Raw genomic sequence first — 53,215 nt, forward strand, 5'->3', positions numbered from 1 at the left:
CAGTAGCCGTGCCGTGGGGCCCGGTGCGCGCCGGTTCACCAGGCCTGCCAACCCCTCGGCGTTGTAACGGTGCACCCAATCGCGCAGGGTCTGCCGGTCCATGCCGCAGGTTGCGGCCGCGTCCGTGCGCGACTGCCCTTCCAGTACCAAGGCAAGAGCCAGCATGCGTCGCGCTGCGTTCGCGTCCCGACTGCGAGCTGCAGCCTGCCTCAGGGCATCCGCCGACAAGTCCTGCCGCGTGATCACCACCGCCATCGCAAGCCTCCCGAATCGAACCCCCGGGAGACAGCGAATCACGCCCGCCGCAAACCGCGGATCACATGCGAGTCAGTGACCATGGCGGTTGGTATGATCCGCTTCTCGGAGGCGCGGGATGAGGCTTGAGTTCGAGACGGCGGATGTTTTCACCGGGCAACGCTTCGGCGGCAACCCGCTGGCCGTCGTTTTCGGGGCCGAGGCGCTGGACACGGCGGCGATGCAGCGCCTGGCTCGGGAGTTCAACCTCTCCGAGACCGTCTTCGTCCTCGGGATCGAGGGCGATGCCGCTCGCATCCGCATCTTCACCCCGGGTTCGGAACTGCCCTTTGCCGGACACCCGAACGTCGGTGCAGCGGTGCTGCTGGCGCGGCGGCTGGGGCTGGCCGGCGAGCGGCTGCTGCTCGACCAGGCGGCGGGGCGGGTGCTGGCGCGGCTCGCCAGGGACGCAACGGGCGCGGTGACGGGGGCGGAGATCGAAGCGCCGCGGGCCTTCGCCGAAGCGGCACCCTTCACGGCGGCGGCAGCGGCGGCCTGCGCGGGACTGCCCGCTTCAGCGATTACCGCGCGGGTACATGCACCGCTGATCGGCGGCTGCGGCAATCACATTGCCTTTGCCGAGGTCGTGGATGCGGCCGCGCTGGCGGCCGCGAGCCCGGATGCGGCGGCCTTCCGTGCCCACCTGCCGGTGAGCACGGCGACCGGGCTTTACCTGCATGCGCCGCTGCCGGATGGGCGGCGGCGGGGGCGGATGTTCGGACCGCTGGAGGGCATCCCCGAGGATCCGGCGACGGGAAGCGCGAATGTGGCGCTGGCCGCGCTGCTGCTGCGGGCGGCAGGCGGGGAGGACATCGCCCTGGAGGTCGAGCAGGGAATCGAGATGGGACGGCCAAGCCTCCTTGCGATCCGCGCGTGGGAGGATGGTGAGGGCGGCCTGCGTGCCGCGGTCGGCGGCGGCGTGGTGCCGGTCTCGCAGGGCACCATCCTCGCCGATGGATGAGCTCGGCTTCCACCGAACCCTGCACCGGCTGGGGACGCTGCTGGATGTCGGCGCGCATGAGGGCGGCTTCACCCTGCCGCTGGCCGCCCTGCCCGGCTCGCGCGTCCTGGCCTTCGAGCCGCTGCCGGAGAGCTTCGCCCGGCTCCGCACCGCGGCCGGAGGGCTCGCGCATGTGACGCTCCGGCAGGAGGCGCTCGGCGATGCGACGGGCGAGGCGGTGCTGCGCCTTCCGGTCGTCGATGGCGTGCCGAACGGGCAATGGGCGAGCCTCGCCAAGCGTTATGACGGGCACGGGACGCATGTCGGCGAGCGGCAGGTCGCGGTCCCGCTGCGACGGCTCGACGAGTTCGGCCTGGACGACCTGACGGCGGTGAAGCTCGACGCCGAGGGCGCCGAATACGAGGTGCTGCGTGGCGCGGTGGAGACACTTCGCCGCTGCCGCCCTGTGCTCTCCATCGAGATCGAGGAGCGCCACCGGCCCGGCAGCACCTGGGCCGTGCCGCCCTTCCTCGACGCGCTCGGCTATGACGGCTTCTGGGAGCATTGGGGCGACTGGCGGCCCATGGCCGGGTTCGACCGCGCCACCATGCAGGTGGCGAGCGCGGACCCCTCCGTCTTCGCCGCCTCCGACCCTTATGTCTTCGTCTTCTACTTCCTGCCGCGCGAGCTGACGCCCGCAATGCTGGATCGCTTGCGGAAGGCAGAAGCCGGCGGCTGAACCCCAGCCCCTCCCCGCCCGTTCCCCTGCACGACACGGCAGGAGGGACGCATGGCCAATGCAACAGACCTCGCCCATGGCGAGATACCCGACCACATCCCGGTCATCGGCAGCGACGGGCGGAACGTCGGCACGGTGGACGGCACCGAGGGCGAGTACATCAAGCTGATGCGTGACGAGGCGGGGCAGCATCGCTGGCTGCCGCGCAAGCTGGTGGCGAGCCTCGAGGGCGGGCTGGTGCGGCTCTCGCTCCCCGCGGCGCAGGCAGCGGAGGCCATGGTCGACGAGGCGGCCCTGGCGCAACGGATGGCGCTCGACCCGGATGCCGGCGCCGCCTTCGGCCGGCCGGACGACAGCGGCCCGCATGGCAGCCGCGCCCAGGCGCATGGGCCGAAGGGCAGCCCCGACCGCCTGAAGGGCGGCCAGCGGCCGGCGGCGGATGGCGGCATCAACACCCACCGGAAATAGCCGCGCAGCGCTCAGGGCAGCGCGGGCAGCCACAGCACGTCGCTGATCCGCCGGGCGCCGGAGGCGAGCATCGCCAGCCGGTCGAAGCCGAGGGCAATGCCGCTGCCCGCCGGCATGCCGTGTTCCAGCGCGGCAAGGAATTCCTCGTCGATATCCCAGGCCTCGCCCGGGTGCTGGGCGCGGCGGGCCTCAGTATCGGCGATGAAGCGGGCACGCTGCTCCACCGGGTCGGTCAGCTCGTCGAAGGCGTTGGCCAGCTCGATCCCGCCGGCGAAGAGCTCGAAGCGCAGCGCCGCGCGCGGATCGGCCGGGTCACGCCGGGCGAGCGCCGCCTGCGGCGCCGGCCAATGGGTCAGGAAGGTCGCCCGCTCCCGTCCGAGATGCGGCTCGACCCGCTCCAGCAGCAGGCGGAAGAACAGGTCCTCCCACCCCTCCCCCTCGCGCGGCGAGATGCCGATGGCGCTGGCGGCGGCGCCGAGCGCCCCGGCATCGCCCTCGGTCGCCAGGATGTCGAGGCCGCCGCACCAGCGGTCGAAGGCCTCGGCCATGGTGATGCGCTCGAAGGGCAGGGTCAGGTCGGTCTCCACCCCCTCATGGCTGATGCGGGGCGGGCAGACGCCACGGACGAACTCCTCCGCCTGATCCATCAGCCCGGCGAGGCCGAGACCGGGGGCGTACCATTCGAGCATGGTGAATTCCGGGGCATGGCGCGGGCTCGCCTCGCCGTTGCGCCAGACCCGGGCCAGCTCGAAGACCGGGCCGGCGCCAGCGACCAGCAGGCGCTTCAGCGCCAACTCGGGCGAGGTGCGCAGCCACAGGGTCCGCCGCGCGCCGACACCGAGATGAGGCACGTATTCGCTACGGAAGGCCTGGAGATGAACCTCCATGCCCGGCACGGGCACGAGGCAGGGCGTCTCCACCTCGGTGAAGCCGTGGGTGGCGAAGAAATCCCGCGTGGCCGCGGTCAGCGCGGTGCGGCGATGGAGGAAGGGCAGCCGGTCGGCGAGGCTCGCCGGGTGCCAGTTCGGCAGGGAGGGCATTGCCGCGGAGCATGCCAGGGATTAGCTCCCGCCGCATCATGTCGACCCGCACCCTCCGCAGCGCCGCCGATCTCGCCGATGCCAGGCTGCTGCCCGCCGATGCGGTGGCAGCGGTGGCGCGGGTCGGAGAGCGCTACAGCATTGCGGTGACGCCGGCCGTCGCCGGGCTGATCGACCGCGCCGACCCGGCGGACCCCATCGCCCGGCAATACATCCCCGATGCCGCCGAGTTGCTGACCGCCGCCCACGAGCTCGAGGACCCGACGGCGGATGCGCCCTTCACCCCGGTCGAGGGCGTGGTGCATCGTTACCCGGATAGGGCGCTGCTGAAGCCGCTGCTCGCCTGCCCGGTCTATTGCCGCTTCTGCTTCCGCCGCGAGGCGGTCGGTGCCGATGGCGGCGTGCTGGGCGAGGCGGCTCTGGAAGCGGCGCTCGATTGGTTCGCGCGGACGCCGGCGGTGCGGGAGGCGATCCTCACCGGCGGCGATCCGCTGATGCTCTCGCCGCGGCGGCTGGGCGCGATCCTCGGGCGGCTGGCGGCGATGCCGCATATCGAGCTGCTGCGAATCCACAGCCGCGTGCCGGTGGCGGCGCCCGATCTCGTCACGCCCGCGCTGGCCGAGGCGCTCGGGGCGGTGGCGAGGCCGCTCTATCTCTGCGTCCATGCCAACCATGCGCGGGAATTCTCCCCCGCCGCCATAGAGGCGCTGGGGCGGCTGCACCGCGCGGGCGTGGTGGTGCTCGGGCAGAGCGTGCTGCTGCGCGGGGTGAATGACAGCGCCGAGGCGTTGGAGGGGTTGTTCCGCGCCATGCTGCGGGCGCGGGTGAAGCCCTACTACCTCCACCAGCTCGACCCGGCGCCGGGGACGGCGCGCTTCGCCGTGCCGGTGGAGGAAGGCCGCGCGCTGCTGCGGGCGCTGCGCGGGAGGGTCAGCGGTCTCGCCTGGCCGACTTATGTGCAGGAACGGCCAGGCGGTGCCGGGAAAGTGCCGCTCGGGCCAGCTTATGACGGCGCCTGATCGCGCGGGATCGGCTGCGCCTCGACCTGGCGGCTGACGGCGGCCGGTTCGCGCTCCAGCAGCGGCGCCTGCGGGGCCGGGTTCAGCCGCGGCTCGGCCGGTGGCACCAGCCAGCCTGCGGCATAGGGGCCGCGCACGGTGACCAGTGCGAGGATCGCCAGCAGGAAGAGCAGGCCGAAGGGGAAGCCGTTGCCGATCGTCAGCAGCATGTTAATAATGCCGGCGCCAAGCAGGATGACCAGCAGCACGGCGGCGCGCTGCGGCTCGGTCAGCCTGTCATACCAGAGATTCCAGCGGTAGAGGCTGTCGGCGCCTTCGATCCGCATCTGCGCGCGGCCCGGCTGCTCCGGGTGAGGCTGGACCCAGCCCATCGCATGCGGCAGGCGCACCGCCGTCAGCGCGGCGATCGCCAGGATGACCAACAGGGCGAAGGGGAAGCCTATCGCGACCGTCAGCCACATGTTGATGGCGCCGACCAGCACCACCGCTCCGGCGACGACATTGAACCGCAGGTCCTCGGGCGCCTGGTCATACAGGCGGTTCCAGTGCTGCACGCGTTCGGCATAGGTCATGGATGTTCCCCTCCGGGTTGATCTCGGTTTGTGCGCTCTCCAGGTGTCGGTGCGGCCGCATGCAAGGAATGGGCGGCGCGCTGTCGCTTGCGCCGGCGTGATAGACGCAAGGGCGCCGGGCGAGGGATCACATGGCCTCGACGGGGCATGGTGCCAAGGGCGGAACGGTAGGCGAGGTTGCCAGGACGGGGCTTGGCCGCTAAACCGCGGCCAGTCCGCGTGCCGGCCCCGCCGGCGCGCCGCTGCTCATTCCGCCCTTTCAGACGTCAGGTCCCGCCCCATGGCAAAGATGCAAGCCAACCAGATGCGTGCCGGCATGGTCATCGAGTTCGAAGGCCAGCGCTACACCATCCTCAAGCAGAACATCATGATCCCGGGCAAGGGCAACGCGATCATCCAGGTCGACATGCGCAACATCAAGACCGGCGCGAAGAAGGACCAGCGCTGGCGCACGGCGGACACCGTCGAGCGGCTGATGACCGAGGACAAGGAGTTCACCTACTCCTACGCCGAGGGCGACACGCTGATCCTGATGGACCCGGAGACCTACGAGCAGACCACCGTCTCGAAGGACATCCTCGGCGACCGGCTGCCCTTCCTGGTCGAGAACATGACCGTCGGCGTGCGGCTGATCGAGGGCGAGCCGGTGGCGATGACCCTGCCGCCGCAGGTGACGCTCGAGGTGGTCGAGGCCGACCCGGTGGTGAAGGGGCAGACCGCCGCTTCCTCCTACAAGCCGGCCATGCTGTCGAACGGCGTGAAGACCATGGTGCCGCCCTTCGTCACCACCGGCGAGAAGATCGTCGTGAGCACCGAGGACGCCTCCTATGTGGAGCGGGCCAAGGGCTGAGAGAGGAATCGAGTCTTGGCGTCTCCTGCCCGTCTCTCGCCTGCGCTCAATGTCGTCGTCTCGGCGGTGCAGAAGGCCGGGCGCCGGCTGCTGCGCGACTTCGCCGAGGTCGAGCAGCTCCAGGTGTCCTCCAAGGGGCCCGGCGACTTCGTCTCCCAGGCTGATCTTCGGGCGGAGGAGACGCTGCGCCAGGATCTCGGTCGGGCGCGGCCGAATTTCGCCTTCCTCATGGAGGAGAGCGGCACCCACGGGGCAGAGGATTGGGAGTGGCGCTGGGTCGTCGATCCACTCGACGGCACCACCAACTTCCTGCACGGCATCCCGCATTGGGCGATCAGCGTCGGCATCGAGCGGCGGCTGGAGGACGGGCGGAGCGAACTCGTCGCCGGTGTCGTCTACAACCCGGCCGCCAACGAGATGTTCTGGGCGGAGCGGGGCGTCGGCGCCTTCCTGAACGACCGGCGGCTGCGCGTCTCCGGGCGGAAGGACCTGCGCGAGGCGCTGTTCGCCACCGGCATCCCCTTCGCCGCGGCGCCGCGCCGGGCGGAGTTCACCCATACCCTCGCCCGGATCATGCCGCAGGTGGCAGGCGTGCGGCGCTTCGGCGCGGCCTCGCTCGACCTCGCCTGGTTGGCTGCCGGCCGCTACGACGGCTATTGGGAACTGAACCTCAAGAAGTGGGACATCGCCGCGGGCCTCGTCCTGGTGCGGGAGGCGGGCGGCTTCATCACCGATCCGCAGGGCGGCGATGCCTATTACGCCGAGGGCAATGTCGTCGCCGGCAACCAGGCGCTGCAAGGCAAGCTGCGCGAGGTGGTGGCGGAGGGTGTCGCCGCCGCCGAGGCGAGCCGCCAGCGCCAGGCGGGTTGAGGCCGGGCGTTGGATTTCATGGCCGGCCCTGCTCCGGTGCGGCCTCCGTTCGCACTGGCTCCCGGATCCCGTCCTGGCTTGCTATTCTATCGAGCAGATAGTTCCGCTCAGGTGATTCCACCTGGCCGGGGTTTGCCCTAGTTTGGTGAAGTGACGCGCCTCGCCATCGTCCTCTGGCTGCTGGCCAGCCTGCATCCGGCCGCGGCCCAGCCGACGGAGGCGGAGGAGAGCATCCCTGCCCCGCCCGCGGCTGTGCCGCCGCGCCCGGCCGATCTCGCCGGACCTCAGCCCGCGACGGCCTTGTCCCCGCCCGCCCTGGCGCTCCGCGGCCTGCCGGCCGGGCTGGAGGCGTTGCCGAATGGCGGGGCGCGGCTGCGCTTCCCCGCCGGGACCGATAGCTTGCCGCAAGGCGCCGAGGGCAGCCTCGCCGATCTCGGCCGCCGCATCGCTGCCGGGCCGGCCGGGCGGGTGACGGTGACGGCCCAAGCCTCTGGGCCGGTCGCCGACATCTCCGCGGCGCGGCGCACGAGCCTCGCCCGCGCGATCGCGGTCAAGCAGGCCCTGGCCACGGGCGGCCTTGCGCCGACGCGGATCGATTTGCGCCCTATGGGCCGCACCGGCGAGCCATTCGATGCCGTCGATATCCAGCCGCCCGAGCCACCGCCGGCGCGATGAGGAGCCATCGATGACCCCACCGCTCCGCTTTCTCTGGCGCATGCTGGTCTTCCTCGCGGTGGTGCTCGGGGTCGGGTTGCTGCTGGCGCCGGAACTCGCCACCGCCTTCGCCGCCAATCCGCTGCTGAACGGGCTGATCCTCGGCGTCTTGGTCATGGGCATCGCCTGGAACCTCCGCCAGGTCTTGGTGCTGAAGCCGGAGGTCGCCTGGCTCGAGCATTTCCGCGCGCCGAGGCTCGGCGCCCCAGCGCAGCCGGCACCGAGCCTGCTCGGCCCGATGGCGAGCATGTTCTCCGCCCGGCGCTCGGACAGGCTCTCGCTCTCGGCGCCGGCGATGCGGAGCGTGCTGGACGGCATCGCCTCCCGCCTCGACGAGACACGGGAGCTGTCGCGCTACATGACCGGGCTGCTGATCTTCCTCGGCCTGCTCGGCACCTTCTGGGGACTGTTGCTGACCATCGGCTCCGTCTCCGAGGTGATCGGGGGGATGTCGGTCGGGTCGGGGGATCTCAACCAGCTCTTCAACCAGTTGAAGACCGGGCTCGCGCAGCCGCTCAGGGGCATGGGAACGGCCTTCTCCTCCTCCATGCTCGGGCTGGCGGGGGCGCTGGTGCTCGGCTTCCTCGACCTGACGGCGGGGCAGGCGCAGAACCGCTTCTACAACGAGCTGGAGGAATGGCTGGCGGGCATTACCCGGCTGTCCTCCGGCGTGCTGGGCGATGCGGGCGGCGAGGCGATGGGCAGCGTGCCGGCCTATGTGCAGGCGCTGCTGGAGCAGACGGCCGAGAACCTGGAGGGGCTTCAGCGCATCCTGGCCCGCGGCGAGGAGGGCCGGGCGCAGACCGGGCAGGCCATGCTGACGCTCACCGAGCGGCTGACGGCGCTGACCGACCAGATGCGTGCCAGCCAGTCCCTCATGCTGCGCGTCGCCGAGCAGCAGGCGCAGCTCGCCCCGGTTCTGGCGCGGCTGGCGGATGCGCAAGCACAGCCGCAGGTGGACGAGGTGCTGCGCGGGCATCTCCGTAATGCCGAGCTGCATCTCGCCCGGCTGGTCGATGAAGTGGCGCAGGGCCGGCAACAGGCGACCAACGAAATTCGCAGCGAAATCAAGCTAGTGGCGCGCACGATTGCGGCGCTCTCTGAAGATCAGTCGCGGTAATGGCAGGGTCTGGCGGACGGCGCCGGGCACGGGGCGGCGGCGGGCTCGATGCCTGGCCGGGCTATGTGGATGCGCTTTCGACGCTCCTCATGGTGCTCATCTTCGTGCTGCTGGTCTTCGTGTTGGCCCAGGGCTTCCTCTCCGTCACCCTCTCCTCGCGTGACCGGGCGCTCGACCGGCTGAACCGGCAGGTGGCCGAGCTGGCCGAGCTGCTGTCGCTGGAGCGTGGCCAGACCGGCGAGCTGCGCAGCGCCCTCACCCGCACCGCCGAGGAGCTGCGCGGAGCAGCGGCGGCGCGGGATGCCTTGCAGACGCAACTGCGCGACCTGCGGGATGAACGGGACCGGCTTTCCACCGAGCGTGATGCGGCACGCGGCGAGCGGGACCAGCTCACCGCGCGGCTGACCGATCTCGAGCTGACCAGCCGCGGCGCGCCGGAGCGCATCGCCGCGTTGGAGCGGCAATTGGCCGATGCCTTGCAGCGGGCCGAGGCGACCGGGGGCGACGCGGCACAGATCGTCGCCCGGCTGACCGAGGCAACGCGGGCCCTCGCCACCGAGCGGACCGGACGGCAGCAGCAGGAGGCGCGGGCGGCCGATCTCGACCGCCAGCTCGGCGACGCACGGGGCGCGGCGGAGACGGCGCGGCAGGAGCTTGCCGGCCTCAGGCGACAGTTGCAGGAGGCGCAGGGGCAGCTCGCCGAGACGCAACGTCAGCTCGCCGCCATGCGGCAGGAAATGGCGGCGCTCGACCAGCAGGTGAAGGTGGATCGCGCCACCATCGAGGCACGGCTCTCCGACATCGTCCGGCTCAACGAGCAGGTGCGGGCCCTCACCGCCTTGCGCGACCAGCTGGAGCGCCAGGCGCAGGAAGCCGCACGGCGCGCGGGCGACGAGGCGCAGCGGCGCACCGCTGCCGAGGCCGCGACCGGCAGCGAGCAGGAGCGGCGCCAGGCGGCGGAGCGGGTGGCAGCCGAGCAGGCTCGGCTCGCGGAAAGCGCCCGCGCCCAGGTTGCCCTGCTCGGCCGGCAGATCGAGGAACTGCGCAACCAGATCGCCCGGGTCGCGGCGGCGCTGGACGCGGCCGAAGCATCGGGGCGGGACAAGGATGCGCAGATCAGCGCCCTCGGTACCCGTCTGAATGCAGCCCTTGCCGCCCGGGTGGAGGAGCTGCAGCGCTACCGCAGCGACTTCTTCGGCCGGCTGCGGGACGTGCTGGGCGACCGGCCGGATGTGCGGATCGTCGGCGATCGCTTCGTCTTCCAGTCCGAGGTGCTCTTCCCGCCGGGCAGCGCCGAGCTGTCGGCGGCCGGCCAGCAGCAGATCCGGGCGATCGCGCGCGTGCTGCAGGATCTCGCGGCGAAAATCCCGCAGGATGTAAACTGGCTGTTGCGCGTCGACGGCCATGCCGACCGCACGCCGATCCGCAGCCCGCGCTATGCCAGCAATTGGGAGCTTTCAGCGGCGCGCGCCATCGCCGTATCGCAGTTGCTGATGGCCGAGGGGCTGCCGCCAAACCGCGTGGCGGCGACGGCCTTCGGCGACAACCAGCCGCTCGATGCGGGCGACACGCCGGAGGCGCTGGCGCGCAACCGGCGGATCGAGCTGCGGTTGACCGATCGCTAGAGCACCCCGATCGGGTAGGATCATCCGATCAGGAGCATTTTACTCGACTCGGCAATACCTTGACGGGGCTTCTTCAGACCAGTTGCGAATGCGAATCGCCCTAGGCCGGCGGATTGCCGGCGACCGGGTCTAGCTTGTAGCCACCGGCTTCGGTCAGCAGCAGCCGGGTATGGGAGGGGTCGGGCTCGATCTTCTGCCGCAGGCGGTAGATGTGAGTCTCGAGCGTATGCGTCGTCACCGCGCTGTTGTAGCCCCAGACCTCGTTCAGCAGGATCTGCCGCGGCACGGGCTTGCCGCCCGCCCGATAGAGGAATTTGAGGATCGCGCTTTCCTTGTCGGTCAGGCGGATCTTGCGGTTGCGAGCCGGCTCCATCAGCAGCTTGGCGCTTGGGCGGAAGAGGTAGGGCCCGACGGTGAAGACCGCGTCCTCGCTGTTGTCGAAGACCCGCAGCTGGGCGCGGACCCGGGCCAGCAGCTCCGGCAGGCGGAAGGGCTTTGCAATGTAGTCATTGGCGCCGGCATCGAGACCGCGGATGATGTCGGCCTCCGCATCCGCGCCGGTCAGCATGATGATCGGCATCTGCCGCCCCTCGCGGCGGAGCTTGGCGCAGAAGTCGCGGCCATCCGCATCGGGCAGGCCGATGTCGAGGAGGATGGCGTCGTAGCGGGCATTGGCATTGGCCAGCTTCGCTTCCGCCTCGCCCGCGCTCTCGGCTTCGTCGGCGGCGAAGTCGCCATCGATGGCGAGTTGCTCGACCAGGGTGGAACGCAGGGCAGCATCGTCCTCGACGATCAGGATAGGGCGGGGCGTCGCCATTGGACCTCCGAAAAAGACATCGCCAATTCGCTATGCCGGACGCATTTGGCGACCAGGGCTCAGCGATTGAAACCATAAAGCGAACCTGCGCACCTCACGGATGCGTCGGTTAGGCTACACGTTATTGCGAAACAGGTTCGAACACTGGCCTGCAGGCAGTCAGTGCCCGCACCGGCCAGTGAAGCTTATCTTGTAACGTTCTGAAAAGACGGCAAACCTGTATGGTCAGAGCAGCTTGCCTTCGAAAGGCGGCACCAGATCCGGTGCTTCGAACTCCACAACCCATAAATCCGGGTCGCGTTTCACTTGCCGTTCGATATAGGCATCGGCCACCGCCTCCTCGACGGGTACCGGCCCGGTGCTGCGGAGCCAGGCGGGGCGACCCTCCGCATCACGCACCTGGCTGAGCACGACGAGGCCTTCCCGACCGCGCAGCACGCAGAGGATGCCGCCCGAATCCGGGTCACCCCTGCGCAGCACCGCACCGCTGCGGCCGCCGATATCGGCGAGCCGCAATGCCATAGAGACCCAGATGCCGGCCTTCACGCGCGCTTCCATGAAGCGCATAGGCCCGGAACCGGGTACGCCCGGCAAGCCCCTGCTTGCCGAGAGCCGCGACCTCCGCCACATCTCGGGCGATCAGGGCCAGGATGGGGTTGGACCGTGGACCAGCGTAAGATGACCGAGGGCCAGCGCGCCTATGAGGCGAAGCGGGCGGCCAAGGCAGGGATGAGCCTGGAGAAATGGATGGCGCTCAAGGCGAAGGAAGCCGAGGCGGAGCGCGCCGCCGCAGCCAAGGCGGTGGAAACCACACAGCCGACCAAGAAAAGCGGCTTTTTCAGCAGGTTGATGGAGCGGGCTCAGAAGCCGATTTAGATCATTCGCAGTAGGGTTCCGTCGCGGCGGATGGCTTGGTGAAAGATCACCCCGCCGATATGGAGGACGAGCAGCACGAGGATCGCGTAGCCACCAACCGTATGGGCGGTCTGGATGGCACCGGCGAGCGTCTCGTTCGTCTCCATGAATTTCGGTAACTCGATGAAGCCAAGATAGGCCGTCTGGCCGCGCAGCGGGAAGCCCCAGGCATTGGTGGCGATGAAGCCGAGGATCGGCTGCAGGATCAGCAGCGCATACAGCGCATGATGGACCCCGGCAGCGGTGCGCCGCAGCAGCAGGGGAATGTGGTCCGGCAGCGGCTGCGGTGGATAGGCGGCGCGCCAGGCGAGGCGAGCCAGCGCGACAATGAGAATAGTCAAACCAGCCGATTCATGAACGGCATAGAAGGGCATCTTCACGTCATCTTTGATGAACTGAATGACGAAACCGACCGGCCAAGCCAGGGCCAGCAAGGCGACGGTGACCCAGTGGAACCACTTCGATCCGGTGCTGTAGGCCTGCATGACGGCGCCTCCTCTGGCGTGGTCGCCGCCCATGCCGATTGGAGCATCGACCCGCGCAAGCGTTGGATATCAGTGGCTGAGCGTAAAGGGGAAGGTTGGCGCATGGCGGCGCCGCGGCCGGTTGGGGCGCTGGAGGGGCTGGTTGAGGGGCTGATCGCCCCCGGGCGAGCGGTGGCGCTGGGGCTCGACCTGCCGCTCGGCCTGCCGCGGGCTTATGCGGCGGGCCGGGCGGAGGCGGGCTTTCTGGATTTCCTGCACGGGCTGGCGGCGCGGCCCGGCTTCTTCGAGGTGAGCGCGGGGCTGGAGACGGTTTCGGCGGAGCGGCCCTTCTACCCGGCGCGCGGCATCAAGGGGATGACTCGGGCGGCGCATGCGGCAGCGCTCGGCTTCAGCGGGCCAGAGGGACTGTCGCGCTGGTGCGACCGGGCGACGGCGGAACGGCCGGCGGGAGCGCCGGTGTTCTGGACACTCGGGGCGAACCAGTCGGGCAAGGCGGCGATCGGCGCCTGGAGGGACTGGCTGGTGCCAGCGCTCGGCGCGGGGGCACCGGTCCGGCTCTGGCCCTTCGAGGGAACGTTGCACGATCTGCTGGCGCCGGGGTGGGCGGTGCTGGCCGAGGTCTATCCGGCGGAGGCGCTGCGGCAGTGCGGGCTTCGTCTCGAAGGCAGCAAGCGGGCGCAGGGGCCGCGGCGGACACTGGCCCCAGCCCTGCTCGCCCTCCTGGCAGCGCGTGGCGTGGTGCCGGAGCCGCGTTTGGAGGCCACCATCGCCGATGGGTTCGGCGCAGATGCGGCGGGGGAGGACCGCTTCGATTCGGTGATCGGGCTGCTCGGGCTGATCGGCGTGCTGGATGGGGTGCGGCCGGACTTCATCCCGGACGATCCCTGGGTCTGGCGCTGGGAGGGCTGGGTGCTGGGGCAGACGGCGCTGCCCCGCCTCGTCACGCCATGAAGTCGAGCGTCGTGTTCATCGCCTCGCGGGCCGGGATGCGGAGGAGGCCGGGCGCCTCAATGAAGGGCACGCCATTGATGCGGAGCGCCGAGGCCGTCTCCGCCAGCGAGCGGATGCGGAGTCCGAGCAGCGCCATGTGGTCGCCGCGGCCGGCCGGGTCGGGCGCCGCCTCACCCAGTTCGGAGGCGACGGTGGCATGCGGGGCGGCTTCCACCACCGCCTCGCCGGACTGGAGCGTGGCGCGCCCATCCGACCCGATGCTCACCGCATCGGCGCCGAACATGCGGCGGAAGAGCGCCGCCTGCCGCTCCGGGTCCCGCACCGAGAGCAGGATGCGGGCGACGCCGAGCCCGCCATTGGGGTGGGACTGCCATTCCGGGCGCCAGACATGCTCCGGTGTCAGGTGCTCGCACCAATAGAGGCGGCCGTCGAAGGCGGCGGCGCGGTCGAGGCGAGCGGTGCGAAACCTGGCGTCCTGCCGTGTGCCGTCGGGCAGATCGGCGGGGCGGTGGAAGGCCTGGGCGGGCCCGACCGGCACGCCGCGGGCCTGCTGCGCGGCGGCGAGCGCCTCGGCGTCGCCAGTACGGAAGACGAGGCCGTTCAGCCCGATTGGATAGGGCGCGATATCGGGGCGAAGCGCGCCGCCCGGCACATCGGTGCCGAGCAGTTCCAGATAGTCGCGGCCGAGGATCGCCAGATGGTTGGCGGAGCCGAGGCTGTGCTTGCCCATCGGCGTCAGTTGGAAGCCGAGGCGGCGCCAGGCCTCGGCACCCTCGGCCATGCGGTCGCGGACATCGATGACGATGTGGTCGATGAGGTTGTCCATCTCACCCCTCCCGGCGATAGAGGCCGGCGGCTTCGGCGGCCTGGGCGGCGAGCGCCACCATCAGGGCGAGCGTCGGCGCCGCCACACCGCGCTCCCGTGCCAGGCGGAGCGGTGCCTGGAAGAGCGCATCGACCTCCATCGGCCGGCCAGCCTCGAGGTCCTGCAGGATGGAGGGCTTGTGCGGGATGTCGGCCGAGAGGTTGATCCTGTCCTCCGCCGCGCCGCCGACCGGGCGCCCCATGGCGGCGGCGATGGCGAGGCCCTCCTTCACCACCTCCACCGCTGCGGCGCGGACGGTGGCGTCGCGGAAGGTCTCCTGCATGTTGCGTCGGCTGAGGATGCAGAAGGGGCCGTTGGAGAGGTTGTTCAGCAGCTTGGCCCAGACATCGGTGCGGATGTCCTCGGCGACGCTGCAGGGGAGGCCGCCCTGCTTGAAGGCGCCGGCCAGCGCCATGGCGCGGGGGCTGCGGGAGCCGTCCGGCTCGCCGAGGATGAGCTTGCTCGACTTGCTGGTGACCTCGATGATTCCGGGCTCCGGCACGGAGCAGGCGGAATAGACCACGCCGCCGATCGCCCGCGCCGGGCCGACGGCATTCCAGACCGCGTCGCCGGGATCGGCCTCGGGGACGCGCCGGCCCTCCTCAGCTCCGCCATGATGGGCGAAGTACCACCAGGGGATGCCGTTGGTGACGAAGGCGACCGGCGTCTCCGGCCCGAGCAGCGGGGCGATGGCGCGGGCGACGCCGGCCAAGGCCGGGACCTTGGTGCAGACGACGACGGCATCCTGCGGGCCGAGCTCGGCCGGGTCGGCAGCGGCCTTGGGGCGGCATTCAATCGCGCCGTCCGGCAGGCGGATGGTCAGGCCGCGCTCGCGGATGGCGGCAAGCTGGGCGCCACGGGCGACGACCGAGACCTCGGCGCCGCCCTGGGCCAGCCGGCCGGCGAGATGGCCGCCGATAGCGCCAGGGCCGTAGATGCAAATCTTCATGCGGCGTCCTCGGTCGGGGTGTAGAGCCCGGCGGCAATGGCGGCGCGGGTCGCCAGCGCCACCATCAGGGCAAGCGTCGGCACGGCGAGGCCGGCCTCGCGGGCGATCCGCAGCGGGGCCTGGAGCATCGCCTCCACCTCCATCATCCGCCCGGCCTCAAGGTCCTGCAGGATAGAGGGCTTGTGGCGCAGCGTCGCCGCGCGGGCGACGCGGGCAGCGGGCGCATCGCCGGGGATCGGCCACCCCTCGGCGGCGGCGATGGCGGTGACTTCCTCCGACATTCGGATGGCCGTCTCGCGTGCCTCGGCGCTCTGCAGTGTGTCCTGCATGCAGGAGCGCGTCAGGATGCAGAGCGGGCCGCTGACGAGATTGCCGAGCAGCTTCTGCCAGACCGCCTGCCGGATGTCGGGCACCACCGGCGAGGGCAGGCCGCCGGCGGCGATGGCGGCGGAGAGCGCCTGGGCGCGGGGGGAGATGCGGCCATCCACCTCGCCGAGGATGACGCGGCCGTCGCTGGTCTCGACCTCGACGACGCCGGGCTCGGTGACCTCGCAGGCGGAGTAGACCACGCCGCCGATGGTGCGCGGGATGCCGATCGCATGGCGCAGCGCACCGCCCGGGTCAAGCGCCGGCAGCTTCTGGCCGTCGCGCGCCGTCGCATCGTTGTACCACCAGGGGATGCCGTTCATGACGAAGGCGACCGGCGTCTCGGGCCCGAGCAGCGGGGCGATGGCGGCGGCGACGCTCGGCAGGGCGGGCGCCTTGGTGGTGACGATCACCGCATCCTGAGGGCCGAGCGCGGACGGGTCGGCGCTGGCGCGGGGGCGGCAATGGATGGTGCCGTCCGGGGCGTGGACGGTGAGGCCGCGTGCCTCGATGGCGGCGAGGTTGGCGCCGCGGGCGACGACCGAGACATCGGCGCCACCCTTGGCCAGCCGGGCGGCGACATGGCCGCCGATGGCGCCGGCGCCGAATATGCAGACCTTCACGCCACGGCATCCTTGAGCGCGGCGACGGCGGCGATGCCGGCCTCGACCAGGCGGGCGGCGAGGCGGGCGCCGTGCTCGGAATTGCCGGGGCGGCTGTCGACGCAGGCGACGCCGCCGGGGGCGACCTCCTCCACCTCCGTCGGCACGGCGACCTCGACACCGGCCAGGCGGATCGTGCCGAAACTGGCGATGGGCTGGCCGAGGATGGTGCCAGCCGGCTCGCGGGCGCGGGCCTGCTCCGGGTGGCAGAGATCGGGGCGGAGATGCAGCGCGACGGACCAGACCGGGTCGCCGCCATGGCCGAAGCTCTCCGGCTTGCCGCCGAATTCGGCATGGAGCACACCGGCGATGCGCCAGAGATGCAAGGCGGGGATCACCACCCCATGCCGACGGCGAAGCCCGCGCGCCGCGGCATCGACCGGGGCGATGGATCCGGCATGGCCGTTGAGGATGAGGATGCGGCGGCAGCCGGTGCGGATCAGGTTGCCGCAAACTTCCTCCACCACCGCTTGGAGCAGGCCGGGGGTGAGGACGATGCCGCCGGGCACCATGCCGAAGTAATCCTCGCCGCCGAAGGGGATGGCGGGAAGCACGAGGGAGCCGGTGCCAGCCGCGATGCGGTCGGCCAGCGCCTCGGCCAGCAGGTAGTCGCCCATCGGCGCCTGCGGGCCATGGGTTTCGAGGCTGCCCATGGGCAGGATGGCGCAGGCCCCCTGCCCCAGCCGCTCGGCGACCTCCGGCCAGGCCAACTCGGCGATGCGGTTGGTCATGCGAGCATGTCGAGCGCGATGCGGGTCAGCGCCTGGGCGCCGAGGCCGATGCAACGCTCGTCGGGCTGGTAGCGGTCATTGTGCAGATGATCGTGCCGGCCGGGCGCGCCGCTGCCGATGCGAAGCTGGAAGGCGGGGACGCGCTCGGCGAATTCGGCGAAATCCTCGGCGCCCATGCTGGGACGGCCTTCCACCACCACATCGCCGAACTGGCGCCGGACCGCGGCGATGGCAGGGTCGAGCACGCTGTCGGCATTGACGAGCGGCGGCACGCCGCGGCGGTAGCTCAACGTGCACTCGACGCGGTGCATCGCCTCCAGCCCGGCGGCGAGGCGCTTCAGCCCAGCCTCTGCGACATCACGCGCCGCATGGTGCAGCGTGCGCACGGTGCCGCGCAGCTCCACCGTCTCCGGGATGATGTTGGGCGCGGTGCCGCCATGGATCATGCCGATGGTGACGACGCCGGGCATCAGAGGATCCAACTCGCGGCTGACGACGGTCTGCGCCTGCGCGATGAAGGCGCCGGCGGCGACGATGGGATCGACGGCCTTGTCGGGGTGCGCCGCATGGCCGGACTTGCCGCGGATGACGAGGTCGAAGCGGTCGGCGGCGGCGAGGGTCGAGCCTCGGCAATAGCCGAACTGCCCGGCCGGCATGTCCGGATGGTTGTGGAAGCCGAGCGCCATGTCGACGCCCTCGAGCACGCCGTCCTTCACCATCTCGGCGGCGCCGCCGAGCGATTCCTCGGCCGGCTGGAAGACGAGCACGACGCGGCCGGCGAGTTGCGGGGCGAGGTCCTTCAGCACCTCCGCGGCACCGAGCAGCGTCGTCGTGTGGATGTCATGGCCGCAGGCATGCATCTTCCCCTCCACCGTGCTGGCGAAGGGCAGGCCGGTCATCTCATGGATCGGAAGCGCGTCCATGTCGGCGCGGATGGCGAGCGTCGGGCCGGGGCGGCCACCCTCGATCACGCCGACCACGCCGGTGCGGCCGACGCCCGTGCGGTGCGCGATGCCCATGCGGGCGAGTTCCGCGGCGACGATGCCGCTGGTGCGCACTTCCTCGAAGGCGAGTTCGGGATGCGCGTGGATGTCGCGGCGGATCTCGACGAGCCGCGGCTCCAGCGCCGCGACCGCCTCCCGGATGCGGGTCTCGGGGTCGTTCAGGCGGGGCGAGGCTGCCATCGGCGTGGGTTCCTGCTCGGTATCGGTGCGGCGAGGATCGTGGCAAAGCAGCGATGCCGCAAGCCGTCACCGGCAAGTTTTGCTGCGCTGCAGCACGGGATGCATGGCTTGCCCCCCGTCTACCCGCCATGCGATAGGCAGCACGCTTCAAGGGAGGAGGACGCCCGGGATGCTGCCGCGCCGAGCCTGGCTCGCCGGCGGTGCCGTTTTCGCGGCGCTGCCCGCGATTGCGTGCGCCCAGGGCAAGTCCTGGCCCGCACAGCCCATCCGTCTCATCGTGCCTTTCGCCCCGGGCGGCACCACGGATCTCGCCGCGCGGCTGGTGAGCCAGGGGCTAGGGGACCGGCTCGGCCAGCCGGTGGTCGTTGAGAACCGGCCGGGAGCGGGGGCGACGCTCGGCGCCGCGCAGGTGGCGCAGGCCGCACCGGACGGGCTCACCCTGATCGTCTCCAACATCGCCAGCCACGGCATCGCGCCTTCGCTCTATCGCGACCTGCGCTACGATCCCCTGCGCGACTTCACGCATATTGCACTGCTGATCGAGACACCCTCGGTCTTCGTCGCCAACCAGCGCTTTCCACCGGGCGATCTCGGCGAGGTGGTGCGGCTCTCGCAGGAGCAGCCGCGCGGGCTCGACATCGCTTCCTCCGGCTCCGGCTCCTCCAATCACCTTCTCATTGTCCAGTTCGGCCAGATGACGGGCGCGCGGGTGAACCACGTGCCCTATCGCGGCGCTGGCCCGGCCATGACCGATGGCATCGCCGACGTGGTGCCGATGATGTCGGACAGCCTGCCGAGCGCTGCCGGCCATCTCCAGGCCGGTGCGGTACGCGGCATGGCGGTGGCGACGGCGGCGCGGCATCCGGCCTTCTCGGCGGTCCCGACCTTTCGCGATCAGGGCGTCGACCTGGTGTCGAGTTCCTGGTTCGGCATCTCCGGCCCGGCAGGCCTGCCGCCGGCGGTGGCCGAGAGGCTGAACCGGGAGATCAGCACCGTGTTGGCGGAGCCAGGCACGCAACGGCGCTTCGCCGAGCTTGGCGGTCTCGTCAGGCCGCTTTCGCCTGCCACCTACGCGGAGTTCATCGCCGGGGAGGTGGCGCGATGGGCTCCGATCGTGCAGGCATCCGGCGCCAGGGCGGATTAGCAAGCCAAGCCAGGGAATTCGGGGACGCTCCGGCTTGACCGGAGGCGCTCCATAGGGTTGTCGTTGCACGATTAAGATTGGGGAAATGCCGGGTCGCCCCGGCAAGCTGGGAGCCGGGAAGGGTCGCCGCATGAAAATCAATGCCAAGGATGTCGCTTCAGGGGTGTTGCTCATCCTGATCGCTGCCACGGGACTCTGGCTGAACGGCGACCACTCGCTCGGCAGTGCCCGACGCATGGGCCCAGGCTACATGCCCATGCTCGTGTTCTGGGCCCAGATGGCTCTCGGTACCATCGTGCTCGCGCTGGCCTTCTTCAACGGTCCGGATCCGCTGGAGAAGTGGACCGGGCTCGACGCCTCTATGCTGATCATCTCGGTCATCGTCGGCACCGCAGTCGGGCTGGCGGCGCCCTATATCAGCTCCTTCTTCGAAAGCTCGTACGGGTCGCTTGGCATCGGCATGCTCGCCGGGTTCCTGGTCCTGGCCTACGCGGCCGGCTGGCGGCTGCTGGCCTTCATCTGCGCGGCGATGTGCGCCTTCTGCCTTCTGCTCGAAAAGGGCGGGCTGATGCTGGCGCTGGCCGTGACCATCGGCATCGCCTGCCTCGCGGAGCCGGAGCACCGCTCGCGGCCGCTCGGCGTGCTCGGCATCACGATCTTCCTGCTGGCGATGTGCTGGTGGATCTTCATCAAGCAGCTCGACATCCGCGTGGCCGTCTGGCCGCTTCAGTACTGATCAGACGCCGGGAAGGGACACGCAACGGTCATGGACATCCTAGGTAACCTGGCGCACGGCTTCAGCGTCGCGCTCAGCTTCAACAACCTGCTGTTCGCGCTGGTTGGCGCCCTGATCGGCACCGCCATCGGCGTGTTGCCGGGCATCGGCCCTGTCGCCACCATCTCGCTGCTGTTGCCGATCACCTTCGGCCAGCCGGCAACCACCGCCATCATCATGCTGGCGGGCATCTATTACGGCGCCCAGTATGGCGGATCGACCACCGCGATCCTGCTGAACCTGCCTGGCGAAATCAGTTCGGTCGTGACCACCCTCGAGGGCTACAAGATGGCCCGGAACGGCCGGGCGGGCGCGGCGCTAGCCACCTCGGCGCTGTCCTCCTTCTTTGCCGGCACGGTGGCCACCATCGTGGTCGCCGGCTCGGGGCCGTTGCTGACGTCGGTGGCGCTGTCCTTCGGGCCGGCGGACTACTTCTCGCTCATGCTGCTCGGCCTCATCATCTCGGCCGTCCTTGCCCAGGGCTCCGTCATCAAGTCGATCGGGATGGTGGTGTTCGGCGTGGCCCTTGGGCTGGTCGGCACCGACGTGCAGACCGGCCAGCAACGCTTCACCTTCGGCATCCCCGAACTCTCCGACGGCATCAGCTTCGTCGCACTGGCGATGGGCATGTTCGGCATCGCCGAGATCATCCTCAACCTCGAGAAGCCCGAGGCCCGCAGCGTCCTCAAGACCGAGGTCGGCAGCCTCTGGCTCACCCGCGAGGAATTCCGTCGCGCCACGCCCTCGACCCTGCGCGGCACCCTGGTCGGCACCGTGCTCGGCATCCTGCCGGGCGGCGGCGCGGCCCTGTCCTCCTTCGGCTCCTACATGATGGAGCGCAAGGTTTCGAAGAACCGGCACCTCTTCGGCAGCGGCGCCATCGAGGGCGTGGCCGGGCCCGAGGCAGCCAACAATGCGGCGGCGCAGACGAGCTTCATCCCGCTGCTGACCTTGGGCATCCCGGCCAATGCGGTCATGGCGCTCATGGTCGGCGCGCTGATCATCCAGGGCATCCAGCCCGGCCCGCGGATGGTGGAGGCCCAGCCCGACCTGTTTTGGGGCCTCATCGCCTCGATGTGGATCGGCAATGTGATGTTGCTGATCATCAACCTCCCTATGATCGGCATGTGGGTCAAGCTGCTCCAGGTTCCCTACAAGTTCCTCTATCCGGCGATCCTGGTGTTCTGCTGCATCGGCGCCTACAGCGTGAACAACAACGTCTTCGATGTATACTCGACCGTGATCTTTGCCGTGTTCGGCTACATGTGCAACAAGCTGAAGCTGGAGCCGGCGCCGATGCTGATCGGCTTCGTGCTCGGCCCGATGATGGAAGAGCATCTGCGGCGGGCCATGCTGCTCTCGCGCGGCGACGTCATGGTGTTCATCGAGCGTCCGATCAGCGCAAGCATGTTGGCCATCGGTGCGATCGCTCTGGCGGCCATGTTGTTGCCGAACCTGCGCAAGGGGAAGGAGGCCGCCCTCAGCGGCTGAGCACCCTCCCCGGCCCTGCCGAAGCCGCCCCGGGAGACCGGGGCGGCTTTTCTTTTATGCGCCGGGGACGCAGGCTCCGGCTGGAATGCGGAACAAGGATGAGCGATGGATCTGCAATTGACCGGGCGTGTTGCCCTCGTCACCGGCGCCTCGGCGGGGCTTGGGCGCTGCATCGCGGCGATGCTGGCGAGGGAAGGCTGTCGGCTTGCTATCCTGGCCCGGCGGCGGGCGCTGCTGGAACGCCTTGCCGCGGAATTGCCGGCAACGGCAGAGCCGCTCATCCTCATCGAGGACGTGACGGATGCGACAGCGGCGCCGCGCATCCGAGATGCGGTGCTCGGGCGGTTCGGGCGCTGCGACATCCTGGTCAACAATGCAGGTGGCAGCCGGCCACAGTCGGCGGGTGAACTCGGCGATGAGGCGGTATGGCAGGAGGCGATGGAGCTGAACTTCCACGCCGCCCGGCGCCTCACCCATGCGCTGGTACCGGCCATGCAGGCGGCCGGCTTCGGACGGATCATCAACCTCACCGGGCAGGACGAACCGCATAACGTGAACCCGGCCAACGCACCGAACGGCGCTACGCATATCTGGGCCAAGGCGCTGTCGCGGCAGGTCGGGCGGGATGGGATCACGGTGAATTCCATTCCGCCCGGGCGCCTTCACTCCGAGCAGATCGACCTGCGGGTGATGCCGACCGAGGAAGCCCGCCGTGCCTGGGCGGAACGGGAAGTGCCGGCCGGCTATATCGGCCAGCCGGAGGATCTGGCGGTGCTGGCGGTGTTCCTTGCCTCGCCGCTGGCGCGCTACATCACCGGGCAGGTCATTCATGTGGATGGCGGCACGCGGCGCTTCAGTCACTAAGGAAGGAAACGAGGCCGATGTTCATCGCCATGAACCGCTTCCGCGTCATGCCCGGCGCCGAGGCGGAGTTCGAAGAATTGTGGCTCTCCCGCGATTCGAAGCTCAACACCGTGCCGGGCTTCGTGGAGTTCCGACTGCTGCGGGGGCCGAAGAAGGAGGACCACACCCTCTATGCCTCGCACACCATCTGGGCGAGCCGAGAGGCCTTCGAGGACTGGACCAAGTCCGAAGCCTTCCGTATGGCGCACCGCAATGCGGGCGGGACGCGGCCGCTCTATCTCGGCCATCCGGAATTCGAGGGCTTCGAGCCGATCCAGACCCTGAAGGGCTAGCTGCCCCGCTCGCCCGGCACGAGGCGGAGGCGCCGCGGGTCACCCCGGCGCAGGATCAGCACCTCCACCGGCTCGCCGACTCGCTCGGCGGTGAGCCAGCGCAGCAGTGCATCGATCCCGGTGACGGACTGGTCACCGATGCGGAGCAGGAGGTCGCCCGGAGCGAGGCCGGCGCGGGCAGCGGGGCCATCAGGCTGCAATGCAGTGACGACCACCCCCGTCTCCTGCTCGGTCCCGGCAGCGCGGGCCAAGCGACGGGGGACGGCCTCGCGCTGGCCGGTCAGGCCCAGGCTGGCGCGGCGGACGCGGCCGAAGCGTATCAGCTCGCCCAGGACCAACTGCGCCGTATTGGCTGCGACGGCGAAGCAGAGCCCCTGCGCGCCGGCGATGATCGCGGTGTTGACGCCGATCACGCGCCCGGCGCTGTCGACAAGGGCGCCGCCGGAATTGCCGGGGTTCAGCGCCGCGTCGGTTTGCACGAGGTCCTCGATCGGGCGGCCGCCGCGGCCGGCAAGGCTGCGGCCGAGGGCGCTCACCACCCCAGCCGTCACCGTCGAGGAGAAGCCGAGCGGGTTGCCGATGGCGATCGCCAGCTGGCCGACGCGCAGCGCCGCGGAGTCGCCGAGCTCGGCCGTGGGCAGCGCCACCGGCGCCTCGGCGCGGAGTAGCGCAAGGTCGGTGTCGCGGTCCTCGCCGAGCAGGCGGGCCGGCATCGGGCGTCCCTCCGCGGTTGTCACCTGCACCGCCTCGGCGCCGGCGACGACATGGGCGTTGGTCAGCACCAGCCCATCGGGCGAGACGATGACGCCGGAGCCCGTCCCCTGCCCTCGCCTGCCGCGTACTGCGACATGCAGCACCGCGGGGCCGGCGCGCTCCACCGCCGCGGTGACGGCACGGGAATAGGCATCGAGGAGATAGGAATCCGGGGGCGGCAGGATATCGGGCATGGCTCCAGGGAGATGGGAATCGGTCGGGCCCACTCGCAACCGGGCCGATCGGGCGGGTAGAAGCAGGCATGGACCTCGTCGAACTCCTCCTCGCGCTGATCGGCGCCTGCATCGGCTTCGCGCTGCTCGCGCGGCGGCTGAAGCTGCCCTATGCGGTCATCCTCGTCCTCGGCGGAATGGTGCTGGCGCTCATCCCTGCCGTGCCCGAGTTGCGGCTCGACCCGGATGTGGCGCTCGCCTTCTTCCTGCCGCCGCTGCTGCAGGTGAGCGCCTTCCGCACGGACTGGCGCGCCTTCCGCAGCAACCTCACCCCGATCCTGCTTCTGGCGGTGGGAGCCGTGATCTTCACGGCCTTCGCCATTGGCACCGTGGCGCACTGGCTGGTGCCGGAGCTGCCCTGGGCGGCGGCGCTCGCCCTCGGCGCCATCGTCGCACCGCCCGATGCAGTGGCGGCCGGCGCCGTGTTGCAACGGCTGCGGCTGCCGCGGCGCATCGTCACCGTGCTGGAGGGGGAGAGCCTCATCAACGACGCTTCCTCGCTCGTGCTCTACAAGCTGGCGGTGGCCGCGGCGCTGGCGAGCGGCACCATCGGCGCAGCGAGCGGGGCGGCGAGCTTCCTCATGCTCGCCATTGGCGGAATCGTGGTGGGGTGGGCAGTCGGCAAGGCCGCGCTCTGGGTCCTGCCGCGCCTCGACGACAGCATGCTGGAGACGACGACGGGCTTCCTTGCCGCCTATGCCTCCTACCTGGCGGGCGAGGCGCTGCATGTCTCAGGCGTCATGGCGGTGGTGACGACGGGGCTGGTCTTCGGCCGGGCGCAGCACACCGTTTTCACCTACAACGCGCGCGTGACGATGAGCACGGTGTGGCGCTTCGTCGAATTCATCCTGAACAGCCTCGTCTTCCTGCTGATCGGCCTGCAGCTCAACCATGTGCTGGAGCGCATCGCCGGACGGGGCATGCTAGGCCTCGCCGGCATCGCAGGGGGCATCGCGCTGGCGCTGATCCTGTCGCGCTTCGTCTGGGTCTACGCCTCAAGCTGGCTGCCGAGGCGCATCCCGGCGCTCAGGCGGCGGGACCCGATGCCGGACCTGCGGCATATCGCGATCGTGGGCTGGGCCGGGATGCGGGGCGTGGTGAGCCTCGCCGCGGCGCTCGCCCTGCCGGAGGATTTCCCGGAGCGCGACCTGATCGTCTTCCTCGCCTTCACCGCCATCCTAGCGACGCTGGTGCTGCAGGGGACGACGCTGGAATGGCTGATCCAGCGCCTCGGCGTGACGCTGCCGCCGCATCCGAACGGCATCGACCCGGAGGAGGCGGAAGGGCGGCGGCTGCTCGCGGTGGCGGCGCTGGCCGAGATCGAGCGGCGGATGGAGGACCCGCTGGAGGGCGCCATCGCCGCCGACCTGGTCCATGAATTTCGCGACCGGGCGGGGCACCTCCACCGGACGGCGACCAACCAGGGGGCGGCGGTCGCCGAACGGACGGCGCGGCGACGCATCCGGCTGGCAGCGATCGAGGCTGCACGCCAGCAGCTCATCGCCCATTACCAGGCCGGGCATCTCCATGAAGAAGGGCTGGTGAAGCTCGAGCAGGAGCTCGACCTGGAGGAACTGCGAATTCGCCAAGTGCTCGGCGACGACCGGACCGAGCGGCAAAAGCGCGAGGACGCCAAGCGGCGGAAGGCGATGGAAGCGGCGGCTGCCGCCGCCGAAGAACCAGCGGCGGTCAGTGGGGCGATTGTGAAAGGCGCGATTTAGGGCTTTCGCCGGGCCCGCTGTTCGTCCCGGATGCCCGCCAGCAGGGTTTCGGTCGGTGTCAGCGCCTTGCCGGCGGCGCCGAGCTTGTCGAGCCGTTGCTCGCATGAGGAAGGCCATGAATCCACGCAGCCAAGCGGGTTCATGCAGCGTGATTGGTGGCTGCATGGATAGGCCTCTCGGCACCTTCAAAGCGAGGATGGCCATTCCGAGCCGAAGACCAGGATTGCCCACACTGCCAAGCCCGGGGAGGATGCCGCATGCCCTCCCCTCGCCCGCCGCCTTTTGCGCAGCAGATCACCTTCCTCTATGCCGAGGACCCTGCGGCCTGCCGGGATTTCTACGGGCGGGTGCTTGGCCTCGAGCTGGTGCAGGATCAGGGCTTCGCCGCCATCTATGCGACGGGCGGCAGCCGAGCCTTCCTCGGTGTGGTGAAGGCACGCGGACCACGCCAGGGGCGAGAGCCGCGCTCTGAAGGGGGCGTGGTGCTGACGCTCGTCACGCCAGCGGTGGAGGCCTGGCACGCGCATCTGCTCGCCGAAGGTGCGGCGGTCGAGGCGGCGCCTGCGGCGAATGCGGCGACCGGCATCACCCATTTCTTCTTCCGCGACCCGGCGGGCTACCTGCTCGAGATCCAGCGCTTCGACCGCCCGGATTGGCCGGAGCCCGACTGACATCCCCGTGTCGGTTCGGCACCATCAACGCAACCATTTCAGCGCGGAGGCGTTCCGGTTTGCGCGGGACGGCAGCGCCGATGCGCCGCCATCCCGGAGCGAACGGCAAGGGATGGAGGAACACATGACCTGGAAGATCCTGGGCGCGGCTGGACTGGCGCTGGCGCTGGCGGCCTGCGGGACCAACAGCACGGACCGCACGACCGGCGGCGCGGCGGCGGGCGCGGCGACGGGCGCCGGCGTCGGTGCGCTGGGCGGTCCGGTGGGCGTACTGGCCGGGGCCGCGATCGGGGCCGGCGCCGGCGCGGTGACCGGTGCGACGACCAGCCCGCGCGACGTCAATCTCGGCACGCCGCCCTGGAGCAACCCGGAGGTACGCACCCCCCTCGACCGGAACAACGCCACGCGCCAAGGCACGCGCCGCTCGCAGGCGGCTGCGCGCCGTCCGGTCAGTGAAGCGGATCGCGCCTATATGGGCGGCGGGATGGTCGGCACGCCGAGCAGCACCGGCACGACCACGACCAACACGCCCGGCACGACCGGCAGCGGCATGGGCCCGCGCGGCGATGCGACGCCACCCGCCACCGGCACCGCGCCGGCCGGCAACAGCATGAACAACGCAGCGCCGATGCGGTGAAGGCAGATGCGGCAGCGGGGCTCCGGCCCCGCTACCGCGACAGCAGGTAGTCCGGCAGTCCGGTGACCAACGTCACCGGAAAGATGGTGCACAGCACAACCGTCAGCACCAGCATGAGGAAGAAGGGCAGGCTGGCCATCGCCACCTCGGTCTGCTCCTTCCCTGTCATGGTCTGCATGACGAAGAGGTTGAAGCCGACCGGCGGGGTGATCTCGGCGATCTCCACCAGCAGCACGATGAAGATGCCGAACCACACCAGGTCGAAGCCCGCCTGCTGCACGAGCGGGATGACAATGGAGGTGGTCAGCACGATCATCGACACGCCGTCGAGCGCCGTGCCGAGCAGCACATAGACGACGGTGAGGATGGCGATCAGCCCATAGGGGCCTAGGTTGAGGTGCACGACCCCCTCGGCCAGCGCCGCAGGGATGCCTGTCAGCGCCATCGCCTTGGTGAGGAAGGCCGCGCCCGCCAGGATGAACATGATCATGCAGGAGAGGCGCGTCGCACCCTTCACGCTGTCGATGAAGGCCTGCCAGGTCAGCACGCTCTCGCCGGCGGCAAGGCCGAGCAGCGCGAAGAAGGCGATCGGCCAAGCTTGCGAGAAGCCGACGAGGCCGAAGGCCCATGCCAACAGATCGGCCGCCAGCAGCACCGCGCCGGTGCGCCAGCCGGCCGCCATCAGCAGCGAGCCGAGCACGCCGAAGGCTGCCGCCTCCGTCGCCGTCGCCCAGCCGACGAACATGGTGCCGATGACGACGACGATGAGGACGGCGCAGGGGATGAGCTTCGCACTGGCCCGCATCTTCTCGGCGAAGCTCATCCGCGGCTCGGCTTTGGGCTGCTTGCCCGGGTTGAGCAGCGCCCAGACGGCGATATAGGCGCTGAACAGCAGCATCACGAGCAAGCCCGGAATGCAGCCGGCGATGAAGACGCGGATGATCGAGACCTCGGCCGCCACCGCGTAGACCACCATGATGATCGAGGGCGGGATCAGGATGCCGAGCGTGCCGGAGGTCGCAAGCGAGCCAACCGCGACGTTCTCGTCATAGCCGCGCCGCTTCAGCTCCGGCAGTGCGATCTTCGAGACCGTCGCGCAGGTCGCGGCGGAGGAGCCGGAGACGCTCCCAAAAATGCCGCAGGCGAGGATGTTGACGTGCAGCAACCCGCCCGGGATCCGCCGGACCCAGGGAGCGAGGCCGTTGAACAGCTCCTCCGACAGCTTGGTGCGGAACAGGATCTCGCCCATCCAGACGAACATCGGCAGCGCGGCGAGCGTCCAGGAGCCGGTTGCCTCCCAGAACGAGGAGGCGAGAAAGAGGCCGGGGCTCGGATGCACGAAGACCATGGCGACATAGCCGACGGCCGCGAGCGACATGGCAATCCAGAGCCCGGCGCCGAGCAGGACGCAGAGCAGCACCAGCAGCAGGAGGGCGAAGGACAGCAGATCCATCGGTTCAGACCTCCGCCGAGAAGTCGCCGGTCGCGCTGCGCTCCTCGGCTGCGACGACGTAGCTCGGCCTGGCGCCGCGCAGCACGATGACGAGTTCGTCGAGGATGGCGATCAGCAGCAGTCCGGTGCCCAGGGGAACGGCGAGCTTCGGAATCCAGAGCGGGATGGGCACGGTACCCTGCGCCACCTCCTCGATCTCCCAGCTGAACCACATGTCCTGCGCGGTCCAGGCGGTGATGTAGGCGACGAGGGCGGCGGCCAGCGCCAGCACCAGCAGCTCCGCCCAGCGCCGCGCGGCGGGGCCGAGCCGGTCGAGCGCCATGCCGACACGGATCAGCTCGCCGCGCTTGAAGGTGGCGGCCAGCGCGAAGAATGTGGTGGACACGCAGAGATAGGCGCTGATGTCGTCGGCGGCGGGCAGCTGGAGCTGCATCTCCCGCATCGTGACCTGCGCCATCATCACGCAGAAGATTGCGAAGAGCGACAGGGCGGCGAGGCCGGCACCCAGGGCGTAGAGCGCATCGAGCAGACGGCGCATGCGGGTCAGCAACTCTCGAAGGCGCGGCGGATGAACGGCATCAATGCAAGCCCCCTGATGGCGAGTCCCGGCGGGGCACCATCGCCGCGTGGCCAGGGGCCCGCAAGGGCCGTGGCCAGGTAGAAACGGGATCGGCAGGCGATGCTGCCCGCGAAGCAGGCAGCATCGCCCCGGTCATGGTCAGCTGGCGCGCAGCGCATCGACCAGCTTGCGGCCATCCTCGCCCGCGCGTTGGACCCATTCCTCGGTCATGGTGTCGCCGATCTTCTTCAGCTCGGCCATGACGTTCGGCGGCACGGTGCCGATCGTGACGCCCTTCTCGGCGAGCCTCGCCACGGAGGCATTCTGCGCCGCCTCGGCCAAGGCCCATCCGCGATCCTCGGCCTTCTTCGCCATGGCCTGCACCGCCGCCTGCTGGTCGGCCGGCAGGGCCTGCAATGCGCGGCGCGAAATGATGACGGCATTCTTCGTCATCGAGAAGGCTGCCGGGGTGAAGACCTTGGCATAGTCCCAGGCGGAGGTGTCGACGCCGGTCTGGGCGCTCGTCACCATGGCGGTGGCGATGCCGGTGGCGAAGGCCTGGGCCAGCTCGGCCTGCTGCACCAGCACCGGATTGGCGCCGACCAGGGCGGCGAAGCGGTTGGTCAGCGGGCTGAAGGTGCGGAAGCGGCTGCCCTTCAGCACGTCGAGGCTGGTCAGCGGCACCTGGGTGTAGAAGCCGGCCGGTGTCCAGCCGACTGTGTAGAGCAGCGACAGCCCCTGGCGGGCGAGGCGCGCCTCGATATAGGGGCGCTGCAGGTCGGCCAGCTTCCGCGCGCCGGCGAAGTCGGCCACGAGGAAGGGCACGGCATCGGCGTCGAAGAACGGGTCCTCGTTGGAATAGGCGGTCAGCAGCATCTCGCCGATTTGCACCTGTCCGGTCTGCACGCCGCGCTTGATCTGCGGCATGGGCAGGAGCGAGGCGTTGCTGTGCAGCTGGATCTGCAGCTTGCTGCCGGTCGCCTGGTCCACATCGGTGCAGAATTCAGCCAGGTTGCGGGTGTGGTAGTTGCCGTCCGGATAGGCGCTGGCGAGCTGCCATTTGGCCTGGGCCCGGGCCAGGGCCGGTATGGCGAGCAGGCTCGGCATCGCCAGCGCGGCGCGACGGGTGATGGTCATGCGTGAAAGCCCCCGGTATCGTTACCGGGGCCGAGTGAAGCCCGGAAGTCACCCCCTCAACAAGAGGCGTCAGCCGGCCGAGACCACGTAATGCTTCAGCTCCTCCGCCTCCTGCTCGGCGGCTTCGATGCGGGCCTTCACCAAGTCGCCGATCGAAACCATGCCGACCAGCCCGCCGCCAGAATCGAGCACCGGCAGGTGGCGCACCCGGCGCTGGGTCATCAGCGAGAGGGCCTCGGTCACCAGGGTCTCGGGGCGGATGGTGACGAGGTCGCGGGTCATGAACTGCGTCGCCTGGAGGCCGGTGGTGCCGGGGCCATGCGCCGCCATGCCGCGGATGATGTCCCGCTCGCTCAGGATGCCGAGCAGCTCGCCGCCAGGGCCGCGCACCAGGGCGGCGCCGATGCGGTGCTCGTCGAGCAGCCGCGCGGCGTCAAGGATCGTCTGGTCGGGCCTGAGCGCGATGACGCGGTTGCCCTTCGTCTTCAGGATTCCGGCGATGACCATGGGCGTGCTCCCTCGGGCTGTGTTGTCCCCTTGGGCCTCAGGCTGCGCTGCCGCACGAGCCGGTTGCAAGCAAAAGCGACGCCGCGACGCCGCTCATTCCGCCGCCTTCACGGGCTGCGCGGCCGTCAGCGGGGCGCTGGCGGTGAGCTGGGTCTTCACCAGCTCGGCGAAACGGCCGCCCTGCTGGACCAGCGCGTCGAAGGTGCCGCGCTCCATGATCCGGCCGCCCTCGAAGACGAGGATTTCGTCGGCATCGCGCACGGTCGAGAGCCGGTGTGCGATGATGAAGGTGGTGCGGCCGGCCATCAGCGCCGCGAGCGCCTTCTGCACCCGCGCCTCGGTCGCGGCGTCGAGCGCGCTGGTCGCCTCGTCGAGGATCAGCACCGGCGGGTCCTTCAGCAGCGCACGAGCGATCGCCAGGCGCTGGCGCTGGCCGCCGGAGAGGCTGGCGCCGCGTTCGCCGACCAGCGTGTCGTAGCCCTTCGGCTGGCGGATGATGAAGTCATGCGCCTCGGCCATGCGGCAGGCGCGCTCCAGTTCTTCCTGAGTCGCTTCCGGCCTGCCGACCAGCAGGTTGTCCTTGATCGTCCGGTTGAAGAGCATGCTCTCCTGGAAGACCACGCCGATATTGCGTCGCAGGCTGTCGAGGGTGATGTCGCGCAGGTCGTGACCGTCGAGGGTGACACGGCCGGCCACCGGATCCCACAGCCGCTGCAGCAGCGCCATCGCCGTCGACTTGCCGGCACCGGTCTGGCCGACGAGGGCGATGGTGCGGCCGGGATCGGCACGGAAATCGACATCGGAGAGGATGCGGGTGCCGCCCGGATAGGCGAAGCCGACCTTCTCGAAGACGACCTGGCCGGAGGCGCGGCCGAGCGAGAGCGCGCTCGGGCGCTCAGGCACGCTGGTGCGGGCGTCCAGCACCTCGAAGAACTCGGCGATGCCGGGGCCCTGGAAGACCAGGCGCGAGACGAAGGCGACGGCGCCCTCCAGCTTGCTGATCAGCAGGGTGGCAAAGCCCATGAAGCTGACAATCTCGCCAACCGTCGCCTTGCCGTCGAGATGCAGCACGGTGCCGAGGATGAAGATGGCGATCACTGTGAGCGTGCTGGCCGCGCGGGTCAGGACGGAGACGACAGCCCACCAGTTCAGCACAGGGAATTGGTGGTCCATCACCTGGCGCACGATGTCGCCGAACATCCGCGCCTCGCTCGACATCCGGGTGAAGGATTGCACGACGATGACGTTGGAGAGCGCATCCTGCGCGGTGCCGGCAAGGCGGGACTGGAACATCTCCACCTTGCCCTGCGCCGTCTCGGTCTGGCGGATGACGAAGGCGGTGATGACGGCGAAGACCACGACCAGGCCAAGGAGCAGCAGGCCAAGCCGCCAGTTCATCGCGAGCGTCAGCGGCAGCAGGACGAGGGCGGCCACGAAGGTCGAGAGATGGTCGCGGAAGAAGGCGAGCCAGATGCTGAACATGTTATCCGCGCCGACCAGCATCACCTTCATCAACCGGCCGGACTGGATGTCGCCATGGAAGGAGAGCGGCAGGGCAAGGACATGCTCGAAATAGCGATGCATGGAGACGAGGCGGTTGCGGTGCGCCATCCGGTCGGCGAGCAGCGAGACGGCGACGGTCGCGCCGATGCCGGAGAGGCCGACGGCGCACCAGAGCGAGAGCAGGGCGAAGGCGCGTTCCCAGACCTGCTCCCGTGTGCTGGTCGAGGCATGGGAGAGCACGTCCACCACGCGGCCGAACAGCACCGGCTCGAGGAAGAGCAGCCCGGCCAGCGCGACATTGGCGATGGCGAGGCCGACCGCCACCCAGCGGTCCTTCGACAGCAGCTTCAGGACCCGCCCGTAGAGCCTGACAAAATCCATCCCGGCGCCCCTGTGAGTGGTCCCTGCCCGGCGGCGCCGGGCGCAATCCATCGCCGTAATAGGCAAGCCCCGCCTATCGGCAAGACTGCCATTCCGGCAACACCGGAATGGGATCGGCGGAAGGCGCCGGGAGTTCCCTGCGTTTTGCGGAACGATCCCGTGGCGGGAGGGTTGACGGCGCCCCGGGCGCATCGCCACCTTTGCCGGATAAGAACCGGGAGGGACTTCCAATGATCGTGACTCGCCGCGCGGCGCTCGCCGCCGGGGCAGGCCTGCTCGCCGCCCCGGCCACTGTCCGGGCCCAGGAGGCCTGGCCAGCCCGTCCGGTGCGGCTGGTCGTACCCTTCACCCCAGCTGGCACCACCGACATCGCGGCGCGCATCCTGGCCGAGCGGCTGACCCAGCGGCTCGGGCAGAACGTCATCGTCGAGAACCGGCCCGGCGCGGGCGGCAATATCGGCTCGGATGCCGTCGTCCATGCCGATCCCGACGGCTACACCCTGCTGATGTGTACCGTGAGCTCCGGGGCGATCAACTACAGCCTCTACGGGGCGAAGATGCCCTACAAGCCCGACGCCCTGGCGGGGGCGGGGCTGATGCTGCAGGTGCCGAATGCCATCTTCGTCACCAACGCCCTGCCGGTGAAGACGCTCAAGGAGCTGGTGGACTACGTCAAGGCGCGGCCGGGGCAGCTCAACAACGGCAGCTCCGGCATCGGCACCTCGCTGCACCTGACCGGAGAGCTGCTGAAGTCCGTGGCAGGCATCCAGATGCAGCACGTCCCCTTCCGCGGCGCGGGGCCGATGCTGCAGGAGGTGATCGCCGGGCGGATCGAGGTGGCGGTGGATAACCTGCCCTCCGTCATCGGCCATCTGCGCGAGGGGCGGCTGCGGCCGCTGGCGGTGACGACGAAGCAGCGCAGCTCCGCCCTACCCGACGTGCCGACCACGGCCGAGGCCGGCTTCCCCGATGTGGAGGCGACGGCCTGGTTCGGTGTGCAGGCGCCGGCGCGGACGCCGCGGCCGATCATCGACCGGCTCGGCACCACGATCGATGCCATCGTGAAAGAGCCGGAGACGCGGGCGAAGATCGCCGATCTCGGCGGGATGGCGCCGGGGCTGACGCCGGATGGCGGCACCACGCCCGCGGCCTTCGAGCGCTTCATCCAGGCCGAGATCGCCAAATGGACCGAGGTGGTGCGGAAGTCGGGGGCGACGGCCGAGTAGCCGGCCTCAGCCGCCGCGGAACAGGGCGGCGAGCGCCGGATCGACGCCGCCGACCTCCCTCCCGCGCGGGGCGGCGAAGCTGCCGAGCCCCGGCTTCGGTAGCCCGAGCGCGACCAGCATCTCTAGCAGCCGGACGCCGCAGGCGATGCCGTCGAGCAGCGGCACCGGCGAGTGGGGCTGCAGCTTGGGCGCCATGCCGGCCAGCGCGGCGCCGCCGAGCACCACCGAATCGGCTCCCTCGGTGGCGAGGCGAGCGATGGCGGATTGCAGCCTTCGCGCCACATCCTCCGGGTCACGCACCGCGTCCTGCGGCGTCGCATCGATGCCGGTGAGGCCGACCAGGCGGACGCTCAGCCCGTGCTGAGCGATGCGCTCGCGGTAGGTTTCCGTCCCCCCGAAGGTCACCAGGCCGAAGCGCCCGCCGGCGAGGCAGGCGGTGAGGCAGGCGGCCTCGGTCATGCCGACCACCGGACAGGGCATGATCTGGCGGGCGGCCTCCAGCGCGGTGTCGTGGCTGACGGCCAGCAGCACCGCATCGACTTGGCCCGCATGGGTGGCGAGCAGCTCCAGCAGGGCGTGGCCGGCGACGATGTTCTCGGCGCGGGAGGAGATCACGGCCGGGCCGAAGCGCGGCGTCGCCGGCAGGATCTCCGTCCCCGGGCTGGCAGCGGCTCGGGCGGCGGCGGCGCAGAGCCCGGTGATGGCCTCGGTGGTGTTGGCATTGGCGACGAGGATGCGCATCGGTTCAGACCACCTCGCAAAGCCGGCTCCTGGCCGGTGCCCTCGCACGGCTTTGCCGCGGAAGGCTGTGGAAGACCTCGGGACGCGAAGCGAAATTCTCCGCCTCCCCTGCAAAGCCGCGCAGCGGTCCTGTGGAGAGTTCTCAGCCCCCGACCATGGGGTTGGAGGCCGCCTGGCGGAAGGTGGCAGGCAGCGAGCGCGGGCCGGGACGGTCGAGACGGAGCCGGCGCAGCAGGGCGGCGGACTCGGCGGCGAGGCGCAGCCAGACCAGGCGTGGGTTCACCAGCAGCAGGTCGCCGGCATGCAGCGGCAGGGCGAGGGCCTGGCCGGGCGCGGCGGCGACGGCCTCCAGCGCGTCGAGCGCCGCCTGCTGGGCGGGGTCCAGCCGCGCCGCGGCCATGGCGGCGCGGTCGAGATGGCTGAGGAAGGCGCCCTCGGCCGTGGCGAAGACCGGCTGAGCAGCCGCCTCGCCATAGGGGAAGTCGCGGTGCAGCACGGTGAGGGCGGCGCGGTCGGCCTTCAGCAGCGCATTGTGCAGGGCGGCGGCGGCGACCAGGCTGACGGCACCCTCGGCCAGGCTGCCGAGGCAGAGCAGGGCGAGGATATCCGCCGGGTCGGCATGAAAGCCGGCCGGCGTCGCGGCGGCCTCCGGCGGCAAGGGACGGCCGAGCAGGCCGCCGAGGGCGAGCAGCGCCGCCTCCGGCTCGGCCAGGCGGTCGAGGTTGAGGCCGCGCAGCAGGCAGAAGCCGCGGCCATCGTCCAGCCGCTCGGCGACCTGGCGCAGCAGGGCGGTGAGCTGGGGCCGCTGCGCCGCATCGGGCTCGGCCAGCTCGGCCGCGGCCTCGGCGCCGGCCGGGATCATCCAGTCGGCGGGGGTAAGGGCGGAGCCGGCCCAGGCGGCGGGGCCGGCCTGGGGGATGAGGCGGGGGGGCGGCAGGGTCATGCGCGGGAGCCTAGCAGCCGGCAGGCTCGGGCGGCAGGGCAAGCGCATCAGCGGAAGGATGCCATTGCCGGATGGCGCCGGCGGATACAGGCTCCCTCCCCTGCCAACCGGAGATGCCGCATGGACCAGCCCGTCCTCGACCTGCCCTTCGATGCCGAGGCGATGCTGCCCGGGCTGCGTGCTTGGGTGGAATGCGAGAGCCCGACCTTTGACGCCGCCGCCGTCGCCCGCGTGATGGAGATCGCGGCGCGCGACCTCGCTCTTATGGGGGCGCGGATCGAGACCATCCCCGGCCGGATGGGCTACGGCCCCTGCGTCCGCGCCACCTTCCCGCACCCGAATCCGTCCCTGCCCGGCGTGCTGGTGATGGGCCACATGGACACCGTCCACCCCATCGGCACGCTGGAACCGCTGCCCTGGCGCGTCGAGGGCAACCGGGTCTACGGCCCCGGCGTCTATGACATGAAGGGCGGCAACTGGATCGCGCTCGAGGCCATCCGCCAGCTCATCCGCGCCGGCATCGCCACCAGCCGGCCGGTGACGGTGCTGCTGACCAGTGACGAGGAGATCGGCTCGCCCTCGACGCGCGACCTGATCGAGGCGGAGGCGGCGCGCCATGCGGTGGTGCTGGTGCCGGAGCCGGCGCGGCCGGATGGCGGCGTCGTCACCGGGCGATATGCCATTGCCCGCTTCAACCTGCGCACCACCGGGCGGCCGAGCCATGCCGGGGCGCGCCTCGCCGACGGGCGCAGCGCCATCCGCGAGATGTGCCGCCAGGTCGTAGCGATCGAGGCGCTGACGAATGACGACGTCACCTATTCGGTCGGCGTCATTCATGGCGGGCAGTGGGTGAACTGCGTGGCGACGCATTGCGATGCGGAGAGCCTCTCGATGGCCAAGCGCCAGGAGGATCTCGACCGCGCCGTCGAGACCATGCTGGCGCTGCGGCCGACGGGGAACGACGTGCAGCTCGAAGTGCGCCGCGGCGTGACGCGGCCGGTCTGGGAGCCGGATGCGCGGGGGATGGAGCTTTACGGCACGGCGCGGAGGATCGCGCAGAGCATGGGCTTCGACATCAGCTCGCAGAGCGCGGGCGGCGGCTCGGACGGCAATTTCACCGGGGCGATGGGCATCCCGACGCTCGACGGGCTCGGTGTGCAGGGCGCCGGTGGGCATACGCTGGAGGAGCATCTGCTGCTCGACAGCTTAGTGCCGCGGGCGAAGCTGCTGGCCGGGCTGCTGCAGGTAGTGTGAGTCAGGCGGCCAGAGCCGCCTCCAGCGGCGCTGTGTCGAAGCCGAAGTCCCGGTAGCCCTGGCGCAGCCGCGCCACGTATTCGGCCGAGGGCGGGCCGGGGCGGAAGGCGAGTTCGTGGTAAATCCAGGCCTCGCCGCCATCGGGCAAAGCGAGGCGGGTGCGCTCGTAGGTGTGCGGGCCCTCGTAGCGGTCGAGGCTCGCCATGTGCTCCTCGGTCACCTGCCAGAGGCCGATGGGGCAGGCGCTGGCCGGGTCGGGCTGGATGAGCGCGAATTTGCGCAGCACCAGCCGCCAGCCGGGCATCAGCAGCGCGCCATGGACGGTGGCGCCGGGGCAGCGGGCCTGCATCTGCGCATGCGAGAGGTTGCTGCCATAGGCGGCGTAGAGTTCGGGCATGGGCGAAGCATCCCAGGCGCCGGCGGCATGGCGCAAGCCTGGGCGGCCGCGATAGAAGCGCCGGATGAGCGACATGGCCGGCGACAGCCCGAAGCAGACCGAACGCCCCGACTGGTCCCGCGCCGAGCGCGCGCTGAAGCGCGACCCGGTGCTGAAGAAGGTCATCAAGCAGATCGGCCCCTGCACGCTGGAGCCGGTGACGCGCGAGCCCTATGAGGCGCTGGTCCGCGCCATCGCGCATCAGCAGGTGCATGGCAGGGCGGCGGAGGCGATCCTCGGCCGGCTGCTGGCGCTGCACCCGGCGCATGGCTTCCCGCCGCCGGAGGCGATCCTGGCGATGGAGGTGGAGGCGATGCGGGGCTGCGGCTTCTCCGGCTCCAAGGTCGCAGCGATCCGCGACATCGCCGAGAAATCGGCGGGCGGGCTGGTGCCGACGCGGGCGGCCTGCGCCCGCTACGACGACGCGGCGCTGATCGAGCGGCTGGTCGCCATCCGCGGCGTCGGGCGCTGGACGGTGGAGATGCTGCTGATCTTCACCCTCGGCCGGCCGGATGTGCTGCCGGTCGATGATTTCGGCGTGCGGGAGGGGTGGAAGGTGGCCGCCGGCCTCGAGGCGCAGCCGAAGCCTAAGGAGCTGGCGGCGATCGGTGAGGCGTGGAAGCCCTGGCGGAGCGTCGCCGCCTGGTATCTCTGGCGCGCGGCGGATGCGGCGAAGCGGACCGTATTCAAGCCGCAATAGGCTCAGCGCGCGGCGTCCTCCTGCCGCATCCGGGCGCGGGCATTGCCGGCGACGCCGGTGCCTTCCATGACCGGGGCGTAGAGCGAGCCGGCGGTCGGCGGGGCGGGGGCGCCGCTTTCCATCTGTGCGCGGTGGACCACGTTGCCGGCGATGCGCTCCGCGAGGCCGGGCCAGATGCGCTCGCCGAGGACGGCGCCCTTCGCCTTCCAGCCGACCGCCAGCTCGCTCGTCGGGCGGACGGAGGTGCGGATGATGGCATCGACCACCTCTTCCGGCCCGTCCATCAGCACCATGCGAGGCGTGCGGCCGCTGTAGTTGCCTGCATGCTGCCAGAAGGGCGTGTCGACCGCCCAGGGCAGCACGGTCGAGACGGCGATGCGGTCACGCAGGCCGCCGAGGCGGAGTTCCTGGTTCAGGGCGTTGCCGAGGCCGATGACGGCGTGCTTCGTCGCGCTGTAGCTCGCGTGGTAGGCGAGCGGCACGCGGCCTTCGACCGAGGCGATGTTCACCAGCGTGCCGCCGCCCTGGGCGCGGAAGCGCCGAAGTGCTGCATGGCTGCCGTAGATGATGCCCTTCAGGTTCACGTCGACGACGCGGGCGTGGTCCTCGACGGGGATCTCCTCGAATCGGCCGATGCTGGCGACGGCGGCGTTGTTCACCCAGACATCGATGCGGCCGAAGCGGGACATGGCGGCCGTGGCCAGGGCCTCGACTTGGTCGGGCTGGCTGACATCGGTGGGCACCACGAGGGCCTGGCCGCCGGCGGCGCGGATCTCGCCGGCCACCTCCTCCAGCACTGCGGCGCGGCGGGCGGCGAGGACGACATTCGCGCCCTGCGCGCCGACGCGCGTGGCGACGCCGCGGCCGAAGCCGCTGGAGGCACCGGTGACGACATAGGTGCGGTTGGCGATCTCCTCGCGGCCTGGTTGGGTGGCGCAGGCGGCGAGGAGGAGGATGAGGGCAAGGAGTGGAACTCGGGGCAAGGGGCCGGCTTTCGCAGGGATGCGGCCTCAACCGGGGGCGCGGGCGGCCGTTCCGTCCGGCGGGGGCGAATGGTGCTTTTCAGGGATGGCATCCCGTGCCATTCGGGCGCCTCGGCTCCGGCTTCGCTTTTCAGCAAGGGGCGAGGGCCTAGATAGGGGCTGCCCCATCACGCATGGGGCCAGGACAGGACCAGGCATGACGACGGACGTGGCAGCCTATGCCGGCCTCCCGGCCACTACGGAGGCCCTGGCGCGGACGGCACCGGGGATGCGGCCGGGCCGGCGCCGGCTTCTCGGCTGGCTCGGCGCGCATCGGCGCGGCGGGGCGCATGAGCCGCGGCTGGAGCTGGTGCGGTACCGGCTGGCGCCGGCGAGCTGGCCGCGCGACCTGCCGCTCTCCGTTGCCATCATCGCCGACCCGCATACCGGCGGGCCGCAGGCGCCGATCGAGCATCTGTCGCGGGCGGTGGGGCTGGCGAATGCGCTGCGGCCGGACCTCATCGTGCTGCTGGGCGACTACCTGGCGGATGGGCGCTTCATCGCCGACCGGCCGAGCATGCGGCAGGTGGCGGAGATCCTCGCCAGGCTGCACGCGCCGCTCGGGGTGCATGCGGTGCTCGGCAACCATGACTGGTGGGAGTGCCCGGCGGCGCAGGCCGGGCTGCGGCCCCTGCCCGAGGCGGCGGAGGCCTTCGCCGCGGCGGGGCTGCCGGTGATGCACAATGAGCTGCGGCGGCTCAGCCATCACGGGCGGGATGTGTGGCTGGCGGGGCTCGGGAGCCAATGGGCCTATCGGCGGGGCGGCGCGATCCATGGGGCGCACGACCTGGAGGGAACGCTGGCCGGCATCCCGGAGGGCGCGCCGAGCATCCTGCTGGCGCATGAGCCGGATATCTTCCCGCTGGTGCCGGAGCATGTGGGGGTGACGCTCTCGGGCCATACCCATGGCGGGCAAGTGCGGGTGCGCGGCTATTCGCCGCTGGTGCCGAGCCGGTACGGCAACCGCTATGCCTATGGGGCGGTGGAGGAGGAGGGTCGGCATCTGGTCGTCTCCGGCGGGATCGGGAATTCGGCCTTGCCGATCCGGGTCGGGATGCCGCCGGAGGTGACGCTGGTGGAGCTGGGCTGAGGCTTCGGGAATTGAAGGCTCGTGACTCCAAGCCGTTGAGAAGCTTGGATCTGTTCGGCGGAATTTAGAATTTTAGAGGTTTAAGCGCTTCGGCGGGAGCGTTCGGGCGCGATGCCGCCTGGGCTCGTATTCCTATAACGTAACGCTCGGCCCGAAGGCAAGTGCGGTGTCAGCCCTGCTCCACCAGCAGGGCCTCGATGGTGATGCAGGCCGGGTTGTCGCCCGGGATCAGTACGCCCTCATGGACGCGGCCCCGCATGTCGGCCAGGGCGATGGCGAGGCCCTCGCCGGTGAAGAGCATCTCGGTGGCGTAGTCCTCGACCCTGCCGCCACCCTCGAAGCGGGCGCCGATCAGGCTGCCGAGGCTGCCGCGCAGGGCGGGGCGGCGGAGGCCGTGGCGGTGAGCGGCGGTCGCGAGGGCGATGGCGGCGTCCTCGTTCGGGCGGATGCGGAGGGCGGCGGCCCGATGGGCGCCGGGCGGCGGGGCGCCAGGGGCGGGGATCGGGTGGAAGACGGTGAAATTGGTCTCGGGGTCGGGCTCCGAGACCAGGGCGATGCCGGCGAGGCCCCAGGCGCGGCATTCGATGGGGGTGGCGAGGACCGTCTCCTCCGGCAGGATGTGGCCGGCGCGGCGGCCGGCGGCTTCCTCCCAGATGGCATGGCAGTGCAGCCAGGGTTGGCCGGCGCGGCGGCCGAAGGTAATGCAGGCGCGCTCCAGCCGGGCACCCTCGGGGGGCGTGTGGGTGCCGCTGTAGTAGGCGGCGTGGGTCGCGTCCGGCGCGGGCGCGGGGAGGACGTAGGAGAAGGGGGCGAAGCGGCCGCCTTCCAGTTCCAGCGTGGCGCTGTCGAAGCCGGCGGCATGGACGGCCTGCGTCACCGTGTCCAGCAGGGAGAGGCCGGGGGCGAGGGTGAGCGCCAGCGGCAGGGCGTGACCGGGGACACTCTCGATTCGCGGCTCGAGTGCGGGGCCGGGCTGGGCGAGGTGGCGGGGGCTCATGCGAGGGGGAGGAGGCCGCGGGCCTCCATCTCCTCGCGGACCAGCTTCTTGGTGATCTTGCCGTAGCCGGAGCGGGGCAGCGCATCCCAGGCGAAGATGCGCTTCGGCATCTTGTAGCGGGCCATGCGGCCGTCGAGCCAGGCGAGCAACGAAGCCTCCTCCACCGATTCGCCCGGGCGGGGGACGATGACGGCGACGCCGACCTCGCCCCAGTGGCGGTCGGGGATGCCGAGGACGGCGACTTCGGCGATGCCGGGGTATTGCAGGATCAGCTCCTCGACTTCGCGCGGATAGACGTTCGATCCGCCGGAGATGTACATGTCGGAGGCGCGGCCGGTGATGTAGACGAAACCCTCCGTGTCCATATGGCCGAGGTCGCCGGTGCGGAACCAGCCGTGGCGGAAGGATTTCGCGTTGGCTTCGGGGTTGTTCCAGTAGCCGGCGAAGACGGCGGGGCCGCAGACGCAGATTTCGCCCTGGGTGCCGGGTGGGACCTCCCTGCCCTGCTCGTTCTGGATCTGCACGTCGATTCCGGTGCGGGCGAAGCCGCAGCTGCCGATGCGGGCGGCGGGGCCGTCCTCCTCCTCGTGCAGGGCGGCGGGCAGGACGGTGATGTTGCCGGTCACCTCGCCGAGGCCGAAATACTGGACGATCACCTTGCCGAGCTTGCGGAGCGCGAATTTCTGGTCCTCGCGGTACATCGGCGCGCCGGCATAGATGACGTGGCGCAGCGAGGCGTGGTCGTGCGCATCGACCGCGGGGTGCTCGACGAGCATCTTCAGGATGGTCGGCACGGTGAACATGTTGCTGATGCGATGGGCATCGACCAGGCGCCAGGCCTCGGCGGCGTCGAAGCGCTCGCCGGGGAGGAGGATGCTGGCGGCGCCGCGAGCGACTTGCGTCAGGAAGTGGATGCCGGCGCCGTGCGAGAGCGGGGCCACCACCAGCGAGGCGTCGTGCTCCGTCGTGCCGGGCATCAGGTCGCAGAGGTGGTTGGTGATGACGAAGGCCATCTGGCCATGCGTCAGCACGGCGGCCTTGGGGCGGCCGGTGGTGCCGGAGGTGAAGAAGAACCAGCACGGGTCGTCGTACTCGACATCGGCGACGGGAGAGGACTTCCCCTGCCCTGCTTCGATCAGCGAGTCCTGCGTCGCCTGGCCGAAGCCTGCTTCGCCGATGCTGGCCAGCAAGGCGAGGTTGGGGAGTGCGGCGGCGACGGCGGCGGCATGCTCGGGGAAGACCGATTGGCAGAAGAAGGCGCGGGCGCCGGAGGCTTCGGCGAGCCAGGCGACCTCTTCCGGCACGAGGCGGACATTGGTCGGAACCCAGACCGCGCCGAGCCGGAAGGTGGCGAACATCGTCTCCAGGATCTCGTTGCCGTTCCTGGCATGGACCAGCACGCGGTCGCCCTTCCCGATGCCATGCGCGGCGAGCGAGGCGGCAAGCGCGGCGCCGCGCCGCTCGAACTCGCGCCAGGACCAGCTTCGGTCGCCCCAGGCCAGCGCCAGCCGGTCCGGCAGGCGGCGGGCGGTCTGGGCGAGGAAGCCGGCGAGGTTCATCACCCGGCGGGAGACGGGCAGGCCAGTCGGTGAGGTCATGCGGGCGGTCCCTCTTTCGTTGCCGGGGAAAATACCGCCTCCACGCCCCGCGCGACATGGCCTATGAGCGGGTGACGGGACAGTCCGGCCGAGACCGGAGTGGAGGAAACTGATGGTCCAGCTCAATCGCCGTACCCTGCTGGCCGCCGGCGTGCTGGCTGCCCCCGCGATCCGGCTGCGGCCGGCGCATGCGGCGGAGTTCAGCTACAAATATGCGAACAACCTGCCGCTGACGCATCCGATGAACCAGCGGGCCAAGGAGGCGGCGGAGGCGATCGCGCGGGAGACGGGCGGGCGGGTCGAGATCCAGATCTTCCCGAACAACCAGCTCGGCTCGGATACGGACATGCTGAGCCAGGTGCGGAGCGGCGCGATCGAGTTCTTCACCTTGTCGGGGCTGATCCTCTCGACGCTGGTGCCGGCGGCCTCGATCAACGGCGTGGGCTTCGCCTTCTCCAACTATGCCGCGGTGTGGAAGGCGATGGACGGGGCGCTCGGCGCGCATGTGCGGACGCAGATCGGCAAGGCCGGGCTGATCGTCATGGACAGGATCTGGGACAACGGGTTCCGGCAGATCACCTGCTCCTCCAGGGCGATCACGACGCCGGAGGACCTGCGGAACTTCAAGATCCGCGTGCCGGTGAGCCCGCTCTGGACCTCGCTGTTCCAGGCCTTCGGCTCGGCGCCGACGAGCATCAATTTCGCCGAGGTCTATTCGGCCTTGCAGACGAAGGTGGTGGACGGACAGGAGAACCCGCTGGCCATCATCTCCACGGCCAAGCTCTACGAGGTGCAGAAGCACTGCGCGCTGACGAACCATATGTGGGACGGGTTCTGGATGCTCGGCAATCGCCGGGCCTGGGCGGCGCTGCCGGCAGATGCGCAAGGCGTGGTGGCGAAGCACTGGAACGAGGCGGCGCTGGCCGAACGCGGCGATGTCGCGGCGCTGAACGCCGGCTTGCAGACGGAGCTGGCGAAGCAGGGGCTCACCTTCAACACGGTCGATCCGACGCCCTTCCGCGAGGCGCTGCGGAAGGCGGGCTTCTATACGCAGTGGAAGCAGCGCTATGGCGACGAGGCCTGGGGGATTCTAGAGCAGGAACTGGGCAAGCTGACCTGAACCATGGCGGATATCGGGTTGGTGGAGCGGCGGCCCCAAGGCAGGGTCGAGGCCCTGCTTGGCGGCGCGCTGGAGCTGGCTGCGGCGGCGCTGGTGGCGGTGGAGACGGTGCTGCTGCTGGCAGGCATCGTGGCGCGCTACCTGTTCCACAGCTCGCTCGTCTGGTCGGATGAGCTGGCGTCGGTGCTGTTCCTCTGGCTTGCCATGCTGGGCGCGGTCGTCGCCTTCCGGCGGGCGGAGCATATGCGGATGACGGCGCTGGTCGCGATGGCGCCGGCGGGGCTGCGGGGGTTCCTGGAGGCGTTGGCGGTGGCGGCGCCGATCCTCTTCCTGCTGTTGCTGCTGCATCCGGCCTATGACTATGCGGTGGAGGAGAGCTTCATCACCACGCCGGCGATGGAGATCCCCGGCAGTTGGCGGGCCTCGGCGCTACCGGTCGGCCTGGTGCTGATGCTGGCGGTGGCGCTGGTGCGGCTGCCGCGGGCCGCGGGCTGGGGGCGCGGGCTTCTGGCGCTCGGCGTCGTCGCACTGGTGGCGGCGGGGTTCTGGTGGGCGGGGCCGGTGTTCAGGCCGCTCGGCAACCTCAACCTCGTCATCTTCTTCGTGGGAATCGTGGCGGCGACGGTGCTGGCGGGCGTGCCGATCGCCTTCTGCTTCGGGCTGGCGACCTTCGGCTATCTGGCGCTGACGACGCGGGTGCCGACCATGGTGGTGGTCGGGCGGATGGATGAGGGGATGTCGCACCTCATCCTGCTCGCGGTGCCGCTCTTCATCTTCCTCGGCAGCCTGATCGAGATGACGGGGATGGCGCGGGCCATGATCCGCTTCCTCGCCAACCTGCTCGGGCATGTGCGGGGCGGGCTCTCCTATGTGCTGGTGGGGGCGATGTACCTCGTCTCCGGCATATCGGGGGCGAAGGCGGCGGATATGGCGGCCGTCGCGCCGGTGCTCTTCCCCGAGATGCGCGAGCGCGGGGCGAAGCCGGGCGATCTCGTCGCGCTGCTCTCGGCGACGGGCGCGCAGACGGAGACGGTGCCGCCTTCCCTGGTGCTCATCACCATCGGCTCGGTGACGGGGGTTTCGATCGGGGCGCTCTTCACCGGCGGGCTGCTGCCGGGGGCGCTGCTGGCAGTGGTGCTCTGCGGCGTGGTTTGGTGGCGGCATCGGGGGCAGGACCTCGCTCAGGCCACGCGGCCGGGCTCGGCGGAGATCCTGCGGAGCCTCGGCTATGCACTGCCGGCGCTGGCGCTGCCCTTCCTGATCCGGGCGGCCGTCGTCGAGGGGGTCGCCACGGCGACGGAGGTGTCGACGATCGGCATCGCCTATGCCTTCGTCATCGGACTGCTGTTCTACCGAAGGTTCGATTGGGGGCGGCTGCGGCCGATGCTGGTGGATACGGCGGCGCTGTCGGGGGCGATCCTGCTCATCATCGGGGCGGCGACGGCGATCGCTTGGGCGCTGACGCAGTCGGGCTTCTCGCGGCAGCTGGCGGCGGTGATGGCGGCGTTGCCGGGGGGACAGGCGGGGTTCCTCGCCGTGTCGATCCTGGCCTTCGTCGTGCTGGGGAGCGTGCTGGAGGGGATTCCGGCCATCGTGCTGTTCGGGCCGCTGCTCTTCCCCATCGCGCGCGACATGGGCGTGCACGAGGTGCACTACGCGATGGTGGTGATCCTCTCGATGGGGATCGGGCTTTTCGCGCCGCCTTTCGGCGTCGGCTACTACGCGGCCTGCGCCATCAGCCGCATCGGGCCGGATGAGGGGATGCGGGCGATCTGGGGGTACATGCTGGCGCTGCTCGTCGGCACGGCTGTCATCGCCGCCATTCCGTGGATCTCGATCGGCTTCCTCTAGTCGAGGAAGGGATCGACCAGGGCGAGGAAGCCGCCCGGGTTCTCGGCATGGACCCAATGGCCGACGCCGGGGACGGTGGCGAATTGGGCGGCGGGGAAGAGGGATTGGAAGCGGGGGCGCGAGCCAGGCTGGATGTAGCTCGACCGCTCGCCGTTGATGACCAGCGTCGGGCCCTCGTAGCGGCCGGGGAGGTCGGGGAAGCTCTCGATCACCGGCATGGCGGCGTCGATCTCATCGAGGGCGAGGCGCCAGCGGGGCGGGTCGTCCTGCATGCGCAGGTTCTGGATGAGGAAGGCGCGGATGCCGGGCTCGGGGATCGTCGCGGCGAGGGCGGCATCGGCATCGCGGCGGGTGAGGCCCGAGTGGAGCGGGATGGCCTGCATCGCGGCGATGTAGGGGCGGAGCGCGGGCGGGTAGGCGATGGGCGCGATGTCGACGACGACGAGGCGGGAGACCAGCGATGGTTCGGCGAGAGCGAGGGCCATCGCCACCTTGCCGCCCATGGAGTGGCCGATGACGGCGGCGGGGGCGGCGTCCATCGCCTGCATCGTCTCGATGACATCGGCGGCCATTACGGGGTAGTCCATGGCCGCGGCGCGGCGGGAGGCGCCGTGGTTGCGCAGGTCGAGGGCGAGGACGCGGTGGCGGGCGGCCAGGTGGCGCTGCACGGCGCCCCAGTTCTGCGCGGCGCCGAAGAGGCCGTGCAGCAGGATCACGGGCGGGCCGTCGCCGGCTTCGACCAGGTTGAGGCGCATCCTCTCTCTCCCTCCCCCTACCCTTTTGCGGCCAGGACCAGGCTGGCGGCGATGAGGCCGCCGCCGGCCAGCACATCCCACCCCAGCGCCTCGCCGAGCCAGAGGTTCGAGATCAGCACCCCGAGCGCCGGCACGACGAGGAAGCCGACCGAGGCGCGGACGCCGGAGAGGCGTCGCCCGGCCTCGATGGTGGCCCAGGTGCCGAGCGGCGCGGCGATGGCGCCGATGAAGGCGGCGTGCGGCCAGGAGGGCCGGCCGATGCCGCCTGCCGGCTCGCGCCAGAGGGCGAGCGGCAGCAGCAGCAGCGCGGCGATGCCGAAGCACCAGGGCAGCAGCTCCATCACCGGGCGGCGCGGCGGCAGGCGGCGGGTGATGAGGATGGCGATGCTCCAGAAGAGGCTCGAGCCGAGCAGCATCAGGTAGCCCGGCAGCGCGCCGAGGCCCGCGGCGCTGGTCATCGTCCAGGGCTGCATCAGCACGCCGACGCCGAGCAGGCCGATGCCGGCCGCCAGCCATTGCAGCGGCGAGATGCGCTCGCCGAGCACCCACCAGGAGAGCGGGATCAGCCAGAAGACGGTGACATTGGTGAGGATTGCCATCCGCCCGGCCGGAATCCAGGCGAGCGCCGTATGTGTCAGCGCGAAGAAGCCGCCGAGCTGAAGGAGGCCGATCGCCAGGATGCAGGGCAGGTCGCCGCGGGCCGGCCAGCGCAGCCGGCGCAAGCCCGCCAGCAGCAGCAGGGTGATGGCGCCCGCCATGGCGCAGCGGTTGAAGGCGAACCAAAGCGGCGTCGCATACGCCAGCGCGTCCTTGGTGACGGGCCAGACGCCGCCGAACAGCAGCACCGAGACGGCAAGGTAGCGGAAGCCTTCGAGCGTCGTCGCCCGCGGCGAGGCAGTGGGGGCGCCTGTCAAGCTTGGGTCCTGCCCGGTGGCCTGCCACGGATCGGCCGTGGCAAGCGGCGCACGGCCTGGGGCGTGATCAGTCGGCGACCTTCAGCATGATCTTGCCGATATGCGTGCTGCTCTCCATCAGCGCATGGGCGGCTGCGGCCTCCTGGAGCGGGAAGACCTTATGGATGGGCGGGGCGACCTTGCCGGCGTCGAGCAGCGGCCAGACCTTCTCGCGCAGCGCCGTGGCGATCTCGGCCTTCTGCGCCGTGGTGCGCGGGCGCATGGTGCTGCCGGTGACGGTGAGGCGGCGGGTCATCACCGGGCGGAGATCGGCCTTCGCCACCTCGAAGCCGCCGAGGAAGGCGATGATGACGAGGCGGCCGTCCATGGCCAGGCATTTCAGGTTGCGGTTGAAGTAGTCGGCGCCGACCATGTCGAGCACGACGTTCGCAAGCTTGCCATCGGTCATGCGCTTCACCTCGGCGGCGAAGTCCTGGGTGCGGTAGTCGATGGCGTGGTCGGCGCCGAGATCGAGGCAGGCCTTGCACTTCTCGGCGCTGCCGGCGGTGGCGATCACCGTCGCGCCGAAGACCTTCGCCAGCTGGATGGCGGTGACGCCGATGCCGCTGGTGCCGCCATGGACCAGCACCGTCTCGCCGGCCGCCAGCTTGCCGTGGCCGAAGAGGTTGGCCCAGACGGTGAAGAAGGTCTCCGGCAGGGCGGCGGCACGGATGGCATCGAACCCGCGCGGCCAGGGCAGGCATTGCGTGGCGGGGGCGGTGCAGTACTCGGCATAGGCGCCGCCATTGGTGAGGGCGCAGACGCGGTCGCCGGGCTTCCACTGCGTGACCTCGGCGCCCGTGGCGACGACCTCGCCGGCGGTCTCGAGGCCGATCAGCGGACTGGCGCCGGGGGGTGGGGGGTATTCGCCCTTGCGCTGGGCGACGTCGGGGCGGTTCACGCCGGTCGCCAGGACGCGGATCAGCACCTCGTCGGGCTTCGGCTGCGGGACGGGCGCGGTCGAGGGGGTCAGCACCTCGGGCGGGCCGCCATCGCCATGGGTGATGACGGTCATCGAGGGGGGCAGCGTGGCCATGGCGGTCTCTCCCGGAGTTGCGGCGGAGGTTCCGCGCGGGGGCGCATCCCGTCAAGCGGGGCCTTGCCAGGACGCTGGGGCATGCGATGAATCCGCCGCCGCGCCTCCGTCGCGGGAGGATGCCGATGTCGAGGATTGCCCGTCGCCCGCTGCTTGGCGGCATCGCCGCCTTGGCCGCGCCGCGCCTCGCCCGGGCGCAGGGCACGGCGCCGGCCAATGAGCTGAGGCTGGGGGCGCTCTTCCCCTTCAGCGGCAGCCTCGCCCTGCTGGGCGACGAGAGCTTCCGCGGGCTGGAGCTGGCGGCCGAGGAGCGCAATGCGGTGGGCGGGCTGCTGGCGCGGGCGATCCGGCTGGTGCGCGGCGATGCGGCGGGAACGGACCAGGCCGTCGCCGAGCTGCGGCGGCTGCAAGGGGCGGAGCGGGTGGCGGCGGGGTTCGGCACCTATGCCTCGCATCTCGGCTTCGCGGCGAGCCAAGCGGCGGAGTTGCAGGGCTTTCCCTTCTTCGAGCTGGGCGCCATCGCGGACCCGATCACCGAGCGGGGGTTCCGGACGCTCTTCCGGCTCTGCCCGAGGGCGAGCGACTTCGCGCGGGATTCGGTCGCCGTGGTATCGGAGGTGCTGGCGGGGGCCTGGTCGACGCCGGCGGAGGCGCTGCGCATCGCCATCCTCCATGAGGAGGGGCTCTACGGCCAGGCGGTGAGCGGGGCGCAGGAGGCGCAGCTCAAGGCGCGCGGGCTGAACCAAGTGGAGCGCATCGGATATGCGGCGCGAAGCGTCGACCTCTCGCCGCTGGTGCAGCGGCTGCGCGCGGTGGGCGCCGATGTGGTGCTGCATACCGGCTACCAGAACGACATCGTGCTGTTCCATCGCGCCATGAAGGAGGCGGGCTGGCGGCCGCGCATGGTGATCGGCGCGGGGGCGGGCTACAGCCTGACGGATACGGCGCGCTCGATCGGGCCGGATTTCGACGGCACGCTCAATGTCGACTTCCCGCAGGTGGCGGTGAACGAGGCGGTGGCGCCGGGGGTGCGCGACTTCGTCGAGTTGTACAAGCGGCGCTACGGCAGCGACCCGCGCTCCGGCCATTCGCTGGCGAGCTATGTCGGCGCGCGGCTGGTGCTGGATGCGATGCAGCGGGCGGCCGGGCTGGAGCGGGACAAGCTGCGCGCGACGCTGCTGGCGACGGATGTGGCGGAAGGCGCGACGCCGAATGGCTGGGGGGCGCGCTTCGACGAGAAAGGGCAGAACCTGCGCGCGCGGCCGCTGCTGGCGCAGTGGCAGGGCGGGCGGCTGGTGACGGTGGGGCCGGCCGAGGCGGCGGTGGCACAGCTTCGGCCGGTGATGGGGGCTACTCCACCTTGATGCCGGCGTCCCGGATGATTGCCTCCCATTTCGTGATCTCGTCGGTCAGCCAGCGCTTCGCCGTCTCGGGCGTGGTGTCGCTACGGACCAGCATGGTGAGGTCGCTGAGGCGCTGCTGCACGCTCGCCTGAGCCGCTGCCTTGTTGAAGGCGGCGTTGATCTGCTCGACGATGGGCGCGGGCGTGCCGGATGGGGCGAAGACCATGTGCCAGGTGTAGCTCTCGGCATTAGCGACGCCGCCCTCGGCGAAGGTCGGGATGTCGGGCGCCTGGGGCAGGCGCTGGGCGGAGGAGATGCCGAGGGCGCGGGCATCGCCGCGCTTCGCGAAGGTGAGGCCTCCGGCGGCGACATCCATGAACATGGCGAGGCGGCCGGAGAGCAAATCCGGCATGCCCGCCGCAGAGCCGCGATAGGGGATGTGGTTGACCTTGAGGTCGCCGGCGCGCTTCAGCAGCAGCTCCGTCGCCAGGTGGACCGCGCCGCCGACGCCGCTGCTGCCGTAGTCGTATTCGCCGGGCTTGCTGCGGAACAGCGCGACAGCCTCCTGCAGGGTCTTCGCGGGGAGGTCGTTGTTGACCAACAGGATCATCGGGATCACGCCGAGCAGCGCGACGGGTTGGAAATCGCCGACCGGGTCGAAGGCGAGGCGCGGGAAGAGCGGGCGCAGCACGGAATGGGCGATGGTGCTGTAGAGCAGGGTGTGGCCGTCCTTCGGGGCGGTGGCCACCGCCTCCGTGCCGACGACGACGCCGGCGCCGGTGCGGTTCTCGACGACGACGCGCTGCGGCAGGAGCTTCGACACCTCCTCGGCGAAGAGGCGGGCGGGGATGTCGGTCGGGCCGCCGGCGGCGAAGGGGACGATCAGGCGGATCGGCTGGTTGGGCCAGGCGGGCTGGGCGCGCAGCGACGTGGCGGGCAGGATGGCGGCGGCGGCGAGCAGGCTGCGGCGATGCATGGATGTCTCCCGGTGGGCTTCGTTGCCCTTGCCGGGCATCTTGGCCCCCGGGGGCTAGGGGTCAAGCCGCTTGCCGGTCTCGCCGTCGAAGACGTGCAGCGCGGCGGCGGGGAATGCGACGGGGAGGCTCGGCGCATCCGGCGCGGGGCCAGCGAGCTTCACCACCAGCGCCTCGCCGCTCGGCAGCTTGCCATGCAGCACGGTCTCGGAGCCGAGTGGCTCCACCAGGTCGAGCGGCATGGGGATGCCGCCTTCGGCGAGGTCCATATGCTCGGGGCGGATGCCGATGGTGAGCGGCCTCCCCGCCCCGCCCGCGCGCGGGCCGTCGGCGAAGCGGAGTACCGGGCCGGCTTTCAGCGCGACGGCGTGGCCGCCTTCCACCAGGGTGCCGGAGAGGAAGTTCATCGCGGGGCTGCCGATGAAGCCGGCGACATAGGTGTCGGCGGGGCGGGCCCAGATCTCCATCGGCGTTGCGATCTGCGCGGCATGGCCGGCATGCATGACGACGAGGCGGTCGCCGAGGGTCATCGCCTCGGTCTGGTCGTGGGTGACGAAGAGCGAGGTGACGCCGAGGCGGCGTTGCAGCCGCCTGATTTCGGCGCGCATCTGCACGCGGAGCTTGGCGTCGAGGTTGGAGAGCGGCTCATCGAAGAGGAAAAGCTTCGGCTCGCGGACGATGGCGCGGCCCATGGCGACGCGCTGGCGCTGGCCGCCGGAGAGCTGGCGCGGGCGACGCGTCAGCAATGCCTCGATGCCGAGCAGGCCGGCGGCCTCGGCGACGCGGCGGGCGATCTCGGCCTTCGGCAGGCCGCGGATCTTGAGGCCATAGGCCATGTTCTGCTCGACCGTCATATGCGGGTAGAGCGCGTAGTTCTGGAAGACCATGGCGATGTCGCGCTCGGCCGGCTCCAGCGCCGTGACCTCGCGGCCGGCGATGCGGATGCTGCCGGAGGTTGCCGTCTCGAGGCCGGCGACGATCCGCAGGAGCGTCGACTTGCCGCAGCCGGAGGCGCCGACGATGACGATCATCTCGCCATCCTCGACGGCAAGGTCGATGCCGTGCAGGACATGGGTGGGGCCGAAGGACTTCGTCAGTCCGGTGACCTCGAGGCTGGCCATTACTTCTCGGTCTCCGTCAGGCCCTTGAGGAACCAGCGTTGCATCAGCAGGACCACGGCGACGGGCGGCAGCAGCGAGAGCACCGCCATGGCCATGATGACATTCCATTCGTTCTGCGCGTCGCCGGTGCCGATCATCTTGGCCATGCCGACGACGATGGTCTCGAGGCTGCGGTCGTTCACCACCAGCAGCGGCCAGAGATACTGATTCCAGCCATAGATGAAGAGGATGACGAAGAGGGCGGCGATGTTCGTCACTGAGAGCGGCAGCAGGATGTCGCGGAAGAAGCGCATCGGGCCGGCGCCGTCCATCTTCGCCGCCTCGACATATTCGTCGGGGATGGTGAGGAAGAACTGGCGGAAGAGCAGCGTCGCCGTGGCCGAGGCGATCAACGGGATGGTGAGGCCGGCCATGGAATTGAACAGGTCCATGCTGACGATGACCTGGTAGGTCGGGATGATGCGCACCTCGACGGGGAGCATCAGCGTCATGAAGATGGTCCAGAAGGCAATCATCCGGCCGGGGAAGCGGAAGAAGACGACGGCATAGGCGGAGAGCAGGGAGATGGCGATCTTCCCGACCGCGATGCAGAGCGCCATGATGGTGCTGTTCAGCAGCATCCGCGAGGCGGGCGAGACGGCGAAGCGGCCGGAGCCGCCGCTGACCCAGGCGGCGGTGTAGTTCTCGACTGCGTGGCTGCCGGGCAGCAGGGGGACGTCGCCGCGGCCGATCGTGCTGGCGTCGTGGGTCGAGCCGATCAGGGTGATGTAGATGGGCGTGGCGAAGATCAGCACGCCGAGCAGCAGCCAGAGATGCGGCCATGCGCGCTTCATCAGTAGTGGACCTTGCGCTCGATGAAGCGGAATTGCACCGCCGTCAGCGCGATGACGAGGATCATCAGGATCACCGACTGGGCGGAGGAGCTGCCGAGATTCACGTTCTGCACGCCCTCGACATAGACCTTGTAGATCAGCGTCTCGGTCGCCTTGCCGGGGCCGCCGCCGGTCAGCGCGTGGATGACGCCGAAGGTATCGAAGAAGGCGTAGACGAGGTTCACCACCAGCAGGAAGAAGGCGGTGGGCGAGAGCAGCGGCAGGATGATGGTCCAGAAGCGGCGCACCGGCTTGGCGCCGTCGATCGCTGCCGCTTCCAGCACGGCGCGGGGAATGGATTGCAGGCCGGCGAGGAAGAAGATGAAGTTGTAGCTCACCTGCTTCCAGGCGGCGGCGACGATGATGAGCAGCATCGCCTGGTTGCCGTTCAGCTTGTAGTCCCAGGCGATGCCGGCCTCGTTCAGCGCGCGGCCGACGAGGCCGATCGAGGGGTGGAAGAGGAAGAGCCAGAGCACGGCGGCGACGGCGGGGGCGACCGCATAGGGCCAGATCAGCAGGGTGCGGTAGATATTGGCGCCGCGGATCGACTTGTCGGCCTGGACGGCCAGGAAGAGCGCGGTGCCCATGGCGAGCACGGCGACGGCGGTGGAGAAGATCAGCGTGTTGTACGCGGCACCGCGCCATTCGGGCTCCGCCAGGACCTCGGTGAAATTGCGGATGCCTACGAATTGGGAGCTCATGCCCCAGGGGTCCTCCTGCAGCAGGGACTGCCAGATGGCGGCCCCCGCTGGCCAGAGGAAGAAGATGGCGGTGATGACGAGCTGCGGCGCGAGCAGCAGCAGCGGCAGCGCCGTGCCCTTGAAGACTGTCTTGCGCACGGCGCTT

The 53,215-nt window shown here is 70.4% G+C and carries 57 protein-coding genes; 26 read left to right on the forward strand and 31 right to left on the reverse strand.

Annotated elements, in window-relative coordinates:
• Window positions 1–255, reverse strand: a 255-nt coding sequence (locus EP26_RS18620) for a helix-turn-helix domain-containing protein (protein WP_043340884.1), incomplete at its 3' end; no start/stop codon positions are given.
• A gap of 118 nt (window positions 256–373) precedes the next feature.
• Between EP26_RS18620 and EP26_RS18625 the strand changes: the two genes are divergently transcribed.
• The 3 genes from EP26_RS18625 to EP26_RS32145 are packed head-to-tail and all read left to right on the forward strand — an operon-like array spanning window position 374 to window position 2,441.
• Window positions 374–1,255: a PhzF family phenazine biosynthesis protein gene (locus EP26_RS18625; protein ID WP_043340820.1), complete on the forward strand. Its 882-nt coding sequence runs from the start codon at window positions 374–376 to the stop codon at window positions 1,253–1,255.
• Window positions 1,248–1,973, forward strand: a complete 726-nt coding sequence (locus EP26_RS32140; protein WP_052389362.1) for an FkbM family methyltransferase — start codon at window positions 1,248–1,250, stop codon at window positions 1,971–1,973. The genes EP26_RS18625 and EP26_RS32140 overlap by 8 nt, the downstream gene beginning before the upstream one ends.
• Window positions 1,974–2,024: 51 nt before the next feature.
• On the forward strand, window positions 2,025–2,441 hold the full coding sequence (locus EP26_RS32145) for a DUF2171 domain-containing protein (RefSeq protein WP_052389363.1): 417 nt from the start codon (window positions 2,025–2,027) through the stop codon (window positions 2,439–2,441).
• An 11-nt stretch (window positions 2,442–2,452) separates the two neighbouring features.
• On the opposite strand, the gene epmA is transcribed toward EP26_RS32145, so the two are convergent.
• Window positions 2,453–3,481, reverse strand: coding sequence for an EF-P lysine aminoacylase EpmA (gene epmA / locus EP26_RS18640; RefSeq protein ID WP_043340821.1), 1,029 nt, complete (start codon window positions 3,479–3,481; stop codon window positions 2,453–2,455).
• An 11-nt stretch (window positions 3,482–3,492) separates the two neighbouring features.
• Here epmA and EP26_RS18645 point away from each other — a divergent pair, with 11 nt between their 5' ends.
• A complete protein-coding gene (locus EP26_RS18645; protein WP_043340822.1) occupies window positions 3,493–4,500 on the forward strand; it encodes a lysine-2,3-aminomutase-like protein in 1,008 nt (335 codons plus the stop codon).
• Here the strand turns inward: EP26_RS18645 and EP26_RS34980 are convergent.
• Window positions 4,485–5,072, reverse strand: coding sequence for a hypothetical protein (locus EP26_RS34980; RefSeq protein WP_043340825.1), 588 nt, complete (start codon window positions 5,070–5,072; stop codon window positions 4,485–4,487). The two genes, EP26_RS18645 and EP26_RS34980, sit on opposite strands and share 16 nt — an antisense overlap.
• A gap of 280 nt (window positions 5,073–5,352) precedes the next feature.
• Between EP26_RS34980 and efp the strand changes: the two genes are divergently transcribed.
• The 5 genes from efp to EP26_RS18675 all read left to right on the forward strand — a co-directional run bounded on the left by efp (window position 5,353) and on the right by EP26_RS18675 (window position 10,251).
• Complete coding sequence (efp, locus tag EP26_RS18655; protein ID WP_043340827.1) at window positions 5,353–5,922, forward strand: elongation factor P; 570 nt, start codon at window positions 5,353–5,355, stop codon at window positions 5,920–5,922.
• A 15-nt stretch (window positions 5,923–5,937) separates the two neighbouring features.
• On the forward strand, window positions 5,938–6,792 hold the full coding sequence (locus EP26_RS18660) for an inositol monophosphatase family protein (protein ID WP_043340828.1): 855 nt from the start codon (window positions 5,938–5,940) through the stop codon (window positions 6,790–6,792).
• Window positions 6,793–6,942: 150 nt separating this feature from the next.
• The gene (locus EP26_RS18665) at window positions 6,943–7,467 is read left to right on the forward strand and encodes an OmpA family protein (RefSeq protein ID WP_043340829.1); all 525 of its coding nucleotides are present in this window, start codon (window positions 6,943–6,945) and stop codon (window positions 7,465–7,467) included.
• A 10-nt stretch (window positions 7,468–7,477) separates the two neighbouring features.
• Window positions 7,478–8,626 carry a hypothetical protein gene (locus EP26_RS18670; RefSeq protein ID WP_043340831.1) on the forward strand — a complete coding sequence of 383 codons (1,149 nt, stop codon included), beginning with the start codon at window positions 7,478–7,480 and terminating at the stop codon, window positions 8,624–8,626.
• A complete protein-coding gene (locus EP26_RS18675; protein ID WP_043340832.1) occupies window positions 8,626–10,251 on the forward strand; it encodes a peptidoglycan -binding protein in 1,626 nt (541 codons plus the stop codon). The genes EP26_RS18670 and EP26_RS18675 overlap by 1 nt, the downstream gene beginning before the upstream one ends.
• Before the next feature lie 100 nt (window positions 10,252–10,351).
• Here EP26_RS18675 and EP26_RS18680 read toward each other — a convergent pair whose 3' ends face one another.
• Window positions 10,352–11,068 carry a response regulator transcription factor gene (locus EP26_RS18680; protein WP_043340835.1) on the reverse strand — a complete coding sequence of 239 codons (717 nt, stop codon included), beginning with the start codon at window positions 11,066–11,068 and terminating at the stop codon, window positions 10,352–10,354.
• 225 nt (window positions 11,069–11,293) lie between these two features.
• Window positions 11,294–11,626, reverse strand: a complete 333-nt coding sequence (locus tag EP26_RS18685) for a DUF1491 family protein (RefSeq protein ID WP_043340889.1) — start codon at window positions 11,624–11,626, stop codon at window positions 11,294–11,296.
• A gap of 120 nt (window positions 11,627–11,746) precedes the next feature.
• Here EP26_RS18685 and EP26_RS18690 point away from each other — a divergent pair, with 120 nt between their 5' ends.
• A complete protein-coding gene (locus EP26_RS18690; protein WP_043340837.1) occupies window positions 11,747–11,944 on the forward strand; it encodes a hypothetical protein in 198 nt (65 codons plus the stop codon).
• Here the strand turns inward: EP26_RS18690 and EP26_RS18695 are convergent.
• Window positions 11,941–12,501, reverse strand: a complete 561-nt coding sequence (locus tag EP26_RS18695) for a cytochrome b (RefSeq protein ID WP_084112656.1) — start codon at window positions 12,499–12,501, stop codon at window positions 11,941–11,943. The genes EP26_RS18690 and EP26_RS18695 overlap by 4 nt on opposite strands.
• A gap of 69 nt (window positions 12,502–12,570) precedes the next feature.
• Here EP26_RS18695 and EP26_RS18700 point away from each other — a divergent pair, with 69 nt between their 5' ends.
• Window positions 12,571–13,419 carry a hypothetical protein gene (locus EP26_RS18700; protein WP_245624450.1) on the forward strand — a complete coding sequence of 283 codons (849 nt, stop codon included), beginning with the start codon at window positions 12,571–12,573 and terminating at the stop codon, window positions 13,417–13,419.
• On the opposite strand, the gene EP26_RS18705 is transcribed toward EP26_RS18700, so the two are convergent.
• The 5 genes from EP26_RS18705 to EP26_RS18725 are packed head-to-tail and all read right to left on the reverse strand — an operon-like array spanning window position 13,409 to window position 18,176.
• Window positions 13,409–14,245 carry a VOC family protein gene (locus EP26_RS18705; RefSeq protein WP_043340840.1) on the reverse strand — a complete coding sequence of 279 codons (837 nt, stop codon included), beginning with the start codon at window positions 14,243–14,245 and terminating at the stop codon, window positions 13,409–13,411. The genes EP26_RS18700 and EP26_RS18705 overlap by 11 nt on opposite strands.
• Window position 14,246: 1 nt before the next feature.
• On the reverse strand, window positions 14,247–15,233 hold the full coding sequence (locus EP26_RS18710; protein ID WP_043340841.1) for a ketopantoate reductase family protein: 987 nt from the start codon (window positions 15,231–15,233) through the stop codon (window positions 14,247–14,249).
• Window positions 15,230–16,222 carry a ketopantoate reductase family protein gene (locus EP26_RS18715; protein WP_043340842.1) on the reverse strand — a complete coding sequence of 331 codons (993 nt, stop codon included), beginning with the start codon at window positions 16,220–16,222 and terminating at the stop codon, window positions 15,230–15,232. Before EP26_RS18715 ends, EP26_RS18710 begins: the two co-directional genes overlap by 4 nt.
• Window positions 16,219–16,992, reverse strand: coding sequence for a creatininase family protein (locus tag EP26_RS18720; RefSeq protein ID WP_052389364.1), 774 nt, complete (start codon window positions 16,990–16,992; stop codon window positions 16,219–16,221). The genes EP26_RS18715 and EP26_RS18720 overlap by 4 nt, the downstream gene beginning before the upstream one ends.
• Window positions 16,989–18,176 carry a M20 metallopeptidase family protein gene (locus EP26_RS18725; RefSeq protein WP_043340844.1) on the reverse strand — a complete coding sequence of 396 codons (1,188 nt, stop codon included), beginning with the start codon at window positions 18,174–18,176 and terminating at the stop codon, window positions 16,989–16,991. Before EP26_RS18725 ends, EP26_RS18720 begins: the two co-directional genes overlap by 4 nt.
• Window positions 18,177–18,345: 169 nt before the next feature.
• Between EP26_RS18725 and EP26_RS18730 the strand changes: the two genes are divergently transcribed.
• The 5 genes from EP26_RS18730 (at window position 18,346) to EP26_RS18750 (ending at window position 22,782) form a co-directional block, all read left to right on the forward strand.
• The gene (locus EP26_RS18730) at window positions 18,346–19,320 is read left to right on the forward strand and encodes a Bug family tripartite tricarboxylate transporter substrate binding protein (protein ID WP_043340846.1); all 975 of its coding nucleotides are present in this window, start codon (window positions 18,346–18,348) and stop codon (window positions 19,318–19,320) included.
• A gap of 130 nt (window positions 19,321–19,450) precedes the next feature.
• The gene (locus EP26_RS18735; RefSeq protein WP_043340848.1) at window positions 19,451–20,056 is read left to right on the forward strand and encodes a tripartite tricarboxylate transporter TctB family protein; all 606 of its coding nucleotides are present in this window, start codon (window positions 19,451–19,453) and stop codon (window positions 20,054–20,056) included.
• Between the two features lie 30 nt (window positions 20,057–20,086).
• Window positions 20,087–21,586, forward strand: coding sequence for a tripartite tricarboxylate transporter permease (locus tag EP26_RS18740; protein ID WP_043340849.1), 1,500 nt, complete (start codon window positions 20,087–20,089; stop codon window positions 21,584–21,586).
• A gap of 105 nt (window positions 21,587–21,691) precedes the next feature.
• Entirely contained in the window at window positions 21,692–22,450 is a 759-nt protein-coding gene (locus tag EP26_RS18745; RefSeq protein WP_043340850.1) for an SDR family NAD(P)-dependent oxidoreductase, read from the forward strand.
• A 17-nt stretch (window positions 22,451–22,467) separates the two neighbouring features.
• Complete coding sequence (locus EP26_RS18750; RefSeq protein WP_043340852.1) at window positions 22,468–22,782, forward strand: antibiotic biosynthesis monooxygenase family protein; 315 nt, start codon at window positions 22,468–22,470, stop codon at window positions 22,780–22,782.
• On the opposite strand, the gene EP26_RS18755 is transcribed toward EP26_RS18750, so the two are convergent.
• Window positions 22,779–23,729 (reverse strand): S1C family serine protease, encoded by a 951-nt coding sequence (locus tag EP26_RS18755; protein ID WP_052389365.1) that lies wholly within the window; start codon window positions 23,727–23,729, stop codon window positions 22,779–22,781. The genes EP26_RS18750 and EP26_RS18755 overlap by 4 nt on opposite strands.
• A gap of 68 nt (window positions 23,730–23,797) precedes the next feature.
• Between EP26_RS18755 and EP26_RS18760 the strand changes: the two genes are divergently transcribed.
• The 3 genes from EP26_RS18760 (at window position 23,798) to EP26_RS36830 (ending at window position 26,797) form a co-directional block, all read left to right on the forward strand.
• A complete protein-coding gene (locus tag EP26_RS18760) occupies window positions 23,798–25,489 on the forward strand; it encodes a Na+/H+ antiporter (RefSeq protein WP_052389366.1) in 1,692 nt (563 codons plus the stop codon).
• A gap of 257 nt (window positions 25,490–25,746) precedes the next feature.
• The gene (locus EP26_RS18765; protein WP_043340853.1) at window positions 25,747–26,160 is read left to right on the forward strand and encodes a VOC family protein; all 414 of its coding nucleotides are present in this window, start codon (window positions 25,747–25,749) and stop codon (window positions 26,158–26,160) included.
• A 124-nt stretch (window positions 26,161–26,284) separates the two neighbouring features.
• Window positions 26,285–26,797 (forward strand): hypothetical protein, encoded by a 513-nt coding sequence (locus EP26_RS36830; RefSeq protein ID WP_157033616.1) that lies wholly within the window; start codon window positions 26,285–26,287, stop codon window positions 26,795–26,797.
• Between the two features lie 31 nt (window positions 26,798–26,828).
• Here EP26_RS36830 and EP26_RS18775 read toward each other — a convergent pair whose 3' ends face one another.
• From EP26_RS18775 to EP26_RS18800, 5 genes are all read right to left on the reverse strand, one after another.
• Window positions 26,829–28,250 (reverse strand): TRAP transporter large permease, encoded by a 1,422-nt coding sequence (locus EP26_RS18775; RefSeq protein WP_043340855.1) that lies wholly within the window; start codon window positions 28,248–28,250, stop codon window positions 26,829–26,831.
• 4 nt (window positions 28,251–28,254) lie between these two features.
• Window positions 28,255–28,788: a TRAP transporter small permease gene (locus EP26_RS18780; RefSeq protein WP_043340900.1), complete on the reverse strand. Its 534-nt coding sequence runs from the start codon at window positions 28,786–28,788 to the stop codon at window positions 28,255–28,257.
• 180 nt (window positions 28,789–28,968) lie between these two features.
• Window positions 28,969–29,946 (reverse strand): TRAP transporter substrate-binding protein DctP, encoded by a 978-nt coding sequence (gene dctP, locus EP26_RS18790; protein WP_043340858.1) that lies wholly within the window; start codon window positions 29,944–29,946, stop codon window positions 28,969–28,971.
• A 69-nt stretch (window positions 29,947–30,015) separates the two neighbouring features.
• Complete coding sequence (locus EP26_RS18795; RefSeq protein ID WP_043340859.1) at window positions 30,016–30,453, reverse strand: CBS domain-containing protein; 438 nt, start codon at window positions 30,451–30,453, stop codon at window positions 30,016–30,018.
• 93 nt (window positions 30,454–30,546) lie between these two features.
• Window positions 30,547–32,337: a glucan ABC transporter ATP-binding protein/ permease gene (locus EP26_RS18800; RefSeq protein ID WP_043340860.1), complete on the reverse strand. Its 1,791-nt coding sequence runs from the start codon at window positions 32,335–32,337 to the stop codon at window positions 30,547–30,549.
• A gap of 230 nt (window positions 32,338–32,567) precedes the next feature.
• On the opposite strand from EP26_RS18800, the gene EP26_RS18805 reads away from it, so the two are divergent.
• A complete protein-coding gene (locus EP26_RS18805) occupies window positions 32,568–33,563 on the forward strand; it encodes a Bug family tripartite tricarboxylate transporter substrate binding protein (protein WP_043340861.1) in 996 nt (331 codons plus the stop codon).
• A 6-nt stretch (window positions 33,564–33,569) separates the two neighbouring features.
• Here the strand turns inward: EP26_RS18805 and EP26_RS18810 are convergent, their stop codons facing one another.
• Together EP26_RS18810 and EP26_RS18815 are read right to left on the reverse strand one after the other, a co-directional pair.
• Window positions 33,570–34,304, reverse strand: a complete 735-nt coding sequence (locus tag EP26_RS18810) for an aspartate/glutamate racemase family protein (protein WP_043340862.1) — start codon at window positions 34,302–34,304, stop codon at window positions 33,570–33,572.
• A gap of 142 nt (window positions 34,305–34,446) precedes the next feature.
• On the reverse strand, window positions 34,447–35,247 hold the full coding sequence (locus EP26_RS18815; RefSeq protein ID WP_043340864.1) for a hypothetical protein: 801 nt from the start codon (window positions 35,245–35,247) through the stop codon (window positions 34,447–34,449).
• Window positions 35,248–35,367: 120 nt separating this feature from the next.
• Here EP26_RS18815 and EP26_RS18820 point away from each other — a divergent pair, with 120 nt between their 5' ends.
• Window positions 35,368–36,501, forward strand: coding sequence for a M20/M25/M40 family metallo-hydrolase (locus tag EP26_RS18820; protein WP_043340865.1), 1,134 nt, complete (start codon window positions 35,368–35,370; stop codon window positions 36,499–36,501).
• Between the two features lies 1 nt (window position 36,502).
• Here the strand turns inward: EP26_RS18820 and EP26_RS18825 are convergent, their stop codons facing one another.
• Window positions 36,503–36,898, reverse strand: a complete 396-nt coding sequence (locus tag EP26_RS18825; protein WP_052389368.1) for a gamma-glutamylcyclotransferase family protein — start codon at window positions 36,896–36,898, stop codon at window positions 36,503–36,505.
• 73 nt (window positions 36,899–36,971) lie between these two features.
• Here EP26_RS18825 and EP26_RS18830 point away from each other — a divergent pair, with 73 nt between their 5' ends.
• Window positions 36,972–37,637, forward strand: a complete 666-nt coding sequence (locus EP26_RS18830; RefSeq protein WP_157033617.1) for a DNA-3-methyladenine glycosylase family protein — start codon at window positions 36,972–36,974, stop codon at window positions 37,635–37,637.
• A 2-nt stretch (window positions 37,638–37,639) separates the two neighbouring features.
• Here the strand turns inward: EP26_RS18830 and EP26_RS18835 are convergent, their stop codons facing one another.
• Window positions 37,640–38,620 (reverse strand): SDR family NAD(P)-dependent oxidoreductase, encoded by a 981-nt coding sequence (locus EP26_RS18835; protein WP_245624451.1) that lies wholly within the window; start codon window positions 38,618–38,620, stop codon window positions 37,640–37,642.
• Between the two features lie 196 nt (window positions 38,621–38,816).
• Between EP26_RS18835 and EP26_RS18840 the strand changes: the two genes are divergently transcribed.
• Window positions 38,817–39,749, forward strand: coding sequence for a metallophosphoesterase (locus tag EP26_RS18840; protein WP_211259475.1), 933 nt, complete (start codon window positions 38,817–38,819; stop codon window positions 39,747–39,749).
• A 64-nt stretch (window positions 39,750–39,813) separates the two neighbouring features.
• Here EP26_RS18840 and EP26_RS38635 read toward each other — a convergent pair whose 3' ends face one another.
• The 3 genes from EP26_RS38635 to EP26_RS18850 are packed head-to-tail and all read right to left on the reverse strand — an operon-like array spanning window position 39,814 to window position 42,344.
• Entirely contained in the window at window positions 39,814–39,885 is a 72-nt protein-coding gene (locus EP26_RS38635) for a hypothetical protein (RefSeq protein WP_157033620.1), read from the reverse strand.
• 33 nt (window positions 39,886–39,918) lie between these two features.
• On the reverse strand, window positions 39,919–40,746 hold the full coding sequence (locus EP26_RS18845) for a PPC domain-containing DNA-binding protein (RefSeq protein ID WP_043340869.1): 828 nt from the start codon (window positions 40,744–40,746) through the stop codon (window positions 39,919–39,921).
• Complete coding sequence (locus tag EP26_RS18850) at window positions 40,743–42,344, reverse strand: acyl-CoA synthetase (protein ID WP_043340870.1); 1,602 nt, start codon at window positions 42,342–42,344, stop codon at window positions 40,743–40,745. Before EP26_RS18850 ends, EP26_RS18845 begins: the two co-directional genes overlap by 4 nt.
• A gap of 112 nt (window positions 42,345–42,456) precedes the next feature.
• Here EP26_RS18850 and EP26_RS18855 point away from each other — a divergent pair, with 112 nt between their 5' ends.
• On the forward strand, window positions 42,457–43,464 hold the full coding sequence (locus EP26_RS18855) for a TRAP transporter substrate-binding protein (RefSeq protein WP_043340871.1): 1,008 nt from the start codon (window positions 42,457–42,459) through the stop codon (window positions 43,462–43,464).
• Between the two features lie 3 nt (window positions 43,465–43,467).
• Window positions 43,468–45,315 carry a TRAP transporter large permease gene (locus EP26_RS18860; protein ID WP_043340872.1) on the forward strand — a complete coding sequence of 616 codons (1,848 nt, stop codon included), beginning with the start codon at window positions 43,468–43,470 and terminating at the stop codon, window positions 45,313–45,315.
• Here EP26_RS18860 and EP26_RS18865 read toward each other — a convergent pair.
• From EP26_RS18865 to EP26_RS18875, 3 genes are all read right to left on the reverse strand, one after another.
• Window positions 45,312–46,070, reverse strand: coding sequence for an alpha/beta fold hydrolase (locus tag EP26_RS18865; RefSeq protein WP_043340873.1), 759 nt, complete (start codon window positions 46,068–46,070; stop codon window positions 45,312–45,314). The two genes, EP26_RS18860 and EP26_RS18865, sit on opposite strands and share 4 nt — an antisense overlap.
• Window positions 46,071–46,087: 17 nt before the next feature.
• Window positions 46,088–46,984, reverse strand: a complete 897-nt coding sequence (locus EP26_RS18870; protein WP_052389369.1) for a DMT family transporter — start codon at window positions 46,982–46,984, stop codon at window positions 46,088–46,090.
• Window positions 46,985–47,051: 67 nt separating this feature from the next.
• Complete coding sequence (locus EP26_RS18875; protein WP_052389370.1) at window positions 47,052–48,059, reverse strand: NAD(P)H-quinone oxidoreductase; 1,008 nt, start codon at window positions 48,057–48,059, stop codon at window positions 47,052–47,054.
• Window positions 48,060–48,184: 125 nt separating this feature from the next.
• Here EP26_RS18875 and EP26_RS18880 point away from each other — a divergent pair, with 125 nt between their 5' ends.
• Entirely contained in the window at window positions 48,185–49,423 is a 1,239-nt protein-coding gene (locus EP26_RS18880) for an ABC transporter substrate-binding protein (protein ID WP_084112663.1), read from the forward strand.
• On the opposite strand, the gene EP26_RS18885 is transcribed toward EP26_RS18880, so the two are convergent.
• From EP26_RS18885 to ugpA, 4 genes are read right to left on the reverse strand one after another with little or no spacing between them, the layout of a single operon-like run.
• A complete protein-coding gene (locus tag EP26_RS18885) occupies window positions 49,410–50,378 on the reverse strand; it encodes a Bug family tripartite tricarboxylate transporter substrate binding protein (RefSeq protein WP_043340875.1) in 969 nt (322 codons plus the stop codon). The genes EP26_RS18880 and EP26_RS18885 overlap by 14 nt on opposite strands.
• 54 nt (window positions 50,379–50,432) lie before the next feature.
• Window positions 50,433–51,497, reverse strand: coding sequence for a sn-glycerol-3-phosphate ABC transporter ATP-binding protein UgpC (ugpC, locus tag EP26_RS18890; protein WP_043340877.1), 1,065 nt, complete (start codon window positions 51,495–51,497; stop codon window positions 50,433–50,435).
• The gene (ugpE, locus tag EP26_RS18895) at window positions 51,497–52,330 is read right to left on the reverse strand and encodes a sn-glycerol-3-phosphate ABC transporter permease UgpE (protein ID WP_043340878.1); all 834 of its coding nucleotides are present in this window, start codon (window positions 52,328–52,330) and stop codon (window positions 51,497–51,499) included. The genes ugpC and ugpE overlap by 1 nt, the downstream gene beginning before the upstream one ends.
• A complete protein-coding gene (gene ugpA, locus EP26_RS18900) occupies window positions 52,330–53,208 on the reverse strand; it encodes a sn-glycerol-3-phosphate ABC transporter permease UgpA (RefSeq protein WP_043340879.1) in 879 nt (292 codons plus the stop codon). Before ugpA ends, ugpE begins: the two co-directional genes overlap by 1 nt.
• Window positions 53,209–53,215: the final 7 nt, after the last annotated feature.

This window comes from Belnapia moabensis DSM 16746 (assembly GCF_000745835.1).
In the GTDB taxonomy this organism is placed as follows: domain Bacteria; phylum Pseudomonadota; class Alphaproteobacteria; order Acetobacterales; family Acetobacteraceae; genus Belnapia; species Belnapia moabensis.

Excerpts from the sequence above, each read along its gene's own strand:
- EP26_RS18760 (WP_052389366.1), top strand. The coding sequence starts at position 23,798 with ATGGACCTCGTCGAACTCCTCCTCGCGCTGATCGGCGCCTGCATCGGC.
- EP26_RS18685 (WP_043340889.1), bottom strand. The coding sequence starts at position 11,626 with ATGGAAGCGCGCGTGAAGGCCGGCATCTGGGTCTCTATGGCATTGCGG.
- EP26_RS18695 (WP_084112656.1), bottom strand. The coding sequence starts at position 12,501 with ATGGGCGGCGACCACGCCAGAGGAGGCGCCGTCATGCAGGCCTACAGC.
- EP26_RS18820 (WP_043340865.1), top strand. The coding sequence starts at position 35,368 with ATGGACCAGCCCGTCCTCGACCTGCCCTTCGATGCCGAGGCGATGCTG.
- efp (WP_043340827.1), top strand. The coding sequence starts at position 5,353 with ATGGCAAAGATGCAAGCCAACCAGATGCGTGCCGGCATGGTCATCGAG.
- EP26_RS18755 (WP_052389365.1), bottom strand. The coding sequence starts at position 23,729 with ATGCCCGATATCCTGCCGCCCCCGGATTCCTATCTCCTCGATGCCTAT.
- dctP (WP_043340858.1), bottom strand. The coding sequence starts at position 29,946 with ATGACCATCACCCGTCGCGCCGCGCTGGCGATGCCGAGCCTGCTCGCC.
- EP26_RS18800 (WP_043340860.1), bottom strand. The coding sequence starts at position 32,337 with ATGGATTTTGTCAGGCTCTACGGGCGGGTCCTGAAGCTGCTGTCGAAG.
- ugpE (WP_043340878.1), bottom strand. The coding sequence starts at position 52,330 with ATGAAGCGCGCATGGCCGCATCTCTGGCTGCTGCTCGGCGTGCTGATC.
- EP26_RS18720 (WP_052389364.1), bottom strand. The coding sequence starts at position 16,992 with ATGACCAACCGCATCGCCGAGTTGGCCTGGCCGGAGGTCGCCGAGCGG.
- EP26_RS34980 (WP_043340825.1), bottom strand. The coding sequence starts at position 5,072 with ATGACCTATGCCGAACGCGTGCAGCACTGGAACCGCCTGTATGACCAG.
- EP26_RS18680 (WP_043340835.1), bottom strand. The coding sequence starts at position 11,068 with ATGGCGACGCCCCGCCCTATCCTGATCGTCGAGGACGATGCTGCCCTG.
- EP26_RS18845 (WP_043340869.1), bottom strand. The coding sequence starts at position 40,746 with ATGAGCCCCCGCCACCTCGCCCAGCCCGGCCCCGCACTCGAGCCGCGA.
- EP26_RS18625 (WP_043340820.1), top strand. The coding sequence starts at position 374 with ATGAGGCTTGAGTTCGAGACGGCGGATGTTTTCACCGGGCAACGCTTC.
- EP26_RS18690 (WP_043340837.1), top strand. The coding sequence starts at position 11,747 with ATGACCGAGGGCCAGCGCGCCTATGAGGCGAAGCGGGCGGCCAAGGCA.
- EP26_RS18745 (WP_043340850.1), top strand. The coding sequence starts at position 21,692 with ATGGATCTGCAATTGACCGGGCGTGTTGCCCTCGTCACCGGCGCCTCG.
- EP26_RS18735 (WP_043340848.1), top strand. The coding sequence starts at position 19,451 with ATGAAAATCAATGCCAAGGATGTCGCTTCAGGGGTGTTGCTCATCCTG.
- EP26_RS18775 (WP_043340855.1), bottom strand. The coding sequence starts at position 28,250 with ATGGATCTGCTGTCCTTCGCCCTCCTGCTGCTGGTGCTGCTCTGCGTC.
- EP26_RS18725 (WP_043340844.1), bottom strand. The coding sequence starts at position 18,176 with ATGGCAGCCTCGCCCCGCCTGAACGACCCCGAGACCCGCATCCGGGAG.
- EP26_RS18865 (WP_043340873.1), bottom strand. The coding sequence starts at position 46,070 with ATGCGCCTCAACCTGGTCGAAGCCGGCGACGGCCCGCCCGTGATCCTG.
- epmA (WP_043340821.1), bottom strand. The coding sequence starts at position 3,481 with ATGCCCTCCCTGCCGAACTGGCACCCGGCGAGCCTCGCCGACCGGCTG.
- EP26_RS32145 (WP_052389363.1), top strand. The coding sequence starts at position 2,025 with ATGGCCAATGCAACAGACCTCGCCCATGGCGAGATACCCGACCACATC.
- EP26_RS18705 (WP_043340840.1), bottom strand. The coding sequence starts at position 14,245 with ATGGACAACCTCATCGACCACATCGTCATCGATGTCCGCGACCGCATG.
- EP26_RS18830 (WP_157033617.1), top strand. The coding sequence starts at position 36,972 with ATGGCCGGCGACAGCCCGAAGCAGACCGAACGCCCCGACTGGTCCCGC.
- EP26_RS18780 (WP_043340900.1), bottom strand. The coding sequence starts at position 28,788 with ATGCGCCGTCTGCTCGATGCGCTCTACGCCCTGGGTGCCGGCCTCGCC.
- EP26_RS18710 (WP_043340841.1), bottom strand. The coding sequence starts at position 15,233 with ATGAAGATTTGCATCTACGGCCCTGGCGCTATCGGCGGCCATCTCGCC.
- EP26_RS18730 (WP_043340846.1), top strand. The coding sequence starts at position 18,346 with ATGCTGCCGCGCCGAGCCTGGCTCGCCGGCGGTGCCGTTTTCGCGGCG.
- EP26_RS18855 (WP_043340871.1), top strand. The coding sequence starts at position 42,457 with ATGGTCCAGCTCAATCGCCGTACCCTGCTGGCCGCCGGCGTGCTGGCT.
- EP26_RS18850 (WP_043340870.1), bottom strand. The coding sequence starts at position 42,344 with ATGACCTCACCGACTGGCCTGCCCGTCTCCCGCCGGGTGATGAACCTC.
- EP26_RS18740 (WP_043340849.1), top strand. The coding sequence starts at position 20,087 with ATGGACATCCTAGGTAACCTGGCGCACGGCTTCAGCGTCGCGCTCAGC.
- EP26_RS18750 (WP_043340852.1), top strand. The coding sequence starts at position 22,468 with ATGTTCATCGCCATGAACCGCTTCCGCGTCATGCCCGGCGCCGAGGCG.
- EP26_RS18885 (WP_043340875.1), bottom strand. The coding sequence starts at position 50,378 with ATGCATCGCCGCAGCCTGCTCGCCGCCGCCGCCATCCTGCCCGCCACG.
- EP26_RS18805 (WP_043340861.1), top strand. The coding sequence starts at position 32,568 with ATGATCGTGACTCGCCGCGCGGCGCTCGCCGCCGGGGCAGGCCTGCTC.
- EP26_RS18700 (WP_245624450.1), top strand. The coding sequence starts at position 12,571 with ATGGCGGCGCCGCGGCCGGTTGGGGCGCTGGAGGGGCTGGTTGAGGGG.
- EP26_RS18825 (WP_052389368.1), bottom strand. The coding sequence starts at position 36,898 with ATGCCCGAACTCTACGCCGCCTATGGCAGCAACCTCTCGCATGCGCAG.
- EP26_RS18880 (WP_084112663.1), top strand. The coding sequence starts at position 48,185 with ATGTCGAGGATTGCCCGTCGCCCGCTGCTTGGCGGCATCGCCGCCTTG.
- EP26_RS18795 (WP_043340859.1), bottom strand. The coding sequence starts at position 30,453 with ATGGTCATCGCCGGAATCCTGAAGACGAAGGGCAACCGCGTCATCGCG.
- EP26_RS18645 (WP_043340822.1), top strand. The coding sequence starts at position 3,493 with ATGCCAGGGATTAGCTCCCGCCGCATCATGTCGACCCGCACCCTCCGC.
- EP26_RS18815 (WP_043340864.1), bottom strand. The coding sequence starts at position 35,247 with ATGACCCTGCCGCCCCCCCGCCTCATCCCCCAGGCCGGCCCCGCCGCC.
- EP26_RS36830 (WP_157033616.1), top strand. The coding sequence starts at position 26,285 with ATGACCTGGAAGATCCTGGGCGCGGCTGGACTGGCGCTGGCGCTGGCG.
- ugpC (WP_043340877.1), bottom strand. The coding sequence starts at position 51,497 with ATGGCCAGCCTCGAGGTCACCGGACTGACGAAGTCCTTCGGCCCCACC.
- EP26_RS18765 (WP_043340853.1), top strand. The coding sequence starts at position 25,747 with ATGCCCTCCCCTCGCCCGCCGCCTTTTGCGCAGCAGATCACCTTCCTC.
- EP26_RS18810 (WP_043340862.1), bottom strand. The coding sequence starts at position 34,304 with ATGCGCATCCTCGTCGCCAATGCCAACACCACCGAGGCCATCACCGGG.
- EP26_RS18860 (WP_043340872.1), top strand. The coding sequence starts at position 43,468 with ATGGCGGATATCGGGTTGGTGGAGCGGCGGCCCCAAGGCAGGGTCGAG.
- EP26_RS18670 (WP_043340831.1), top strand. The coding sequence starts at position 7,478 with ATGACCCCACCGCTCCGCTTTCTCTGGCGCATGCTGGTCTTCCTCGCG.
- EP26_RS18675 (WP_043340832.1), top strand. The coding sequence starts at position 8,626 with ATGGCAGGGTCTGGCGGACGGCGCCGGGCACGGGGCGGCGGCGGGCTC.
- EP26_RS18875 (WP_052389370.1), bottom strand. The coding sequence starts at position 48,059 with ATGGCCACGCTGCCCCCCTCGATGACCGTCATCACCCATGGCGATGGC.
- EP26_RS32140 (WP_052389362.1), top strand. The coding sequence starts at position 1,248 with ATGGATGAGCTCGGCTTCCACCGAACCCTGCACCGGCTGGGGACGCTG.
- EP26_RS18840 (WP_211259475.1), top strand. The coding sequence starts at position 38,817 with ATGACGACGGACGTGGCAGCCTATGCCGGCCTCCCGGCCACTACGGAG.